The organism is candidate division TA06 bacterium (assembly GCA_016208585.1).
Taxonomy (GTDB): domain Bacteria; phylum Edwardsbacteria; class AC1; order AC1; family EtOH8; genus UBA5202.
Genome location: JACQXR010000101.1, coordinates 1 through 40,729 on the forward strand (window position 1 = coordinate 1; position 40,729 = coordinate 40,729).

The window sequence follows — 40,729 nt, forward strand, 5'->3', positions numbered from 1 at the left end:
TGCGGTGGCCAAAGGTCATGACTCCCAGCAAATATGGCCATCCCAAAAGGAGGGCCATAAAGGTTGCCAGATGGTAACATCCCATTCCCAAGGCGAAGATCATCACCAGTTCCTCAAGGCTTGTTTCAATTCTGCGGCCGTCACTTCCGCTACTCCGAACTTGGAGACCTCCACCCCGGCCGCATGGTTGGCTATAACCGCCGCCTCCAAAAAGCTGGCCCCGGCGCACAGGGCCAAAGTGGCCGCCGCTGCAAAGGCGTTTGTTGTGCGGTTGTTCGCTTTTTTATACCCGGTCTTTCAGTAATCCTTTAAATATTTCAACAGCTTTTAAAAGATTTTTCTCTTCTAATTTTTTATAATATTCAGGCTTATGTATAGGCTCATCAACCTTTCTCTCGCCTTCTAACAACGTAACAATGTTTAAAGCAATGTCAAAATACGATAACAAAGTATGTGTACTATGGCTTCCAAAAATTACTCTCTGGCTGGGTTTTGAATAATCACCGGTTAATTGGCTCTCCAATTGAAGTAAGGCACACATAAGGTCTGGGTGAACTTGTTTTAAAAGAGTGAAGTCAACTAATATTCTTTTGATCATGGCATTTTCAGTATATGCTTTGCACTCTATACCCAAAATAATATCATCGTCAATATTAACGTGGATATCTGTTTTAATGGCGTAATAAAAATCTTTTACGTTTGATCTTATCCAATCTATAATTTCCTGGCTCTGTATTCTTTTTAAGTAATCCTGTCTTAAAGGTATTTTTATGGGTTTCTTGACAAAGGACAATCTTTTAGGATTTGCACCCAAATCTGCCCAGGCAATTTCAATAATTTGTTTGCCAATATTTTCGACCAAAAGCCCCTTGCCGGCTCTAATCGTACCGCCATAAGCCCTTTCCTCGTCTTCATTAGCTTTGGTCTCAATGCCCTTAACTAATAAATTATAGGCCTTGATTAAGGCTTCAGTCTGTTTGTTAGCTTTCATTTGATATGCCTTTCAGTTAAAGTAAAATAGATTCTACGCGTTTCTCGGCTGCTTTACAATATTGTTCGGATATATCAATGCCCAAATATCTTCTATTTAATTTTTTTGCAACCAGCGTAGTCGTCCCTGCGCCATTAAATGGATCAAGTACGATGTCGTTTTTAAAACTAAACAATTTTAAAGCGCGTGTAATTAGTTCTTCGGGGAACATAGCGGGATGACCATATTCTTTCATATTTCTTTCAGGAGCAATTTTCCACACGGCTAAAACCCATTTTTTAAATTCGTCCCCCGTTATATCTGCATTGCTGGTTTTGCCTTCTTTTTTTAAACTGCCCTTGCAAAATACTTCTAAAAATTCCCAGGTATATTTTAAATAAGGATTGCTGGGACTTTTCCAACTGCCCCAAGCGGTATATTTGCAATTGTAATTATTTTTTTCCCAGAGTATTTCGCTCTTCCAAATTAATTTCTTATTAATAAAATAATTACTTATAATGTGATGGGTCGGTATGTAATCGGAAAATAATGGCTGAACATTAACGATAATACGCCCGCCATATTTTACGACCCTTACGCATTCATCAAAAACGGAAAACAACCGGGTGAAATAGTTGTCCCAGTGATGGGCGTCTTGTGTGTCGGAATAATCTAGTCCAAAGTTGTATGGCGGTGAAGTAACAACGATATCAATACAATTGTTCGGCAAATCAGATAGCACCAACTTACTGTCGCCGCAAATTATTTTATTGATATATTTGTCGGGCAAATCAGTATTTTCTGAGGAAAAATTATTGTCTTGGGCGTAATAATACTGTTGCCTTTTAGTTTCCTTTGCTAATCTGTTTTTAACTTTTCGTTCATCGTTGTAACCCACATATACTCTTTTTGTGCCTTTTAAACCATAACTCTTGATACTTTCAATTTGGGAAAGCAGAGTCTCAAAAAATGCAATGGCTGGACTATCCCCGGAGTAATTATGTAAAATAAAGTCGATCTCGCTTTTAAAAGCCGCAAAATCTAAACTGTGCAAAAATATTTTTGCAATATCATCATCTATTTTCAAAAATATATCATACTTGCTATACTTTTTAAAAGTATGAATTATTTTATCAAGCTCGTTTGTTTTAATAACCGGCTTAATAGGTATTTCTATCATCCGGTAATTTGTTAACGTGTCCATAGTTGTCTCACATTTTACTATTTAAAGGGTTGGTCATATTATAACATAACCCGCTGACAAAAAAGCGAATACCGCAAAACTATTGGCTTTGCGCCAATATTGAGCGAAGCTATTGCTCATAGCTTACGGCTGAGAGCTTCTATACGTTACTTATGCGTGCCGTGCTTGTAGAACGGCGTCTCCACGCCCTTCGCGGGAACGGGTTTGCCGCGGACCTCAACCTCGAAGGTATCGCCAGTCTTGGAGAATTCCGTTTCGACATAGGCCATGCCGATGCCGCGCGACACCGAGGGCGAAAACACGCCGCTGGTTACCTCACCGATCTGCTCCCCGGACTTTATGACTTTGTAGTGCTGGCGCGGGAAAGCGTTGCCCTCGACCTCGAACCCGATCAATTTCCGCTTTACGCCTTCCGCTTTCTGCTTTAGGAGGACCTCCCGGCCATTGAATTCCCCGGCTTTTTTCAGCTTGGTGATCCAACCCAGGCCTGCTTCCAACGGAGAGGTGGTCTGGTCGATGTCGTTGCCATAGAGACAGTATTTCATCTCTAGCCTTAAACTGTCCCTGGCCCCCAGCCCGATGGGCCGCAGGTCAAACTCCTTGCCCGCTTTGAAAAGGGCTTCCCAAATCTGATCGGCGTATTTGATGTCGAAATACAGCTCAAACCCGTCCTCGCCGGTATAGCCGGTGCGGGAGACTATCATCTCTATCCCGTCAACTTTTCCCACCTTGAACCAGTAGAACTTCATGTCCGAAAGCTTTAAGTCGCAGATCTTCTGGAGTAAGGGTTCCGACTTGGGCCCCTGCAGCGCCAGCTGGGCGACTTCGTTGCTAGTATTTTTTAGGGAGACATCAAACCCCTTGGCCTGCCCTGAGTCCGGATCGTGCCGGACCGCCGAACGGACCTGCTCCTGGAGCCAGGCAAAATCCTTGGCCAGGTTGGAGGCGTTGACAACCAAAAAGAAGTGCTCGGGGAAGCGGTAGACCAGCAGGTCGTCGACTATGCCGCCGTCCTGGTAGCACATGGCCGAGTATTGGACCTGGTCCACTGCCAAAGCCGCGGGATCGTTGACCGTGACGTAGGAAACGAATTTCAGGGCAGCGGGGCCCCGGACTTCTATCTCGCCCATGTGGGAGACGTCGAACAGCCCGGCGGCGGATCTGACGTGGCGGTGCTCCTCGATGATGCCATGGTACTGCACCGGCATCATAAATCCGGCGAAGGGCACCATCTTGGCGCCGGCTTTGACGTGATGTTCGTAGAACGGAGTCTTGTTCTCCATGGCTGTTCCCTATAGATATATTATGAATTTTTAGTTTTTACGAAAGGAATTCACCCGGATACAAATTGTTAGTATAGCCGGGCTATTTTCAATTGAAAATAAGATAACTTCCAAACTGTTTACAAAGATTTCCTGACTTCCTGAATTCCTAAGTAAGGTTCCCCGGCCGGCTCAAGGCGCTATCTCCAGCAGTCTTCCCAGGATCGCATCCTGTATCCGCCGGACCTCGGTGGCCTTGCCGGGATAATTGTTGAACATCATGGCAAAGCAGTAAACTTTCCGGCCGGGAGAAAAGGCAAAGCCGGCCAGGCAGGAGACCCCGGTCATGGTGCCGGTCTTGGCCCGCACCTTTATTGGGGCGCCGCCGTTCTGCATCCGGCGGTAAAGAGTGCCGTCCACCCCGGCCACCGGCAGGGCCTCCAACAGTTCGGTCTGCAATAAGGGATCGTTATACAGCGTTGTCAGCACCTCGGCCACCTGGCGGGGATAGCACAAATTATAGCGGGAAAGTCCGGAGCCGTCGGCTACCCTGAAACTCCCGGGAACAAAACCCATCCGGTGCAGGTTTTCTTCCACTCCGTTCAGGGTGTCGGAATCCGGAGACCCGAAGGCGGAGCTGTCCTTGGAGACCTGTCTAAAAAGCATCTCGGCGATGAAGTTGTCGCTTTCCTTGTTCATTTTCTGGATCATGGCATACAGCGGAGGCGAATTGTGCCAGGCCAGGCAGGTCAAAGCTTCCGGGGTTTCGCCTTTCTTGACCCGGCCGTTGAATTTGATCCCCTGTTTTTGCAGGGCCTGGACGAACAGGGCCCCGCAGTACAAGGCCGGCTCGGAGACGCTGAACGAATTATACTGCACCGAGTCATCCTGGGGCAGATGTCCGGTAAGAGTGAAGATGTCTTTCCCATTGTAATGGGTGCGCTCGGCTTTGATCTTCCTTTTTACCCCAGACCGGCTGGTTACAACCCGGTTTTGGATATTTAAATAGGGCAGGTCGGGGCTGACATTGACCGAGGCCTGGCGGCCTACTTTTGAGGACGGCCTTAAGCTTGTTTCAAAGATATTCTGGTTGCAGGACAGGGCCGAAATGGGGGCATTGTAGGCATGAGGGCCTTCGTCCCACATCCAGCCCGCCCCGTATTTGACCGTGTCCAGATACGAGGCGTCCGCTAACAGGTCTCCTGATATTTGGGTAATGCCCCGCGATTTGAGCCGGAAAGCCAGGGCCTCCAGATCGGAATAAGAAAGCAGGGGGTCGCCGAACCCCTTTAAGTAGATATCCCCTTTGAGCTTTCCTCCGATCCATAGAGAGTCGCCGTAAACCGCCGTCATAAACTGGCGGGACGGCCCCAGGTCGTACAGGGCGGCGGCGGTGGTGAATATTTTATTGACCGAGGCCGGGATGAAAAGCTGGTCCTGGTTCCTGGCATAGAGAGGATGAGAGCCGTTCAGTTCTATCAGATACAGTCCGCACTGAGCCTGCCACAGGGAGCTGTCGGCCAAAAGCGAGTCTATGCCTGAGGCCAGCCGGGCCCGTTTAATAGCCATGCTGTCCGGAACGATGGTGGCCGTCAGCGGTTCCTGTTTTACGACCGAGTGTCCCCCGCAGCCGGCCAAGCCCAAGACCAGCAGGGCCGCAAAAGCAATATTGATATTGTTATTACGCATTTATCTTTCTGCCGAAGTTTCTGCCATTTAAAACATCATATATCTCTGGAGCCTATCTTTGCCAGCCAGCCTTTGGCCCCCAGTTTTTCAAAAATTTCCCTGGCCTCCACTGTTTTTTCAAGTCTGCCCAGGGCTTGCCCGTAATAATAACAGGCCTTGGCGGTTTCCAGCGGCTGCTTTAGTTCCTTGAAAATCTCTAAAGCTTCCTTAAATTTATCCTCATCCTTTTCTATTCTGGCCTGCAAAAGAAGGGCCTCGGCCCGACCGGCTTTTGAATTTAATTCTCCGGCCAGTTGTAAAGCCTGTGCCGCATAATTTTCGGCAGCATCAAGGTTGCTAACGCCGATTTCCAATTCCCCAAAGGAAACATAAATCCTCCGCAAAAGTTCTTTGGCCCCGATTTCTCCGGCAATCTTTTCAGCCCTGATCAGATAATCTCTTGATTCCTCATATTTCTCCTGCTCAAGATAAATTCTGGCAATATTGTTGAGGCTTCTTGCCTGACCCTTTCGGTCGCCTATCTCCTCCTGTATCTTCAATGATTTGGCATAATATTCAAGGGCCTGGGAATAATCGCCAAGATTATTATGGACATAGCCGATATTGTTGAGGCTTGTTGCCTGATTATCTCGGTCGCCGATCTCCTCTTGTATCTTCAAGGATTTGATATAATGTTCAAGCGCCTGGGAATAATCGCCCAGAACACGATGCACAGCTCCGATATTGTTGAGGCTATTTGCCTGACCGTATCGGTCGCCAATATCCTCTCGTATCTTTAAGGATTTGATATAATATTCAAGCGCCTGGGGATAATCGCCAAGATTATTATGCGCATAGCCGATATTGTTGAGGCTGGTTGCCTGACCCTGCCGGTCGCCTATTTCCTCATCTATCTTCAAAGACTTGGTGTAATATTCAAGCGCCTGGGGATAATCGCCAAGACTGTGATGCGCCAAGCCGATATTGCTGAGGCTTATTGCCTGACCCTTCCGGTCGCCTATTTCCTCTCGTATCTTCAAGGATTTGTCATAATATTCAAGGGCCTGGGGATAATCGCCAAGGCTGTCATGCACGGCTCCGATATTGTTAAGGCTGTCGGCCTGGCCTTTTTTATCTTTTATCTCCTGATAGAGCAAAAGGGATTCTTTCGTCGGGTTTAGCATTTCCTCGTATTTGCCGATGCAACTATAAACATCGCTGAACTGCAAAAGGCAATCGGCCTGGCATTTTTTGTCATGGCATTTCCCGGATATCAAAAGACCCTTTTCCAGATCTTTAAGCGCCCGTTCATTCCGGCCGATCAAGCCCAGCACCTGGGCCCGGTTTAGCAGGATGTGGATTATCCTTCCGTGATCGGGCCGGTTATTTACGGTTTTAGCCATCAGGCGTCCTCAGTTCTGGCCAACCATCCCCTGGCCCCGATTCTTTCAAAAATTTCCCTGGCCTTGTGCAGATATTCCCCGGCTTCTTTAGTATTTTCCTGTGTCCGGCATTCTGGCTTCCGTATTCTGGACGTAAGCATTTCGCCATAATAATAGTATGCCTTTGCCAGCTCCAACGGTTGCTCTATTTCCCTGAAGGCCGAGATCGCTTCCATAAATTCGCCCTCGGACACTTGCCATTTGCCCGCTGCCGCGGTAATCCGGGCCCGCAGCAACAATGCTTCGCCCGTCCCCATTCTCGAGCTCAGCGCCCGCGCCAGTTCCAGCGCCTGCTCCGCGTGTTGTCTCCCGATAATCTCCAGGGTCCCCAGGTCTCGACCGGGCTGTCCCAGCCATTGTTCCAGTTCCAGCGATCCCTGTGCGACCGCTACTCGGCGCAGCAGTTCCCGTTCGCCGGTCTTCTGCGCGATTTCCCCGGCAGCCAGGATATGCCGTTCCGCTGTGGCCAGGTCGCCCGCCTCGTGCTCTATCCTGCCAATGTTGACAAGGCTTATAGCTTGGCCGCTGCGGTCCCCGATCTCGCGCCTGATCTCCAGCGAGCGTTGATGGTCCTCAAGGGCGGAGCGATGAACGCCTTGGCTCTGGTGCACGTTGCCTAAATTGTTGCAGCAAAGGGCCAAGCCCCGGCGGTCGCCGGTTTCTTCGGCTATCTCGTGCGCCTGCACGAAACAGGCTTCTGCGGCCGGAAAGTCGCCCAGGTTGTGATGCATGATGCCGATGTTGTTTAAGCTCATCGCCTGGCCGCTGCGGTCCCCGATCTCCTGCTTGATCCGCAACGACCGGGTGTAGCAGTCGAGGGCGGCGCGGTACTCGCCCCGGCCGTTATGCACCAAGCCTATGTTGTTGAGACAATAAGCCTGGCCCCGACGGTCGCCGATCTGGCGATAGGCCTCAAGCGCCCCCGTGTAATGCTCAAGGGCGGCGGTTTGGTCGCCCAGCCGGTTGTGCACCAGGCCGATGTTGTTAAGACAGGTCGCCTGGCCGCGGCGGTCTCCGATCTGCTGAAAGATCCCCGCGCACTCGCCGTAGCGCGACAGCGCTGCCGGATACTCGCCCAGGCTGTTGTGCACGTTGCCAAGGCTGCCGAGGCTGTCGGCCTGGCCCCGGCGGTCACCGGTGGCCATGCTGATCCGCAGCGAGTCGGTGTAGCGCTCCAGCGCCAAGTGGTAGTCGCCCAAACCCTCGCGGGCGCAACCGATGCTGTTTATGCTTTCCGTTTCGCCCCGGCTGTCGCCAATCTCGCGGTATAGGCGCAAGGCATCCTCGGCCAGCCGCAGCGATACGTCGTTACGGCTGATGTCACCGTAAACCCCGCTCGACTGCCGCAGACAGTCAGCCTCGGCCTGGCGATCGCCGTTCGTCCGGGCGTGGCGCAGCCCGATTTCGATGTCGTGCAGCGCCTGGTTGTTCCGGCCCACAAGGTTCAGCACCTCGGCCCGATGCTGGAGAATATGAATCAGACGACGGTAATCAATGACGCGATTGGCCGCTGACGACGCCATCAGCCCGCCTGCACTTTCTTAAGCCATCCCTTGGCCCCTATTTTTTCGAATATTTCCCTTGCCTTCTGCAGATATTCCTCGGCCTCTTTTGTATTTTCCTGTGTCCGGCATTCTGGCTTCCGTATTCTGGACGTAAGCATCCGGCCGTAATAGTAATACGCTTTGGCTGTTTCAAACGGTTGTTTCAGTTCCTCAAATATTGCTATTGCTTCCTTGAATTTACTTTCGGCCTTTTCTATTCTGGCCTGTAAAAGAAGGGCCTCGGCTTTGCCTGTCTTTGACTTCAGTTCCTCGGCAAGTTGTAAAGCCTGTTCTGCGTATTCTATAGCGGCACTAATGTCATTCCCACGAAAGTGGGAATCCAGGTCTTTATGGATTCCTGCTTCCGCAGGAATGACAGAAAACGCGGTCTCTGCCATTCCCAATTCCCCAAAGGAAACATAAATCCTCCGCAAAAGTTCTTTGGCCCCGATTTCTCCGGCAATCTTTTCGGCCCTGGTCAGATAATCCCTCGCCTCCTCATATTTCTCCTGCTCAAGATAAGTTCTGGCAATATTGTTGAGGCTCATTGCCTGACCCAGCCGGTCGCCGATCTCCTCCCGTATCTTCAAGGACTTTGTCCAATATTCAAGCGCCTTGGGATAATCGCCAAGCATATTCTGCACATAGCCGATATTGATGAGGCTTGCTGCCTGACTGTATCGGTCGCCTATCTCCTCTTGTATCTTCAAGGACTTAGTATAATACTCAAGCCCCTTGGGATAATTGCCAAGACTATCATGCACATAGCCGACATTGTTGAGGCTTACTGCCTGACCCTTTTTATCGTCTATCTCCTGATAGAGCAAAAGGGATTCTTTCGCAGAATTCAGTATCTCTTCGTATTTGCTAAGGTAGTTATAAGTTTCGCTGAACTGCAAAAGGCAATCGGCCTGGGATTTTTTGTCCTGGTATCGTTTTGACATCATCAACCCCCTGTTAAGGTCGGCCAACGACCTTTCATTCTTGCCGATCAGGTTAAGCACCTGGGCCCGGTTCATCAGGATGTGGATTATCCTTTTGTAATCTATTTCGGATTTAGCGATCATATTCCAAAAAATTGTAACTGTTCAGGCATTGATTGAAAAAGATGTGTTGGTCAACCATGTTGCCACGACCTTTCGCTTATGCTACATATTTGCCTTCGTCCGGCGCCATAGGCTGCTCATATGCAGGCAGGCTTTGGCCGACGGCGTCCCTTGGGGGGCCGTCCGCTTACGCTTTTATATTTGGCCGCCTCGAGTGCCAAAGCTTTAGCGGAGGCACTAGCTTCAGCGAAGGCCTCAGGTCGTGGCGGGCAATTATATTTAATCCAATGGGCTCCCTCCTACGCTAAAGCTTCGGCGGATAAATTAGCCCCAGAGAGGCTCAGAAAATGTATCAACCAGCTGGGGTTGAAACCCCAAGAGATTTTTTCCGATCCTTCAGCCACGAGCTAAAGCTCATGGCAATTGAAATAGAAAAAATCAGCGTAAGGGATAGACACCTTTTTACCAGGGCCTGAATAGTAACGAAAAATTTGTCTAACATTTCCACGCCTGTGAGCGGCATTTCCACGCCTGCGGCTTGCCTGTACGAAGCCATACTATTTGCCGGGCATTGTTAGGCGTAGTCAGGCGGACTTCGCACTACCTGTGAGTAGCATTTCACTACCTGTGAGTAGCATTTCACTACCTGTGAGCGACATTTCACTACCTGTGAGCAACATTTCAACATCTGTGAGCGGCATTTCACTACCTGTGAGCAGCATTTCACTACCTGTGAGTAGCATTTCACTACCTGTGAGTAGCATTTCACTACCTGTGAGTAGCATTTCAATGCGAGCAAAGAGCATTTCAGTCCGAGCAACCAGCATTTCGGTGCGAGCAGAGGGCATTTCGGTGCGAGCAAGGAGCATTTCGGTAAGAGCAAGATTGTAAATGCCTGTTTTGCAATAACTTCCAGCACAACTTCCAAAAACAGTCAAAATGACCGCTTTTTTACCCGCCTGTGGCAAAAGTAACTATTCAGAGCCACGAAGACACCCCCGCCATAGCTGAACGAGCTTTTTTCTTTTGACCTTCCAAAAAATAAGACAACGGGAATCCCGCAAGGCGGGGTTGGTTCTTTTTCATGGAGCCTGCCCTGAGCAAGCCAACCTGCCTTGCAAGCGAAGGGGCGGCACAAAAAAGAAAAAGAACATAAATAACCTTTTGGTTCCGGCTTGTCCGCCTATGGCGGGCTTGTCCGGGTTAGGCGGCACAGGTGAAATTTGCAAAAGTTCAGTTCTTTATACGATGTATTTCCCCAAGCCGCCCTTTTCAAATTTTTCCACTTCCACTTTGCGGTTGGCGAAGCCGTCCTTGCCCATCAGGCCGTAGGCGTAGCGCTTGCCCTCCTCCACTCCCGGCTGGTCCATGGGGTTGACCCCGAACAAACCCCCGGCATAGGCGGTGGCCGTCTCTAAAAGAAACATCAGCTGGCCGATGACCGGAGCGGTGATCCGGGGAATTATGAAGCAGCAGTTGGGCCGCCCGTTCTTGGCCAGGGCCATGGCAGTGGCCCTTTGCTCGGCGTTAAGAAGCTCCCCGAAATCGTGCCCGCTCAAATAGGCCAGGTTTTTGATTTTGTGATATCCTTTGGGGATGGGCAGGGAGCAACGGAATTTCTCCACCTTGATGAAGGTCACCGACTTGTCGCGCGGCCCCTCGGCATAAAGCTGTATCTGGGAATGCTGATCGGTGGCCCCCAGCGCCTTGATAGGGGTGGGGCCGGTCTCCACCACCTCGTTCTTGAAGTTTGTTCTTTTGCCCAGGCTCTCGGCCCACAGCTGGCGGAACCAGTCGGCTAAAAGATACAGACTGTCGGAATAGGGCATCATCACATTGATCCGGTAGCCTTTCTGATAAAGCAAATATTGCATCAGGGCATAGAGCCGGGCCGGATTGCGCCAGGGGTTTTCATCAAGGGTTCGTTTGCGCATGGCAGCCGCCCCGGAAATAAGGCCTTTGACGTCCACTCCTGCCATGGCCAGGGGAAAAAGCCCCACCGGGGTCAGGACCGAAAACCGGCCGCCCACGCCTGACGGAACCTCCAGGCTGTAAAGCCCCTCTGCGCGGACTATCTGTCTTAAGATTCCCTCCTCGGGGTCGGTGGTGATCACCATATTGTTCTTCCACCTGGTACCCAGCGATTTGAACAGCCAGGCCTTAAGCCACAGGAACTGGGCGCTGGTCTCAGCGGTGGCCCCCGACTTGCTGATGACGTTTACCAGGGTGGTTTTGGGATTCCATAAGAACTGGATGCTTTTCAGTTTTTCAGGATCTATGTTATCCAGCACCCATAGCCGGGGCCGCCCCTGCAGCGCTTTTTTATCCTGATAGTTGTAGCTCCAAGGATTTAAGGCCGCCTGCACCGCCGCCGTGCCCAGGGCCGAGCCCCCGATGCCCAGCGCCGCCAGGTCGGTAAATTTGCCCTTCAGCATTTTGGCCAGGGCCAGCGAGGATTTTAAATGTTCGGTTTTTGCCGGCAGGTCAAAGAAGTCCATTTTCCCCTTGGCCCGCTGGCGATAGAACCATTCCGAGGCCTGGGCCGCCTGCAGCCCGGATTTTTCGATCTGGGAGTAGGGTATCCCGTGGTCTCCCAGCTTCTCGGACATCAGGTTGTTGAAATCAAATCTAATCTTAAGTTCGGACATTTTACCTTCCTCACTTTTAGCAGTTTACAGTTTGCCAGTTTACAGTTGAACCGTTCTCAGTTTACCGTTTTACGTTTTCTGCCCCTTGCCCTAAACTGTTAGGATGAGCGTGCGTTGCACTCATCCTGTCGAAGTGCCGAAGACCTTGTCGAAGGGTCGTTTTCCGTTTTCCGTTTTTTGCTTTACGTTGTTCTTTGCCTGTCCGACGAAGCCTTGGCGTAGTCGGATTCATTGTTCATTGATATTTGCTAATTGTAAGGCCCTCAGCGGGAATACTGCAGGGACATGGCCAGCATATCCTGTTTCAGCCCGTCGCCGGAGAACATCCGGCTGGTGGCCCCGGAGATATTGAAGGTGATAGTGCCCATGGTGAACGACTGGCCGGCCGAAATAAAATACATGTCTTTCAGACTGGGATAATTCTGTATCAGTTGCGGCACCAGGGGCGTGCCCATGGTAAAAAGGCCGAACCTCATGACATACTCGTCCGTCCAGGGCTGCAGCTCGATCCCCAGCTTAAAGTCGGCCCGGCCCTGATAATCCCAGGAGGCGTTCTGCCATCCGGTGATGTCGATCTGCCCGGCCAGGGTCATGGCGGAATCTATCCGGTAACTGAAGCCCAAACTGGAAAGGGCCGGGACCACTCCATAAAGTTCCAAGTCGTCTCCCGGGACCGGCAGATAATCGGTCTGGCCTTTCATCCGGCTTTCAGTGCGCAGGCGGGTGAACAGCATCAACTCGGGGTTTATGGTGATCTCTATTCCGGCGTTCAGGTTCACGCCCCGAGCCGTTCCTTCAGCTATCACGGTATCTCCCTTTTGCCAGGTTATGGCGCTTGAGCCTCCGCAGAGAGCCAGCCCGGCCGTCACTCCCCGGGATATTTCATAAAAGCCTCCCAGCGCAACCTGGCGCAAGTCTAATCCGGCCTGGTACTGGACATAGGGCTGCCACTGGTCGGGAAAATTCATGTCGGTATTCATGTAATTGGCATAGCCCAGGGCCAGGCCCCACCGTCCGAAGTTCAAGGCGGCGGCGGCCATGGCCGGCAGCACTATGGATTGAGCGGTGGCTATCAGCACATGGCTTTGGCTTTCCGAAAGATACCCGCCCGAAACTGCCGCCGAAGCCTTTGTTCCATGGGTTCCCATCCGGCAGGGATTGCCGAACAGAGCTAAAGGCACTAGAGTCAAGACTGTGCCATTGCCGCCGCCCAGTCCTGCGGCATCCAGCGGCTGGTAATAGTTGTACTGCAGCGGCAGGGTCAGCTCGTATTTGGCTGCCCGGGCCAGAGGGCTGAGCATTGTAAGGGATATGAGGATAACTGTCTTTTTCATGGCAAAAAATATGATTATATTGAACAGACACCTTGCCTCGGAATTATTTATTGGCAATCATCTCTGCGGCCAGCAGGTCTGCCGGGATAGTCTTGACCAGGCATCCGTTTACTTTACGCTCCGAGACAGGCCCGGTAGAACAAACGATCAGTGCCCGGGCCGGATGGTGCTGTTCTATGAAGGAAGCCAGCCCGGACGGCCTGGCCCCGGGCTTAAGTTTGACTTCTATCGGCAGGAGGGTCTTGCCGGTTTGAATGACAAAATCAACCTCGGCTCTGGCCTTGGTCCGCCAGTATTTCAGCGAAACTGACATCTTCAGCAGTTCGGTGAAAACATAATTCTCAAAAAGTGCGCCCTGGTCCTCCAGCGAAGCGGGATATTGGCCCAGCCCGGCGTTCCTTAAGCCGGTATCCAGAAAATATATCTTGGGCTGCCTGACGATCTCCTTGTTGGGGTTGGTGGCCAGGGGCGTGATCAGCCGGATCAGATAACTTTTTTCCAGGGCTTCCAGATATTTTTTAAGGGTGGGATACGAGATCCCTGTGAATTTGGCGGCAGTTTGAAAACTTAACAACAAGCCGATATTGCCGGCCAAAAAACGAACCAGGCGTTCCAGCCCCGCCAGGTCCGTGATGGAAAAATTCTGGGCCACATCCTTGTACAACAGGGTATTGTAAAGGCTGTCCAATATCGTCCTTTTGTCCTCCAGTTCGGGGGAAAGGGCGGCCTTAGGGTACCCGCCATAGGCGGCATGTTCCCACAGCAGACGCTCCTTGATGGCCGGGGTGGTTTCGACCAGACCGGCGGCCTGCCCAAACTCCGCCAGGGAAAAAGGAAAAAGCCGGATGACGCCCACCCGGCCCACCAACTGGGAAAGAACCTGTTTGCTGAGCAGCAGCTCCGAAGAGGAGGAGATCACCAGCCGGTGCCCCCGGTCGGCCAGATATTTCAGCTTGCGCCCGGCATCGCTTCCGTAATGCGCTTCATCCAGCCCGGTCAGCCCGCCCGGAGCCAGGTACTGCCGCTCAAAATGTTTGATGTCTCGGTCAAACAATGCCAGAACGTCCGGGTCGTCAAAGGAAAAATACCGTCCGCCGGAGAGCGACTCCAGGCGCTTCCTCATCAGGGTGGTTTTCCCGGCCTGCCTGGGCCCCACCAGGGCCGTGACATCGAACAGCCTGATGTGCTTTTGCAGTTCCGGTTCTATACTGCGATTTATATACATTTATATTGTAGTATTACTATAATTGATATTGACTTTAAGTTTAGTTATTATATCACTAAACGCCCATCTTGTCAATATGTTGGAGAATGGTGTTTTGCGCATAACGATTGGGGCTTAAAATATCACCGGACGAAGAAGAAACCATCCGGCTTAAAATACCCGCCAGGCAAGCCTTGTATTTGTGTCCCTTAGCCTTTTCAGTCGCCGAACACGGTGCCGATGGACTTGGCCGCCTTGATCACCTCGGAATCAGACTGCACTAAGCGCAGCTGGCCCACCGCCTCCTTGATGGGAACCGACTCCACTTTCAAGCCCTTTAAGGCGGCCATCTGCCCGAATTCGCCTTTGGCCAGAAGTTCCACCGCCTTGACCCCGAACCGGGTCCCCAATATCCGGTCAAAGGCCGTGGGGCTGCCTCCCCGCTGCAGGTGGCCCAGCACCGTCACCCGGCAGTCGATGCCGGTCTGTTCTTCGATATCGTCGGCCAGCTTTTGCCCGATGCCACCCAGCCGCACCGGGTCGGTGGATTCCTTGATGATCTTCCGGACCACCATCTCCCCGCCTTTGGGCTTGGCCCCCTCCGAGACCACCACGATGGAGAAGCGCCGGCCCTTCTGATTGCGCTCGATGATCCGCCGGCAGACCCGGTTGATGTCGTAGGGTATCTCCGGCAGCAGGATGATGTCACCGCCCCCGGCCACCCCGCTGTAGAGGGCTATCCACCCGGCGTAGCGGCCCATGGTCTCCACGATCATCACCCGGTGGTGGGACATGGCGGTGGACTGCAGTTTGTCCAAGGCCTCGGTGGCGGTGACCACCGCCGAGTCGAAACCAAAGGTAACATCGGTGGCGGCCAGGTCGTTGTCGATGGTCTTGGGGATGCCCACCACATTGATCCCCCGCTCGGCCATCAGTTGGGTGATGGCCATGGTGCCGTCGCCGCCTATGGCCACCAGCGCTTCCAGCCTGGCCTGCTCTAAGTTCTGTTTGACCTTATCAAAGACGTCCTGGTATTCTAACTGGCCGGAAGCATTTTTGACCGCGGATCTGAAAGGATTGTCGCGGTTGGAGGTTCCCAGGATGGTGCCTCCCTCGGCCAGAATGCCGGAAACGTTGCGCCAGTTGAGCTCCTTGTACCTCCCCTCGATCAGCCCGGCGTAGCCGTCCGCGATGCCTATCGCCTGCATCCCGTAATCGCCGATGGCGGTCTTGGCCACCGCCCGGATTACCGCATTCAGTCCGGGGCAGTCGCCTCCGGCGGTCAGGATCCCGAAGCGCTTGATCTTGGACATGGAACTCTCCCCTTTTACCAGTTTACCGTTCAGCGTTTACTGTTAAGTGTTCAGTGTTCATTGTTCATTGAGGTCAGTCCAGTATCTCCTCCACCAGTTTGGCTATATTTTGGGCGGCCCTAGGTCTTCCCAGCTTTAATGCGTTCTTCCGCAGGCTTGAAAGTTTTTGGGGAGAGGCCAGGACTTCGTCCAGGCGGTGCGGGATGTCCACCTGGTGCATGGCTTTTATCCCGGCCCCGTGCTCTAGCAGCATGTCGCTGTTCATGTCCTCCTGTCCGGGGATGGGGTTGACTATGATCATCGGCAGGCCGCAGGCCAGGGCCTCGGCGGTGGTCAGGCCCCCCGGCTTGCTGATCAGGATGTCCGAGGCCCGCATGTATTCGTCCATCTGCTCGGTGTAGCCTATGGCGGTCATCTTGAACGGCAGCTGTTCCCGCATCTGCCGCAGACGGCTCAACAGCCGGCGGTTCTTTCCGGCGATCACCATCAGCTGGAAATTCGATTTGACCGCGGTCAGCGAGGCCACCATCTTTTCGATCGGCCCCACCCCAAAACCCCCGGACAGCATCAGCACCGAGGGCAGCTGGGGCGCCAGCACCAATTTTTCCCGGATGGGGGCCAGCGGTTTCTTTTTGGCGAACTCGCCTCCGACCGGTATGCCCAGGGCCTGGATCCGTTCGGGCAGAAGCCCCGAGGCCATCAGATGCTGCCGGCTGTTCTGGTCGGCCACCGAGTAGTGTTCGCATTCCGGCAAAATCCAGTAAGAGTGCAGGCCGTAATCGGTGGTGACTGTCAGAAGCGGCGCCCCGATCTTTCCCTTGCGCTTGAGAGCGCAGACCAGCTGGGAAGCCAGAAAATGGGTGGAGATTATCAGGCCCCAGTTCTGCTCTTTGATAAAGGAGGTGAACTTGCGGGTGTTCAGGGTGTCTAAAAGCCGCAACAGAAAATCGGGGCGGTTCTGACGCTTCAGGTTGTCCGAGGTGGTGAAGATGTAGCCGAACAACAGCGGCTGTTTCTGGGCCATGTAAAGGTAGATGTCGTGGTAGACCGTCTTATAGAGCAGGGTGGAATATTTTAAGAGGTCTATATGGGTGACCTGGCAGCGCTCCTGGCGCTGGGGCAGCCCGGCCAAAGACTGCTCGATGGCTTTGGCCGCCATGGTGTGGCCGGCCCCGGCCGAGGCGGAGATGATCAGGATCTTCTTCATAAAGTGTCTGTTGCCCGCTCATCGTTTACTGTTTAGTGTTCATTGTTAACTGTAATTGATGAATTGTTCTATGAATTGGACCACCCTCTCCTGATCCCGCAAGGTCAGCTTATGGTGGAACGGAATGGCAAAACTGCGGTCGGCCGTGTCCTCAGCCGCCGGGAAATCGCCCTTCTTGTGTTTCAGCAATTCCAGGAGATACGGCTGCAAATGCAACGTCGGAAAATAATGGGCGCAGCCGATGCTTTTGGACTGCAGGTGTTTTATTAACCGGTCCCGGCCGGAGCCTTTGAGTTCTTGAGGAACCAGGGCCACGAACACGAACCAGCTCCGTTGATATCCTTTGGGCTGCTGCAGCACAGTAAAATCCGGCAGACGTTGTTGGAATAGTTTGAGATATCTTTCGGCGATATCTTTTCTGGTTTTCAAGATCCCTTTGATCCGGGAAAGCTGGACCCGCCCCAAAGCGGCGTTGATGTCCGCCATCCTATAGTTGTAACCCATTTCATGATGGGCCAGCCAGCCGCCCAGGGAATGGCGGCCCTGGTTGCGCAGGCTGGACATAGTTTCGGCCAGACGATCGTCGTCGGTCAAGACCATCCCGCCTTCGCCGGTGGTTATCTGCTTGTTGGGGTAAAACCCGAAGGCTGAGGCTGTCCCGAAACTGCCGGCCATTTTGTCTTTGTATTTGGCGCCCAGGGCCTCGCAGGAATCCTCTATCAGCAGCAACTTGTGTTTTTTGCAGACGGCCTGAATTTTCCGATAATCGGCCGGCAGCCCGAAGACATCCACCGCCAGCACGGCCCTGGCGCGAGGAGTAACGGCGGCTTCGATCTTTCTGGGATCGATGTTCAAAGTTTTGGGATCAATGTCCGCAAAGACCGGCCTGGCCCCCTGATACAGAATGCAGTTGACCGAGGCGGCGAAGGAATAGGGCGAAGTAATGACCTCGTCTCCGGGTTTTAATCCCAAAGCCCGGGTGATCAGGTGTAGTCCGGCGGTGCCGGAGGATACCGCCAGGGCGTGTTTGCGGCCGGTGTATCTGGCAAAGGCCTTTTCGAACCTCAAGATTTCCGGGCCCAGACTTAAGGTGCCGGACTTGAGGACCTTGACCACGGCGTCAATTTCGCGCCGGGTGATGTTGGGTGAGGCCAGTTTGATCAAAGATCAACTCCATTTGGCATTTACGATTTATGGGAAGGTGGCCAACACAGATTTAGTTATTACTAAACTTTGACAATATTCTCAAAACATCTTTGGCCTGATTTCTTTTCGCCTTGTGTGTCCTGCCTGCCCCTCATCACCGTGCCCCTGGCCCCGCGGTAAGCGTTTACCCCGAAGAAAGCGGGGGAGCCTTCCCGCCATCAGACTGTGTGGAGGGCGTGGCGGGATAAACTTCAGCAGACATCCATGTTTTTTCTGGATTTCCTCCTTCGGTCGCCAGTGGCGCACTGCGGCGGATTTACAACCCGCCGGAGTTTATCCCGTTGAAAAACGGGGCGGAAATGATACGAAGGATGGAAGTATAAATAATTTGCCAGTTGAGTTATTGGGAAGTCATGAAATTATTCCTGCATTCCTGCCGTAGCTATAACAAAGGCAGGGTTTCCTTATGAATAAAGAATGTACTGAATATTTCCGTGTGCAGATTTTGTTCCAACCGTTTCAAACCATTAAACATTTCAAACATCATAGGGAAAAGAGCGGAGTATGCCGTCATTAAAGAAAAATATCACACTGGTGGGTCAACGTTTGGATGCCCTGGGCAAAGCACCCTTCGCCCCTACAGGTTTTGCTGCCTTAATTCTTTCCCAATATTCCTTCTCCCCTTGCAGGGGCGGGGATGTTGTTTGACGAATTATAATGATAATTAAAATAACTACATATGTCAATAGTTACAGAGCCTTATCCAAAATGGAGCCCCACGGGCAAAGCCCGTGGTTCCTTTCCCTAGGTTACCCCGCCAGTGGCGGGGTTATCCGCCTTGAGTAATCAGCGACATCGTCCGGCGCCAAAGGCCATGGCCGACGGCGTCCGCCGTAGCATCTACCTTACCCGCTGAATCCGTGCTCCTTTTCCCCAAAGCTGAATTTGTTCTGGACGTAGGCTACCAGGCCGCTCTCGGTGCGCTCGGCCAGGATCTTTCCCAAAATGTTCTTCATCACGCCGGACAGCATCAGGGGGGTTGAGGGCACGGTCATCAGGTTCAGCATGTCCTCCATGGCGTTAAGGTAGGCGCTGTTCATGATCTCCGAGATCTCCCGGTGGATTTGGCCGAAGTTGAACTCCGGAGATTTCCGGGCCTGAGGCATGTGCTGCCAGCATTGCTGAGCGAAATCTTTTGCCTTGTCGCCCGGCATCAGCCAGACCGTGGCCCCGGAGACGTCCCCGGCGAAGATGTTGACTAAGCTCAAGACCGGGATGCCCGGCTTGGCCAAGGCGCCCAGCGCTTCGTCCACTGGCTTGATTCCGATCAAAGGCACTGAGACCATCACCTTCAGGCCCAACACCTCGGCCAGGGTGGTAGCCGCCTGGCCCGACCCGATATTAAACACCTCTTTGAGGGCGTCCTGCTGGACTGGGGTCAATTGTTGGAGAGAGAAACACATATATAACAAAATAGCATGAAAAAATTAAACAAGACTGATAAGATCATATATCATTTTACCATAAAAAGTAACTTTTTACAAACAAGCAAGGCGGAGTCTTTGAATAGCTCCGTCTTGAGCGCTCCATTCCTTTTCAGCTTGCCGGTCTTCCTATTGCAGTAATAATAGAGTGTTGAATAACTTTGCTTTTGCCCTTTATTTGTGACGGGTCAGGCGCCGTGCTATCGTAATACCAAACACCCTGCCTGCATGAGGCTAAGCAATAGATTGAAATCATCCGGCTGTATGGTATTTTCGGCCACGAGGTTTACCCCGTTGCTCCCGCATCGGCAGCAACGGAACACGATTTGATAGCCTTTCTTACTGTTACGTATTCCAACCGGTGACATCAGGCCGCGACAAGTATTCTGCCGGTTTCCTGGCAGGAAGTCAACATGCAAAGAATGCAGACAAAATGGACAATGGTTGTGGTAACTTCCGTTGGTAACAGGTTTATTACAATGGGTACAGTGAAACCCGGTGTTTTCCGTGCTTCTGCTCATCCTCCGGTCTCCTTATTTTGTAATTTGTACAAATAATAAGGAGCCGGGGTTCCGTTTGTTCTTCCCTTACGGGATCCAGGCTTGATCCAACCAGGGGCCGATTCACCGCCGTCCTTTAGGGACGGCGATTATTTCCGATTCCAGCTTCATCGGGGCTTGCCCTGAGCTTGTCGAAGGGCTTGTTGCATCCCCGAATCCGAACCAAGGCCGGTATTACGTATTTCCCCGGCCACTGTAGGGCGGTGTTAAACACCCTCCATCGGTAGGCGTATGTCGAATCTCACTGGCAACGGCGTCGTCCCCCAGAATCAGGGATAAGCAGTATGCCAAATCGCAAGTATAGCTCATGTCTTTCCTTTCTTGAATTATCATTTCATCAGCGGCTCCGTGTCGGAGTTTATCCTGATTAATAGATGGGCGGCTGATGCCTTTTACCCGTTCCGTTTCAGCTTGCCGGTCTTCTTATCGCAGAAATATGTTATATTGTAAATGACCGGACTTCAGTTCTGAAACAATTATTGAATGGGAGTTTTCCTGAATCATCGATTCAAGTTGACAATATTATTGTATTACTTCACAGTCGTGATCGCCGGATCGGTACTGATATCCGCCTCCCGCATGATTTCCCTCTTAACCAGTGGTCGCAGCATAATGTCGAGTTCTTCAAGAGACGCCGGTCTGCCAATAACCGGTATTTGGTCGAACAACTGTTTGGCAAAAGCCCCGCCGTTGCATGTCCCCTTGACATCGCTGAAGCCCGCCTGTCGCAGCCAGGTTAAGTATGTTTTTCCCGAAGGATGTTGCAGTGAACATAGTTTGGCGTCGACAACGCGCTTTTTGAGGGCCTTTAAGCCATCGATGCTTACATCATCGAAAGCAAGGGCGTCGCTGCCGGGTTTCAGAGCCTGTATCACTGCCTTTGACGGAATATCCAGATACAGACCATACATTACCGCCCTTTCCTCGCTGACTATGCGGTCATAGAAGATCAGCCGGCACGTATTGTCGCCGGTCTTATCCAACCATAGTTCACGCTCGCTTTTCCCCCGGTATTGGCCAAGTGCCTCGTACTGTATCCGTAAAATCCCGCCGGGCTTCAACACCCGACAAAATTCGGCGATGGTTGCCTGGGGATCCGGCGTCTGTTCTATGGACGAAGCTGCGGCAATCCCATCGTAGCTGTTATCTTTGAACGGCAGCGGCTGTCCCGATGGTACGTGGATAAATTCTGCGTTGATCGCGCTCATCCGTTTGCCGTTCTCGGTGCAGACCTGCACCCGTTTTAGCGAAGAATCAACCCCGGTCACCGAGGCCGCAAAAGCGGACAGAGGTAACGATGGCCAGCCGTCGCCCGGTCCAAAGTCCAGTATACGCTTGCTCCCGCAGTGCAGACTTTCAGCGTAGTCCAGTATCCATCCCCGATCCAGCCAGTGTGATCTCTTTCCGCAATCGAACGGCCGGTAAATGATCGGCAGACAGTACCCGGATTGCGATTCCATCCCGTCGTAGAGCAGCTCGGCCGAACTGCACGGCCGGGGATCAAGCTCTCTTGCAATCCATTCGAAAAGCATTCTTATCTTCCCATCCTCCCATCTTCTTGGTTTCTTCCGTTCTGTCCATTTCCGTTCTCCTGCAACATTTCCTTCTCCCGCAGGGTCACATAATAACCGTCCTTGGCCATCAGTTCCTGATGGCTGCCTTGCTCCACGATCATGCCGTCCTTCAGCACCAGTATCTTGTCGGCCCGCTCGATGGTGGAAGTCCGGTGCGAGATGATGAAACAGGTGACTCCGGGGAGCTTCTGGTTCAATTCCTGCCAGACCAAGGCTTCGGTGGTGGCGTCCAGGGCCGAGGTGATGTCGTCCAATATCAGAATCTGGGGATGTCCCAGGGCGATCCTTTCCACGATGGCCCGGGCCAATGATGTCCGCTGCTTCTGCCCGCCGGAGAGACTGGCGCCGCGCTGGCCGATCAGGGTGTCGTAGCCTTGGGCAAAGCCTTTGACCTCCTTTTCCAACTGGGAGATGCGCCCGGCCTCAACGACTTTATTCTGGTCAACTTCTTTCCGGTGGAAGATGACATTGTTCAAAATGCTGTCGGAGAACAACAGGGCTTCCTGCGGGGCATAGCCGATGATGCTGCGAAGTTCGGAAAGTTTAAAGTCCCGAATGTCTGTCCCGTCTATTTTGATTGCGCCGGAAGCCGGGTCGTGCAGCCGGAGCAGCATATGCGCCAAAGTTGTTTTCCCGCAGCCCACCTCGCCCATCAGGGCGATCTTCTCGCCCTTGGCCACGTTGAAGCTGATGTCCTTTAACTGGTATTTGTCATTTTTTCCGTAGCTGAAGGAGACATCATTGAACTCGATATCTTTTGTAAAGCAAATCGCAGCCGGGGACAAGGGATTGCCGACCTCGGGCAAGGCTGTTTCCAGCTCTCTGACCCGGGCGTAAGAGACTGCGGCCCGCTTGCCGGTGATGAAGAAATTGCCCATGTTCCATAAAGGCTCAATCATCATCAGGCTGTAGGTATTGAAAGCCACGAAACTGCCCAGGGTCAGCCTTCCCTTGATCACCAGCCAGCCGCCCGCCAGCAGTACCACCAGCACGCCCATTTGGTCGATCAGGATATTGGAGGAGTTGAACAGGCCTTCGGACTGGATGGTTTTCACTTCGGCCTTTATCCGGCGGTCCATGGCCCTGGAGAACCCCTGTTTCTGATGATCCTGGCGGTTATAGACCTTGAGTACCCTGATGCCCGAGAAGCAGGCCTCCAGAAAATCGTTGACCGCCGAGATGGCGTTCTGCAGCTTGAGGAAGCGCTTTTCAAATGTCTTCTCGTTGTACAGAAACAGCCAGGCCACAATGGGCACCGGAAGCAGGGCAAAGCCTGCCAGGGTGGCATTCAGCCGGAACATCACGATCATGATGAAAGCGAACAGCGCCAGCCCCTGCGCCGCCCGGAACAGGCCGGAACAGGTGAACCAGGACAACTTTTCGGCCAGATCGTCGGTCAGCCGGGTGACCACGTCCCCGGTCCGGTAACCGGACAAAGTGGAGGGTCCCAGCCTGGTGAGGTTGGCGAAGATTTTGTTCCGCAGTTCGGCCTCGATGTTCATGTTGGTCCAGCCCCGGGTGGACATCAGCATCCAGTTGACAATGGCCGCGCCCACCCCCAGCAACAAAAGGAACAGCACATTGCGGGTCAACTGCTGCAGGGGAAGCTGGCTGACCAGTCCGTCCACCACTAACTTGAAAAAGACTGGATAGCTGATGGCCAAAGCGGTATGGACCATGGTCATGGCCAGCAGGATCAAAAGCTTCAGCCGGTGTGAAGTCCAGTAGCGGTGAAGCCATCCGAAGATCAGCCTTAAACTGCCGGTGTCTTTAGGCGAATTGGATTCTATATAACTTTGCATAATAACCGTTCTTTTCTAATAGTTCCTGATGTCTGCCGGACTCCACGATCCGGCCCTTGTGGATCACCATTATCTTGTCGGCGTCCAGTATGGTAGAGAGCCGGTGGGCCACGATCACTGCGGTCCGCCCTTCCAGCAGGCGCTTGATGCCTTCCTGGATCAACCTTTCCGACATCGGGTCCACCGAGGAGGTGGCCTCGTCCAGGATCAGGATCTGGGGGTCGAAGGCCAGGGCCCGGGCGAAGGAAACCAGCTGGCGCTCCCCCTGGGAGAGGTTGGCGCCCCGCTCGGCCAGTTCCGATTCCAGGCCGTTGGGCATTTTATCCAGCATTCTCTGCAGGCCCAGTATCTCGATGGCCCGGTCCAGCCGCTCCCGGCTCATCTCCGACCCCAGGGTCAGATTCTCCCTGACCGTCCCCGGAAAGAGGAAGACATCCTGCAATACCAGCCCGAAATGGCGGCGCAGTCTGTCAATCGGAATATTTCTGATGTCCGTTCCGTCAATGGCGATGCTGCCCGACTGGGGGTCGTAGAACCTGAGCATTAGATTGACGATGGAGCTTTTGCCGCCGCCGGTGGCGCCCACCAGCGCTATCTTCTCGCCTTTGTTGACGGTGAAATTGATGTCGCGCAGCACCCAATCCGGCTCGTCGTTCCCGGCCCGGGTCAGGTAGGAAAAATTCACATCCCGGAACTCAATGGCGTTTTTAAAACTGTCCCAGGCGCAGCCGTCTTCGGCATTGATCACCTGAGGCTTAATATCCATGATCTCGAAGACCCGCTGGGCGCCGGCAAAGGCCCGCTGCATTATGCCCACCTGTTCCGAAAAGGCGTAGACCGGCATGAAGAATTGTCTTAAATATCCCAGGAACAGCACCATGGCTCCGATGGTCAAAAAGCCTTTGGCCACCATGTTGCCGCCCACCAAAAGGATGATGGCCAGCCCGATTATCTCAAAAACCCCCACCAGGCTGAAGAAGCCCATGGTCATTACATCGGCCGGGAGCAGGGTCCTGATATACGAGCGGTTGAGTTTGGCCATCTTTTGTTTGACCGCGTCCTCGCGGGAAAAGGCCTGGATCACCTTCAGGCCCTGAACCATCTCGGTCAGGTAGGCCACGATCTCGGCGTATTTTTTGCGGACCACCAGGAACATCGGCCGGACCTTTTTCTGGAATAGGATGGTCAACAGCGCGATCACCGGGATCAGGGTGGAAACGGCCAGGAACAGCCGGGAACTGACTCCGAGCATGATGAATATCATCCCGCCCAGGCTGACCACCGCGCCTATCACCGTGAACATGGTGGAGGTGAACAGGCGCCGGATGGCCTCGGTGTCGCTTTCCACCCGGGCGATCAGCCGCCCCACCGGATGCTGGTCGAAATAGGCGATATCCAGTCCCAGCAGGTGGCCGAACAGCTGTTCCTTCAAGGCCGAGACGATCTTCACCCCCAGCGACTCCAGTATCACCAGCATCATGTAATTGACGCCGAAGGCGGCCAGCTGGAGCAGGACATAAAACCCCACCGTTATCAATAGCCCCCTGAAATCCGCACCGGCGATGTTGACGTCTATGGCCCGTTTCAACAGCAGGGGAGGCAGCAGCCCCAGCGCCGAGGAAACCGTCAGAATCAGCCCTCCGCCGATAACCCTCATTTTGAATGGCTTCAGCAGGGGCAGCATCCGTTTTAAGAGCTGCCGGTCGTAGATCTTTTTCGCCGCAGGCTGCTCTTCTATATTTTCGTCGCTTTCATCGAACCACATAGGATAATTCCAATAATTTCATTTTTGCAACTATTCAGCCACTAAGGCACCACTTCGTTATTTGTTAATCGTAAATCGTTAATAGTGTGTGTGCCTTCGTGCCACTTCGGCCGGGCTCAGTGCATGCTTCGCGGTTGAAAGGTTGCCATTTTTGTTTGATTATTATTTTGCGGGTCAACCCGGTTATTCCTCCTCCAACGTTTCCCGCCGCTGCCCGTTCCGGGTTTTTTTCTGGGAGCTCCGGTGTTCCGTGATCTTATTTTTCATGGCCTGTCTTTTTTTATGCGCCGCCAGTTCCCGGTGCATCTTCTGGTAACTCTTGTAACGGGAGGGATTCAGTATTCCGCTCTCAATGGCGCTTTTTACCGCACAGCCCGGTTCCCCGGCATGGCGGCAGTCGTTGAAGCGGCAGGAGCGGGCCAGGTTCTCGATGTCCTCAAATGTCTGACTCAGACCATCGCCCCCGGCCCACAACTGCATTTCCCTTAAACCCGGAGTGTCAATCACCATTCTTTTATTCGGCAAAAGGAACAGGTTGCGGCTGCTGGTTATGTGACGGCCCTGGTCCTTGTAATCTGACAGCTCTCCGGTGGCCAGGGAATCGGTTCCGGTCAGCCGGTTGATGATGGTGGATTTCCCCACCCCCGAACTGCCGACGAAGACGCAGGTCCCGCCCTCCGGCAGATATTCCCACAGTTTTTCCAGTCCCCGGTCCAAACCGGCGCTGATCACCGCCACCGGAATCCCATTAGCCGCCTGTTCCGCTTCTTTCTGTTTTTCCGCCGGATCGGGGCAGAGATCGGACTTGTTCAAGACGATGACGGGACGCGCCCCGCAGTTCCTGGCCGAGACCAGATACCGTTCCAGCCGGCTGAAATTCAGCTTGTCGTTCAAAACTCCCACGATGAAAACAGCATCGATGTTGGCGGCCATGGCCTGCTGTTCGGTCAAAGTTCCGGCCCGGTTCCGGGTGAAACAGTTCTTCCTCGGCAAAATGGCCTTGATGGTCCCGCTCCGGTTGGCCGGATCGTGGTCAAAAACCACCCAGTCTCCCACCGCCGGGATCCCGGTCAGCCATTTTTCCGGCAGATCGTTCAGGGCGATCTTATCCCGCAGTTTTCCCGAGACCGCCAGTTCCAGCTCGCCCGGCTCCGTCAAGACTCTTACCAGGCTTAAATGGACGGCCGCCACCCGGCCGGGTAAAAGGTTCTTATTTTCGGGCAGGGTGGAGACGAGCAACTTGAAATTATGCTCAAAATGATCATCCCAGCCTAAGGTTAAAAGGTCCATTGAATATTTTTCTCAAGGTCTCTGTTTTTAGTTTATGATGGATTTCCCGGTGATGGTCCGGAGATCAGGTAACGAAATGCTCTTTACAATCCGATCCAGTTTATGCAATTCGCAAAGTTCCCGGTCATCTTTTAAACGGCGTCCCAGTATCTTCAGCATATTGTCCTTCCTTCGTTGTCGTGGCTGACCTCACTCTTACACCGCCTCTAAAGAAAAAAGCCACAGGTTTAACTTTTTCCTGCGGCTTTTCGCCCGGTTTTATCGCCGTGGCGAAGAATGGTAAAAGAAAAAAGGCCGCAGGTTTTGCGCAAACCCATGGCCCTGTATAGAAGATCAATTCAAATCAACTGTGGCATGGGGGCGCAACTATCCCAGAGAAGTCATCCGTGGGAAGCAGATTGGCGATTATGATAGTGTGGTTGATCATTTTTGCGCATCCCCCCCTTTGGGTACCTTTAAAAAGTTAAGATTTAAGGTTAATACCATATTGTATAGTAAAAACGATTGTTTTGTCAAGTCTTTTTTTTTAATCTTTTTTTAAAAAAACGTGGGATTTATTTTTGAAATATTCCCATAGTCTTTGGAGCCCAGGTAAACTTTTTTTACATTTTCCGAGCAGGTTCGGCTTCTTTTCTTGACATCATTAAACGTCCTTGTTATAATAATATTCAGGATTATCATTATTTGTTACGGCGTCATTCAGCTAAAGATGAAATGAAAGATAAAAAATTAAATATCCTGGACTACTTCTTCGTCCTGCGGCCGATCCTTTTGGCACCGGCCTGGACCATGCTGCTGGTCGGCCACTACCAGGCCGAGCGCCTGGCGGGGACCGTTGTCAAGCCGCTCTGGCTGCTGCCTCCCCGGTTATGGCTGGCCCTGGCCATTTACAGCGGACTGATGGGCGCGGTCTATATAGTCAACCAGATCTTTGACATCAAAACCGACCGGCTCAACAAGAAACTGTTTTTAGTGGCCGAGGGCTATGTCAGCAAGACCGGCATCTGGGCGGAAGCGGGGATACTGATGGTCTTGGCCCTGGTTTTGTCCGTCTGTTACTTCAGCCGGGTCTTTGCGGTGATGATGCTGGTCTCAGGGATTCTGGGGTTGCTGTACTCGGCGCCGCCGTTCAAGTTCAAGGCCAAGCCTTTTCTGGACATGGCGGCCAACGCTTTTGGTTACGGCGGGCTGGCCTTTACCGCGGGCTGGCTGGTTTCCGGGGAATATTCCGAGAAAATATGGCTGGCGGCGGCGCCCTACATGCTGGCGGTGGCGGCAGTATATGTCAACACTACCATTCCCGATTATCGTTCGGACAAGGCCACCGGCAATATCACCACCGGCGTGTTTCTGGGCGGGACCTCCACCATCTTTTTAGGGCTGTGCCTGATGGCCGCCTCGGCGGGACTGGCTTACCACTTGAACGACAGGCTGTGCCTGATAGCCGCTGGCTGCGCCCTGCCGCTGTTTCTGACGGCGGTGATCACCCAGAAGATGCGCTGGACCATGCTTTCCTACCAGGGCGGCTCCTTGGCGCTGGCACTGCTGGTGGGGCTGATGTATCCCGTATTCTTCCTGCTTTTGGGGGCCACCTACCTGGCGCTGAAAGTTTACCATAAAAAACGGTTCGGGATGGACTACCCGCGGTTCGCGGATCGGGGTTGAACAATTATCAGTGTAATCAGGCGATGTAACTGGCACGCCCAGCGCTTTAAATAAAGAATCGACAAATCCCTGAGTTTGGCGCAATGGCAAATGGTATATTCCTTTGAGCTTCAACGCCGTTTCAATGGCAACATCCGAATAGACTAATCTCGGGTTGTTACGTGATGTTTTCACCTTCTGGCCCCTTTCAGTTCGTTAATCACGGCCGATTATACCAAATTACCCCTTATTCACGCAACAAAGCCATTATCAATTGCAAATTGCAAATTTCAAATTGGGTGTTGATATGAGCATCAGACGATCCATCATTGCCGGAAGCTGGTATCCGGGCGAGGCGGCAAAGCTGAAAGCCGAGATCGCAAAATATCTGGAGGCGGCCAGGGTCTTCCGCTCAAGCTCCAAACTGTTTGGGATAGTGACTCCCCACGCAGGGCTGATGTACTCCGGGCCGGTGGCGGCCTTTGCCTACAAAAATCTCAAAGGCCTTGGCATCAAGACCGTGGTGATGATCGGCCCCAGCCACCGCGCCTATTTCGAGGGGGCCGCGGTCTACGCCTCCGGAGAATGGGAAACCCCGCTGGGCAAGGCGGGGATCAACGCGGAACTCTGCCAAAAGATCATCAACCAGGACCGGACCCATATCAAGGACCTGCCGGCGGCCCACGCCCAGGAGCATTCGCTGGAGATCCAGCTTCCGTTCCTGCAAGCGGTATTGGACCCGGGATTTGAGATCGTTCCCATAATGATGTCCGAGCACTCACTGGCTTCCTGCGAAAGACTGGCTAACTCCATTGTCCAAGCACTCAATGGGGGTGAGGGCTTCCTGTTGTTGGCTTCTAGCGACCTGTCCCATTATCATTCCCAGGCCGAGGCCCAGAAGCTGGACCAGAAAGTGGTCAAGGCAATAGAGAATTACGACTTCGAAAAACTATCCGGGGACCTGGCCTTTGAAAAGTGCGAAGCCTGCGGGGGCGGGCCGATCGTAACGGCCATGATCGCCTCCAAGCTGCTGGGGGCCGGTCAGGGCGTGGTCTACGATTACCGGACCTCGGGCGATATCACCGGGGAAAAGGACCAGGTGGTGGGGTATCTGGCGGCGGGGTTATACAAGGCCGGAAAGCAGAAAGCAGAAATCAGAAATCAAAAAGGAAACCAAACCGAAAACGGAAAGCTAACCCCGGAGGAAAAGCGGGAACTGTTCAGGATAGCTCACTTGTCCATCGAGGCTGAGGTCAAGGGACTGCCCAAACCCAGGTTTACTCCGCTGACCCCCAGGCTGGCCGAACTGCGCGGGGTCTTTGTCACCCTAAAAGAACAGGGGCAGCTGCGGGGCTGCATTGGCTACATCGAGGGCATCAAGCCCCTGTACCTGGCAGTGGCCGAGATGGCAGTGGCCGCGGCGGTAGGCGATCCGCGCTTTTCTGAGGTCACCGAGGCCGAGCTGCCGGAGTTGGAATACGAGATCTCGGCGCTGACTCCGAAAAGACAGATAGACAAGCCGGAGGAGTTCATCCCGGGCCAGCATGGCATCATCGTGCAGCGGGGCGGACGCTCCGGCGTGTTCCTGCCCCAGGTGGCGGCCGAGGAGGGCTGGAACCGGGAGGAGACCCTGAATTATCTCTGCGCCCACAAGGCGGGCCTGCCGGAAGATGCCTGGAGGGACAAGGAGACGAAGTTGTTTGTGTTTGAGGCGGAAGTGGTTGAGGAAAAGGACCTGAAATAAAAACGTGATGAATCACCGTCGTTCCATCCGCCGGAATACGATTATTCGCAGGAAGGGGCATATTATATTACGATTTGCACCCGGGACCGTAAATGCATATATGGACAGGTCGTCAAGGGCCAAATGCAATTGAACGAATGGGGGCGGATCGCGGACGATGAAATAACGAAAACCGGGAAATTGCGCCCGGATGTAATCATAGATACGCACATTGTAATGCCGAACCATGTGCAGATGATCATTGTCATTACCGGTGATGGCAATTGTAGGGACATGGCGTGCCATGTCCCTACGGGGAAACGGGCATTCGGGAAACCGCAACCGGGTTCATTGTCAACCATCATTGGCGCAATAGAATCATCGATAACCAAAAATATTAACCTCTGTCGCAATACCCGGGTGAAACAATTTGGCAGGGACGATTCTATGAACATATCATCCGTAACGATAAATCATACGATAAAATGGACTTACCCCATTTTTCAAAAGGTATGTTATGTTCCACGATTAATTAAAATAGTTCGGCAACGCTCACTACAAGTGGTTTGGTAAGCCTGCCCTGAGTAGGCCGAAGGGCTCACCACAAATGAAGAAATTAAGCCGGCTTTAGCCGGAAGCGCCACCCACCACATTCTGTGTGGCAAGCGCCTCTGGCCCCGCCCGCCAAAAGCGGCAAAATCAATTAATTTTGTCTAAAGCCAAATATATTTCATTACAAGACTCAATGGTGACTGAAAAACCGATTTTATAAATCGCGGGTTATCACTTTTTTACGTTCATAACCTAATTTGCCTCATATAGTTAGAAATCTCACACATTCATTTTTTGGGTAACTCCAGATACGATAAAATCAGACAATATATCATCGAGAACCCTTTGTATTGGGCGACTGACAACGAAAACCCGGACAGACCGATTATAAAACAAAACATGAAAAGCGAAAAAATAACAGATAATGCGTGACAATCAAATAATCGAAGCCATGACCCTTTTGGCCGAAAAACTGGGCCTGTCCATCAAATTCGACGAATTTGAGGGCCGGGGCGGCTGGTGCAAGTTAAAGGGCACAGAAAAGATCATCATCAACAAGCGGCTGATGCCCAAGGAGCAGATAAGGATCCTGGCCCAGATCCTGGTCCGGTACCCCACCGAGGAGCAGGCCATGCCGCCCAAGATCCGCCAGCTGATTGATGATGCCAAAGAGGAAAACTTGGACAAAGAGGAGCCGCAAACCGAACTGGAGGTCGAAGAAAAATGAGTATGACAATCTGCCGGGAATGCAAAAAAGAGGTCAGCCCCAATGCCCGGAGCTGCCCCCACTGCGGGGCGCCCCAGCCGGCCAATCAAGTATGGAACGGGTGGGGCTTTGACTGGAAGTCCAAAACTTCTTACTACGGCTGGCCCCTGGTCCACGTTTCAATCGGCAAGGACCGGAACGGACGCTTAAGGGTGGCCAAGGGCTGGATCGCCATCGGACAGTTCGGCGTCGGCCTGATAACCATCGCCCAATTCGGGGTGGGGGTGCTGTTCGGCTTCGGACAGTTCATCTTCGGGCTTACCGCCATCGCCCAGTTTGCGGTGGCCCTGCTGTTCGGGCTGGGGCAGTTCGCCACCGGCTACATTGCAGTCGGGCAGATCGTCTTCGGATACTACGGCCTGTGCCAGACTGGCTTGGCCGCCCACCTGTGGAGCCAGAAATTCAGGGACCCTGAAGCGGTGCGGTTCTTCAAGCAGCTGGCGGAACATCTGGGATCGCAGATGCTCAACCAGGTAAAATGAAAAACCAGTCTAAGCCGCAGTCATATTGGTCATAGGACAATATCACCTCAACTTTAAACCGGCCAACTGCAAACTCTAAACACGAAACAGTTGTAAATGCCCCACTGCAAAAAAAACATCTCCCTGCCCGAGCAAGCCACCAGCTTTACCAAGGACTTTCTGGACCTCTGGGTCTCCGACAAGGAGGGCATCAAGATCGGGCGGGTATCCGACCTGGCTATCAAGATGGGCGAGGAATTTCCCACCGTCTCCTCGGTGGTGGTGGCGGTCAAGCTGCGGATCAGCCTTTTCGGCTACGCCAAGTTCGAGGCGGTGGTCCCCTGGCGCCAGGTGAAAAGCCTGAACGAGAAAGGCATCGCCTTGCGGATCGCCTACAGCGAGGTCAAGACCGGCAAGCTGGAACAGGGGGAGCTGCTTCTGAAGACTAACGTGATGGACCAGCAGATAGTAGACAACGAAGGCCGGAAGATCCTGCGGGTCAACGATGTCAAGCTGAAGTGCTTCAGCGAACACCTCCGGCTGGTGGGGGTGGAGGTGGGCATCAAAGGCCTGCTCTATCGGCTGGGGGCGGGGCGGCGGCTGGAACGGCTGGCCAATCAACTTAACGTAAAGATCATAGAAAACATCATCATGTGGGACTTGGTGGAACAGTTTGACAACGAAATGAAACGGATAAAACTTTCCATCTCCCAGGAGATACTGAAGGACCTGATAAACCTATGAGATACCTATCGCACTATCTTCACCGCCAGGTGCATTTCAAAAAACAGCACCTGGGCGAACTGGCGGACTGGATAATGAACGCCCGCCCCACTCAGGCCGAGCTGGCCGGCCTGGCGATCACCGACAATGACGGCCGGGAGCGGAGCATCTCCTTAAACGACGTGGAATCGCTGGGCCACCGTTACATCTACCTGAAGCGGAACCTGGATGAATGTCCGGATCTGGCTCCGGCCGAGGGCCAGATCCGGCTGGCCGAGCACATCCTGGACAAGCAGGTGGTGGACACCAGAAAGAAAAAAGTTTACAGGGTGAATGACATCGAAGTGGAACAGGAGGGCGAACGCTTCCTGGTGCGCTGGGTGGACGCCGGACTGGCCGGGCTTTTGAACCGGCTGGGCCTGCCGGAATCTTTGCAGCCCAAGTCGGGAAAGATGCAGCGCCGCATAGCCTGGGCCAACGTGGAGCCGCTGGATCCGGATCTGAAGAGCAGTTTTGAAAAGCTCTCCAAGCTTCACCCGGCCGACATCGCCGACATCGTGGAGGAACTAGGGGTCACCCAGGGGGCCAATCTATTAGAGCGGCTGGACGACGAGACCGCGGCCGAGACCCTGACCGAGGTGGAGCCGGCCATGCAGAGCGACATCGTGGAAGAGATCAAGCCCCAGGATGCCGCCGACATCATCGGGGAGATGGAGCCGGACGATGCCGCCGACCTGATCTCCGACCTGCCCCAGGAGACCGCCCGCCAGATAATGAACGAGATGGAGTCCGAGGAAAAGGCCGAAGTTCAGGAACTGCTGCAGTACCTGGAGGATTCGGCCGGGGGCATCATGAACAACGACTATCTGGCGGTGTCCAGGAGGCAGACGGTGGAGCAGGTGCTCAATAAATTCCGGGCCGATAAACCAGAGCCCGAAGTAGCCTATAACCTGATCGTGACCGAGGGCGGGGAAAAACTGGCCGGGGTGCTGTCGCTCCGAGATCTGGTGGTGGCCCTGCCCCAGACTAAAATAGACGATCTGATTATCACCGACACACCGACGGTCCGGCCCGATACCCCCTTGAGCGAGGTGGCCGACCTGTTCTCCAAATATGACTTGGTGATGCTGCCGGTGACCGACCATGCCCGGCAGGTGCTGGGGGTGATCACGGTGGACGACGTGATAGAACTGGTGGTCCCCGAGAAATGGAAACGCTCCCACCGCAAACGCCTGATCTGACATGAAGAAACTCTGGATCAAATTAGCGCTGATCTTCGGCGTAGTGGGGCCGGGCCTGATCACCTCCTTCGCCGACAACGACGCCGGAGGCATCACCACCTATTCCATCGCCGGGGCCCGCTACGGGTATTCCCTGCTGTGGATGCTGCTCTTGATCACCTTCGTGCTGGCCTTCTTCCAGGAGATGGTGGCCCGGCTGGCGGCGGTCACCGGCAAGGGGCTGTCCGACCTGATCCGGGAGGAGTTCGGCCTGCGCTGGACCCTGTTTGCCATGATCGTGCTGTTGGTGGCCAATTTTACCACCACCATCGCCAATTTCGCCGGGATCGCGGCCAGCCTGGAGATCCTGGGGGTCAGCAAATATATCTCCGTTCCGGTGACGGTCCTGGCCCTTTGGCTTTTAGTGGTCAAGGGTTCCTACCGTTTTGTGGAAAGATTCTTCCTGATAGTGGCCCTGTTCTTTGCCGCCTATGTCATCGCCGGGTTCCTGGCCAAGCCGGACTGGGGCCGGGCGGCGGACAGCCTGGTCAAACCGACCCTGGTCTGGAAGGCCGATTACTGGGTGATCTTCATCGCCACCATCGGCACCACCATCACCCCCTGGATGCAGTTCTACCTGCAGTCCTCGATCGTGGACAAGGGGATCACCATGAAGCATTACGGCTACGTCAAGCTGGATGTATTCGTGGGGACATTTTTCACCAATTTCATTTCCTTTTTCATCATCGTCACCTGCGCCGCCACCCTGTTCAAGGCCGGCATTCCGGTGCATAACGCCGAGGACGCCGCCCTGGCCCTGGCCCCCATCGCCGGGAAATATTCCTCGGTGCTGTTCGCCGTCGGGCTGTTCGTGGCCTCGATGATGGCCGCCTCCATCGTTCCCCTGTCCACCTCCTACGCCATCTGCGAAGCCTTTGGGATGGAGACCGGCATCAATAAAAACTTCAGCCAGGCCCCCATATTCTTCAGCCTGTATACCCTGCTGCTGATCCTGGGCGGGGCGGCCATCCTGATCCCCGGCCTGCCCCTGATAAAAGTAATGCTGTTCGCCCAGACGGTGCAGGGCGTCCTGCTGCCCGTCATCCTGATATTCATCCTGCTGCTTTTGAACAACCGGGACGTGATGGGGGACCACGTCAATTCCAAGTTCTACAACATAGCGGCCCTGATCGCGGTGGCCGGGATAGTGCTGGCCTCCCTGATCCTGCTGGTGCTGACGCTGATGGGGAAGACCTGACAAATATTCAGTTGAAGATGTTTAACGGGTTCAACAGGTAAAATGGAGGTTTTTAAGTGAAAACAGCCGGTTATATCATCGCCGCCATCCTGATATTCTTCGGGGTGCTTTTTCTGATGTCGGCCCGGGCCGAGTATTCCGCCAATCCGGGCAGCCGGATCATCACCGGGCTGGCGTTGTTCGCGGCGGGCATCGGTATGGCGGTGGCACTCAGGAAGAGCCAGCTTAAGCCCGACCAGAAGATCGAAATCGTCCAGAAAATTGATCTGGCCGGAAAATCCCTGCCCGAGCAGCGGTAAGGGAGGGAGCGGTGTTCATAAACTGTCCCTACTGCCAAAGCGCCTACCAGATAACCGAAGAGCCGAAATGGTGAGAGAAAAATGAGTATCGAAAACCAGGCCAAACAATATTTCAACTCCGGCTATAACTGCGCCGAGTCGGTGCTGCTGGCGGTCTGCCGGGAATCCGGTTACACCGAAAGCGAGATCATAAAGTTCATTCCCCGGATGGCCACTGGCTTCGGCGGGGGCATCGCCCGCAACGGCAGTCTCTGCGGAGCACTGAGCGGCGGTTTGATGGCCCTGGGGCTGGCTTTAGGCCGGGATGATGCCAAAGAAAGCCGGGATCCCTGCTATCCGGCGGCCGACCAATTCTACAATGATTTTGTAGATAGATTCGGGCACTCCAGCTGCCGGGAACTGACCGGATTGGACATGAAGAATGAACAGGATCGTAAAAAATATCAGGAAACCGTGCATTTGGAACGGTGCAACCCCATAGTGGCTTGGTCGGCCTTAAGGGTGATGGAGATAATTGGGGAGTATTCCAAAGTGAAGCCGGGAGTTGCCTGAATCATCATAATGGAGGAAATATCATAGGGGCGTAATTATGCGGCCCCTATCTTTGTTTGCGAATATGAACTATTGAAATTAAACCAAAAATTGAAATTCCTAAACTTTATATTTAGCTAAAATGACTCTATGCAATTGCCAGCAAACATAATCCAAGCCATCAACTCCTTCGGCCGGCTTTACGAGGTGGGCGGAGCGGTGCGCGATCGCATCCGCCATTCCCTTGACTCCTCGGGGAACATAGATCCGGAGCGCTTTTCCCAATACCAGCCGGTCGAGGCGGACTATCTGGTCGCCGGCATACCGATGGACCAGCTTGCCCGTCTCCTCAAACAATTCGGCCGGGTGGAATTGGTAGGCAGATCCTTTGGCGTTATTAAATTTAAAGTGCAAAATGAAAATTGTAAATTGCAAACCTTTGACATCGCTCTTCCCCGCAAGGAGCAAAGCATCGGTCCGGGGCACAAGGATTTTGCGATAGAGTACGACCCCGGTATTCCCATAGAGCTGGACCTGGGACGGAGGGATTTTGCCGTCAACGCTATCGCTCTGCGAATTCAAAATTCAAAATTCAAAATTCTGAATTCAGAGTTGCTCGACCCATATGACGGACTTCAGGATATCAAGAACAAGCTGATCCGGATGGTCTCCAAGAACACCTTTGCCGAAGATCCCTTGCGGATGCTGCGGGCCTGCCAGTTCGCCGCCCGGCTTCGGTTCTCCATCGAGCAGGACACCTTCAAGGCCATCAAAAAGAACGCCGGGCTCATCTCCACAGTTTCCCCGGAACGGGTGCAGCAGGAGCTTAACAAGATGCTGTTGTCCGATCAGCCGTCCGTCGGTTTCTGGCTGATGCAGCGCAGCGGACTGCTCAAAATACTGTTGCCAGAGCTGGAGCAGGGCGCGGACGTAAGCCAGCCCGGAGGCTGCCACCGCTACAAGGTGTTTGAGCATTCCATAAAATCGTCAGACTTCGCGCCCAAAACTCTGGAACTGCGGCTGACGGCCTTGCTGCACGATGTGGCCAAGCCCCGGTGCCGGGAGGTCTTTGAGGGCGGGGCCCATTTTTACGGGCACGACAAGCTGGGGGCAAAAATGGCCGGGGAGATCCTGTCCCGGTTGAAATATTCCAACCAGGTTATCGAAAGGGTCACAGGGTTGATCGGAAGACACATGTTCGCCGTGCCCGAGACCGGGAAGGGATTAAGGCGGCTGATATCAAAGGCCGGGATAGACGGCCTGGACGACCTGATAGCCTTGCGTCGGGCTGACATCATGGCCCAGGGGATGAAGGGGGATACGGAGTATCTGAAAGCCTTTAAACAGGCGGTCAAAGAAGAACTTGATAAAAAACCGGCCTTTTCCATCAAGGACCTTAAGATCGACGGGAACGACCTGATGAAGGAGCTGGGCCTTGGGCCGGGCCCTAAGCTGGGGCGCATACTAAAACAGCTTTTTGAGTTGGCGTTGGAAAACCCCAAAAACAACCACAAAACATTGCTCTTAAAAGAGGCCCGACGTCTGGCTGCTCAACTAAAGTATTCACGCCAAGATTTTTATTCTTGATTTTGCGGTCATTTGATGTTAAAATTAAACTTTGTATCCTGAAATAACAAAAAATAATATAAACCTACACGGGTCAGCTAAAATGAAGTATCTCAAGACCAGCCCGGACAAATGCCAGGGGGTGCGGGCCTGCGAGAAGATATGCTCCAAGACTTTCTTCAGGACCGAGGATCAGGCTTTGTCGGCCATCCAGGTCAAAGGGATAGAAGGCAAATTTGAGATCAACGTCTGCAACCAGTGCGGGGACTGCATAGCGGTTTGCCCGGTGCTGGCCCTCAAGCGCAACCAGCAGGGCGTGGTGATGCCGGACAAAAAGCTGTGCGTAGGCTGCCTGATGTGTGTCGGCTACTGCCCCACCCTTTCCATGCGCACCCATCCCTCCTTAAGCGAACCCTTCAAGTGCGTGGCCTGCGGGGCCTGCGCCAAGGCCTGCCCCGAGAAGGCCCTGGAGATAGTGGAACGCGATTAACCGATAACCCCTGGTCCATTCAACAATCAGTTTGAACGTTTGAAACGTTTGAACGGTTTAAACCACTCAAACAGCGAGGGAACCATGGACGAGAACAAGGTCTTTGAATATACCAAATACACCCAGGACATAGAAGTGATGAAGAAGGCCCACCAGGTGCTGGCCGAGTATTCCTTCACTCCCAGCCTGCCCCAGAGGGGATACAACAACCGTTCACTGCATATTGATCTGAGTGCTTTGAAGTTCACCGAGAAGAAAATCGACGAGGCTACCAAGCAGATTTTTACCGGCGGGCGGGGCTTCGGCTTAAAATACCTGTGGGACGCCATCAAGCCGGACACCAAGTGGAACGACCCGGAGAACGACATCATCATCTCGCCCGGCCCGATCTGCGGCATCACCCAGTATCCCGGGGCCGGCAAGTCGCTGGTGGTCACCCTGTCGCCCATCACCAACATCCCCATCGACTCCAATGTCGGCGGATACTTCGGCCCGCTCTTAAAATTCTCCGGCTTCGACGCCCTGGAGATCCATGGCAAGGCCGAAGATGACGTGATCGTGGTGATAGACGGAGTCCGGGGAAAGGTCACCATCGAGGCCGCGCCGCAGGAGTCGGTCAACTCGCATGTGGCGGCCGAGCAGTTCACCCACGAGTACGCCGACAATGAGGCCGACCTGCGCAACGTCTCGGTGGTAAGCTCGGGGACCGCCGCGGCCCACAGCCTGATCGGCTGCCTCAATTTTTCCTATTACGATATGCGGCGCAAGGTGACCCGGCTGAAGCAGGCCGGCCGGGGCGGCATCGGCACGGTGTTCCGCGACAAACACCTCAAGGCCCTGGTGGTCCACGGACCGCAGGTGAAAGGCGACATGAACCATCCGGCCGACCTGGGCCGGATCCAAAGAGCCGGGGTCAAACTGCACAAGGAGATGCACGATTTCGACGACAAGATGTGCACCATGCGCAAGGTGGGAACCACCAATATCGTCAGCGTGATGAACGCCTACGATCTGCTGCCGGTAATGAACTTCCAGTACGGCAGCCACTCCGAGTCCCAGAACATAGACAAGACCGTCTGGATTAAGCAGTTCACTCAGGGCATCCCGGACGGCTGCTGGTACGGCTGCTCCATGGCCTGCGCCCACGGGGTGGACGAGTTCACCCTGCGCACCGGACCCTACCAGGGACACCAAGTGGTGGTGGACGGGCCAGAATACGAGACCGCGGCCGGCTGCGGTTCCAACTGCGGGATCTTCGATCCTTTATGGGTGATAGAGTGCAACTTCTACTGCGACACCTACGGCCTAGACACCATCAGCTTCGGCACCATCACCGGCTTCATCATGGAGTGCTGGCAGCGCGGCATTCTCAACGCCGAACGCACCGGCGGGCTGGACATGAGCTGGGGCAAGGGGGAATCGCAATTAGAGATGATGCACCAGATGGCTAAGGGGCAGGGTTTCGGTCTGATCGCCGGCCAGGGCGTGCAACGCATGAAAAGAATATTCGCCGACAAGGGTTGGGGAGACTCCGCCTTCCTCCACGACATCGGACTGGAGGGCAAGGGGCTGGAGCAGTCGGAGTACATGTCAAAAGAATCGCTGGCCCAGCAGGGAGGCTACTATCTCACCAACAAGGGCCCCCAGCACGACGAGGCCTGGGTGATCTTCATGGACATGGTCAATAACCAGATCCCCACCTTTGAGGACAAGGCCGAGGCCCTGTACTATTTCCCGATGTTCCGCACCTGGTTCGGGCTGAACGGCCTGTGCAAGCTGCCCTGGAACGACATCGAGCCCGGCGACAATCGGACCAAGAACGCCCCCATGGACGCGGCCAAGGTGCCGGAGCACGTCCAGAACTACGTCGACCTGTTTTCCGGGGTCACCGGCCGGGAGATTACCAAGGAAGAGATCATCAAAATGTCGGAGCGGGTCTACCAGTTCCAGCGGGTGTTCGACCTGAGGATGGGCAAGGGGACCAGGAAATACGACCAGCCGCCCTACCGGGCCATGGGGCCGGTTACCAAGGAGGAATACGAATCCCGTCAGGAACGCTACGACAAACAGCTTTTGGACTGGATGCAGATAGATCCGGCCGGAAAATCCACCGAGGAAAAGATGGCCCTGCACCGCAAGTACCGGGAGGACCGCTACCAGAAATTAGTGGAGGCGGTCTACCAGCGCCGGGGCTGGACCGCCGACGGCGTCCCCACCCTGGAGACGCTGCAGCGCAACGGGATAGACTTTCCGGAGGTGGTGGAAGTGGTGGCCAAGCACCAATAGGCCAAATTCAAATTGCAAAATGAAAATTGCAAAATCAAAGAACAACGGGAGCAATATTTTGCATTATTAAATTTGAATTTTAAGTTTTGAAATCATGCGTCTAGTGATCCAACGTGTGTCTTCGGCCAGCGTGTCGGTCGCTGGCGCCGTGATCGGCCAGGTCGGTCAGGGACTGTGCCTGCTCTGCGGTTTCACCCACGGCGATACCGGGCAAATAGCGGAGCAGATGGCCGCCAAGTGCCTTAACCTTCGCATTTTCGAGGACAAAGAGGGCAGGATGAACCTGTCCCTTCTGGATGTCAAGGGCGCAGCGCTGGCCGTCTCCCAGTTCACCCTGTACGCCGACTGCAAAAAGGGGAGAAGGCCGTCGTTCACCGATTCGGCCGATCCGGGAAAAGCCGAAAAGCTTTATCAGAGATTTATCGAGGTCCTCAAAAGTTCCGGGGCCGAGGTCCAGACCGGCAGTTTCGGGGCCAAGATGCTGGTCGATATTCAGAATGACGGGCCGGTAACCATTGTATTGGACTCGAAGGATTTTAAGTGTTGAACTTGCAATTCCCTGTGGTCTCTGCCACAGGGATACCACTGAGAAAAGGGAAAGTTTGAAAACCGTAGGTTTTCATAGTATCCTTATGTACTCTGAGCCTGAAGAAAGGATACCATTGTGCCTAGGAAACGCACTACCACATAGTGTTACCGGTGAAATACCGAAAGGCGTTGTTGCAGGAACCGGTGGTGCATATGATC

The 40,729-nt window shown here is 53.6% G+C and carries 33 protein-coding genes, 1 pseudogene and 1 other annotated feature; of the genes and pseudogenes, 13 read left to right on the top strand and 21 right to left on the bottom strand.

The genetic code is table 11. The features are described 5' to 3' along the window. Positions 1 to 283: 283 nt before the first annotated feature. From HY768_07680 to rsgA, 20 genes are all read right to left on the bottom strand, one after another. Positions 284 to 991, bottom strand: coding sequence for a restriction endonuclease (locus HY768_07680; protein ID MBI4727087.1), 708 nt, complete (start codon positions 989 to 991; stop codon positions 284 to 286). A 16-nt stretch (positions 992 to 1,007) separates the two neighbouring features. Beyond that, positions 1,008 to 2,150, bottom strand: coding sequence for a site-specific DNA-methyltransferase (locus tag HY768_07685; protein ID MBI4727088.1), 1,143 nt, complete (start codon positions 2,148 to 2,150; stop codon positions 1,008 to 1,010). 170 nt (positions 2,151 to 2,320) lie between these two features. Continuing rightward, positions 2,321 to 3,457 carry a glycine cleavage system aminomethyltransferase GcvT gene (gene gcvT / locus HY768_07690; GenBank protein ID MBI4727089.1) on the bottom strand — a complete coding sequence of 379 codons (1,137 nt, stop codon included), beginning with the start codon at positions 3,455 to 3,457 and terminating at the stop codon, positions 2,321 to 2,323. Positions 3,458 to 3,628: 171 nt separating this feature from the next. Further along, a complete protein-coding gene (gene dacB, locus HY768_07695) occupies positions 3,629 to 5,125 on the bottom strand; it encodes a D-alanyl-D-alanine carboxypeptidase/D-alanyl-D-alanine-endopeptidase (GenBank protein MBI4727090.1) in 1,497 nt (498 codons plus the stop codon). A 35-nt stretch (positions 5,126 to 5,160) separates the two neighbouring features. After that, complete coding sequence (locus HY768_07700; GenBank protein ID MBI4727091.1) at positions 5,161 to 6,507, bottom strand: tetratricopeptide repeat protein; 1,347 nt, start codon at positions 6,505 to 6,507, stop codon at positions 5,161 to 5,163. Beyond that, positions 6,507 to 8,069: a tetratricopeptide repeat protein gene (locus HY768_07705; GenBank protein MBI4727092.1), complete on the bottom strand. Its 1,563-nt coding sequence runs from the start codon at positions 8,067 to 8,069 to the stop codon at positions 6,507 to 6,509. Before HY768_07705 ends, HY768_07700 begins: the two co-directional genes overlap by 1 nt. Further along, on the bottom strand, positions 8,069 to 9,157 hold the full coding sequence (locus tag HY768_07710) for a tetratricopeptide repeat protein (GenBank protein MBI4727093.1): 1,089 nt from the start codon (positions 9,155 to 9,157) through the stop codon (positions 8,069 to 8,071). The genes HY768_07705 and HY768_07710 overlap by 1 nt, the downstream gene beginning before the upstream one ends. Before the next feature lie 563 nt (positions 9,158 to 9,720). Beyond that, the gene (locus HY768_07715; protein MBI4727094.1) at positions 9,721 to 9,942 is read right to left on the bottom strand and encodes a hypothetical protein; all 222 of its coding nucleotides are present in this window, start codon (positions 9,940 to 9,942) and stop codon (positions 9,721 to 9,723) included. A 435-nt stretch (positions 9,943 to 10,377) separates the two neighbouring features. Beyond that, complete coding sequence (locus tag HY768_07720) at positions 10,378 to 11,784, bottom strand: glucose-6-phosphate isomerase (GenBank protein ID MBI4727095.1); 1,407 nt, start codon at positions 11,782 to 11,784, stop codon at positions 10,378 to 10,380. Positions 11,785 to 12,047: 263 nt separating this feature from the next. Further along, positions 12,048 to 13,118, bottom strand: coding sequence for a hypothetical protein (locus tag HY768_07725; GenBank protein MBI4727096.1), 1,071 nt, complete (start codon positions 13,116 to 13,118; stop codon positions 12,048 to 12,050). A 43-nt stretch (positions 13,119 to 13,161) separates the two neighbouring features. Next, complete coding sequence (locus HY768_07730; GenBank protein MBI4727097.1) at positions 13,162 to 14,343, bottom strand: ATP-binding protein; 1,182 nt, start codon at positions 14,341 to 14,343, stop codon at positions 13,162 to 13,164. Positions 14,344 to 14,540: 197 nt separating this feature from the next. Beyond that, on the bottom strand, positions 14,541 to 15,635 hold the full coding sequence (locus HY768_07735; GenBank protein ID MBI4727098.1) for a 6-phosphofructokinase: 1,095 nt from the start codon (positions 15,633 to 15,635) through the stop codon (positions 14,541 to 14,543). A gap of 73 nt (positions 15,636 to 15,708) precedes the next feature. Beyond that, positions 15,709 to 16,842, bottom strand: coding sequence for a glycosyltransferase (locus tag HY768_07740; protein ID MBI4727099.1), 1,134 nt, complete (start codon positions 16,840 to 16,842; stop codon positions 15,709 to 15,711). A gap of 45 nt (positions 16,843 to 16,887) precedes the next feature. Further along, complete coding sequence (locus HY768_07745) at positions 16,888 to 18,006, bottom strand: DegT/DnrJ/EryC1/StrS family aminotransferase (GenBank protein MBI4727100.1); 1,119 nt, start codon at positions 18,004 to 18,006, stop codon at positions 16,888 to 16,890. Positions 18,007 to 18,893: 887 nt separating this feature from the next. Next, on the bottom strand, positions 18,894 to 19,451 hold the full coding sequence (locus HY768_07750) for a chemotaxis protein CheC (GenBank protein ID MBI4727101.1): 558 nt from the start codon (positions 19,449 to 19,451) through the stop codon (positions 18,894 to 18,896). 221 nt (positions 19,452 to 19,672) lie between these two features. Then, positions 19,673 to 19,993, bottom strand: a complete 321-nt coding sequence (locus tag HY768_07755) for an RNHCP domain-containing protein (protein ID MBI4727102.1) — start codon at positions 19,991 to 19,993, stop codon at positions 19,673 to 19,675. A 91-nt stretch (positions 19,994 to 20,084) separates the two neighbouring features. Then, positions 20,085 to 20,149 (bottom strand) — a sequence feature (possible 16S ribosomal RNA but 16S or 23S rRNA prediction is too short). A gap of 413 nt (positions 20,150 to 20,562) precedes the next feature. Continuing rightward, positions 20,563 to 21,564, bottom strand: a complete 1,002-nt coding sequence (locus tag HY768_07760; protein ID MBI4727103.1) for a class I SAM-dependent methyltransferase — start codon at positions 21,562 to 21,564, stop codon at positions 20,563 to 20,565. Between the two features lie 2 nt (positions 21,565 to 21,566). Continuing rightward, positions 21,567 to 23,408 carry an ABC transporter ATP-binding protein gene (locus HY768_07765; GenBank protein MBI4727104.1) on the bottom strand — a complete coding sequence of 614 codons (1,842 nt, stop codon included), beginning with the start codon at positions 23,406 to 23,408 and terminating at the stop codon, positions 21,567 to 21,569. Beyond that, positions 23,377 to 25,173, bottom strand: coding sequence for an ABC transporter ATP-binding protein (locus tag HY768_07770; GenBank protein ID MBI4727105.1), 1,797 nt, complete (start codon positions 25,171 to 25,173; stop codon positions 23,377 to 23,379). The genes HY768_07765 and HY768_07770 overlap by 32 nt, the downstream gene beginning before the upstream one ends. A gap of 183 nt (positions 25,174 to 25,356) precedes the next feature. Beyond that, a complete protein-coding gene (gene rsgA, locus HY768_07775) occupies positions 25,357 to 26,463 on the bottom strand; it encodes a ribosome small subunit-dependent GTPase A (GenBank protein MBI4727106.1) in 1,107 nt (368 codons plus the stop codon). A gap of 714 nt (positions 26,464 to 27,177) precedes the next feature. Between rsgA and HY768_07780 the strand changes: the two genes are divergently transcribed. Next, positions 27,178 to 28,128: a UbiA family prenyltransferase gene (locus HY768_07780; GenBank protein ID MBI4727107.1), complete on the top strand. Its 951-nt coding sequence runs from the start codon at positions 27,178 to 27,180 to the stop codon at positions 28,126 to 28,128. Between the two features lie 9 nt (positions 28,129 to 28,137). Here HY768_07780 and HY768_07785 read toward each other — a convergent pair. Then, positions 28,138 to 28,269, bottom strand: a pseudogene (locus tag HY768_07785) (transposase). Positions 28,270 to 28,414: 145 nt separating this feature from the next. Here HY768_07785 and amrB point away from each other — a divergent pair. The 12 genes from amrB to HY768_07845 all read left to right on the top strand — a co-directional run bounded on the left by amrB (position 28,415) and on the right by HY768_07845 (position 40,529). Next, on the top strand, positions 28,415 to 29,851 hold the full coding sequence (gene amrB / locus HY768_07790; GenBank protein ID MBI4727108.1) for an AmmeMemoRadiSam system protein B: 1,437 nt from the start codon (positions 28,415 to 28,417) through the stop codon (positions 29,849 to 29,851). A 955-nt stretch (positions 29,852 to 30,806) separates the two neighbouring features. After that, positions 30,807 to 31,109: a hypothetical protein gene (locus HY768_07795; GenBank protein ID MBI4727109.1), complete on the top strand. Its 303-nt coding sequence runs from the start codon at positions 30,807 to 30,809 to the stop codon at positions 31,107 to 31,109. Further along, entirely contained in the window at positions 31,106 to 31,630 is a 525-nt protein-coding gene (locus HY768_07800) for a zinc ribbon domain-containing protein (protein MBI4727110.1), read from the top strand. The genes HY768_07795 and HY768_07800 overlap by 4 nt, the downstream gene beginning before the upstream one ends. A 96-nt stretch (positions 31,631 to 31,726) precedes the next feature. Further along, a complete protein-coding gene (locus tag HY768_07805; protein MBI4727111.1) occupies positions 31,727 to 32,353 on the top strand; it encodes a hypothetical protein in 627 nt (208 codons plus the stop codon). Then, complete coding sequence (locus HY768_07810; protein ID MBI4727112.1) at positions 32,350 to 33,573, top strand: magnesium transporter; 1,224 nt, start codon at positions 32,350 to 32,352, stop codon at positions 33,571 to 33,573. Before HY768_07805 ends, HY768_07810 begins: the two co-directional genes overlap by 4 nt. Before the next feature lies 1 nt (position 33,574). Beyond that, positions 33,575 to 34,810, top strand: coding sequence for an Nramp family divalent metal transporter (locus tag HY768_07815; protein MBI4727113.1), 1,236 nt, complete (start codon positions 33,575 to 33,577; stop codon positions 34,808 to 34,810). Positions 34,811 to 34,866: 56 nt separating this feature from the next. Continuing rightward, positions 34,867 to 35,109, top strand: coding sequence for a hypothetical protein (locus tag HY768_07820; protein MBI4727114.1), 243 nt, complete (start codon positions 34,867 to 34,869; stop codon positions 35,107 to 35,109). Positions 35,110 to 35,190: 81 nt separating this feature from the next. Further along, positions 35,191 to 35,661 carry a C_GCAxxG_C_C family protein gene (locus HY768_07825; protein MBI4727115.1) on the top strand — a complete coding sequence of 157 codons (471 nt, stop codon included), beginning with the start codon at positions 35,191 to 35,193 and terminating at the stop codon, positions 35,659 to 35,661. A 135-nt stretch (positions 35,662 to 35,796) separates the two neighbouring features. After that, entirely contained in the window at positions 35,797 to 37,227 is a 1,431-nt protein-coding gene (locus tag HY768_07830; GenBank protein ID MBI4727116.1) for an HDIG domain-containing protein, read from the top strand. A gap of 82 nt (positions 37,228 to 37,309) precedes the next feature. Then, complete coding sequence (locus HY768_07835; GenBank protein MBI4727117.1) at positions 37,310 to 37,696, top strand: 4Fe-4S binding protein; 387 nt, start codon at positions 37,310 to 37,312, stop codon at positions 37,694 to 37,696. A gap of 138 nt (positions 37,697 to 37,834) precedes the next feature. Further along, entirely contained in the window at positions 37,835 to 39,982 is a 2,148-nt protein-coding gene (locus tag HY768_07840) for an aldehyde:ferredoxin oxidoreductase (protein ID MBI4727118.1), read from the top strand. Positions 39,983 to 40,076: 94 nt separating this feature from the next. After that, entirely contained in the window at positions 40,077 to 40,529 is a 453-nt protein-coding gene (locus tag HY768_07845) for a D-tyrosyl-tRNA(Tyr) deacylase (GenBank protein ID MBI4727119.1), read from the top strand. The last annotated feature ends 200 nt before the right edge of the window (positions 40,530 to 40,729 follow it).

Bases quoted from the DNA above. Each gene is read 5' to 3' on its own strand.
- HY768_07725 (MBI4727096.1), bottom strand. From the start codon at position 13,118: ATGAAAAAGACAGTTATCCTCATATCCCTTACAATGCTCAGCCCTCTG.
- HY768_07755 (MBI4727102.1), bottom strand. From the start codon at position 19,993: ATGAGCAGAAGCACGGAAAACACCGGGTTTCACTGTACCCATTGTAAT.
- HY768_07735 (MBI4727098.1), bottom strand. From the start codon at position 15,635: ATGTCCAAGATCAAGCGCTTCGGGATCCTGACCGCCGGAGGCGACTGC.
- HY768_07705 (MBI4727092.1), bottom strand. From the start codon at position 8,069: ATGGCGTCGTCAGCGGCCAATCGCGTCATTGATTACCGTCGTCTGATT.
- HY768_07765 (MBI4727104.1), bottom strand. From the start codon at position 23,408: ATGCAAAGTTATATAGAATCCAATTCGCCTAAAGACACCGGCAGTTTA.
- gcvT (MBI4727089.1), bottom strand. From the start codon at position 3,457: ATGGAGAACAAGACTCCGTTCTACGAACATCACGTCAAAGCCGGCGCC.
- HY768_07770 (MBI4727105.1), bottom strand. From the start codon at position 25,173: ATGTGGTTCGATGAAAGCGACGAAAATATAGAAGAGCAGCCTGCGGCG.
- HY768_07835 (MBI4727117.1), top strand. From the start codon at position 37,310: ATGAAGTATCTCAAGACCAGCCCGGACAAATGCCAGGGGGTGCGGGCC.
- HY768_07680 (MBI4727087.1), bottom strand. From the start codon at position 991: ATGAAAGCTAACAAACAGACTGAAGCCTTAATCAAGGCCTATAATTTA.
- HY768_07700 (MBI4727091.1), bottom strand. From the start codon at position 6,507: ATGGCTAAAACCGTAAATAACCGGCCCGATCACGGAAGGATAATCCAC.
- HY768_07815 (MBI4727113.1), top strand. From the start codon at position 33,575: ATGAAGAAACTCTGGATCAAATTAGCGCTGATCTTCGGCGTAGTGGGG.
- HY768_07840 (MBI4727118.1), top strand. From the start codon at position 37,835: ATGAAGAAGGCCCACCAGGTGCTGGCCGAGTATTCCTTCACTCCCAGC.
- HY768_07710 (MBI4727093.1), bottom strand. From the start codon at position 9,157: ATGATCGCTAAATCCGAAATAGATTACAAAAGGATAATCCACATCCTG.
- HY768_07800 (MBI4727110.1), top strand. From the start codon at position 31,106: ATGAGTATGACAATCTGCCGGGAATGCAAAAAAGAGGTCAGCCCCAAT.
- dacB (MBI4727090.1), bottom strand. From the start codon at position 5,125: ATGCGTAATAACAATATCAATATTGCTTTTGCGGCCCTGCTGGTCTTG.
- HY768_07740 (MBI4727099.1), bottom strand. From the start codon at position 16,842: ATGAAGAAGATCCTGATCATCTCCGCCTCGGCCGGGGCCGGCCACACC.
- HY768_07685 (MBI4727088.1), bottom strand. From the start codon at position 2,150: ATGATAGAAATACCTATTAAGCCGGTTATTAAAACAAACGAGCTTGAT.
- HY768_07810 (MBI4727112.1), top strand. From the start codon at position 32,350: ATGAGATACCTATCGCACTATCTTCACCGCCAGGTGCATTTCAAAAAA.
- HY768_07845 (MBI4727119.1), top strand. From the start codon at position 40,077: ATGCGTCTAGTGATCCAACGTGTGTCTTCGGCCAGCGTGTCGGTCGCT.
- HY768_07780 (MBI4727107.1), top strand. From the start codon at position 27,178: ATGAAAGATAAAAAATTAAATATCCTGGACTACTTCTTCGTCCTGCGG.
- rsgA (MBI4727106.1), bottom strand. From the start codon at position 26,463: ATGGACCTTTTAACCTTAGGCTGGGATGATCATTTTGAGCATAATTTC.
- HY768_07720 (MBI4727095.1), bottom strand. From the start codon at position 11,784: ATGTCCGAACTTAAGATTAGATTTGATTTCAACAACCTGATGTCCGAG.
- HY768_07825 (MBI4727115.1), top strand. From the start codon at position 35,191: ATGAGTATCGAAAACCAGGCCAAACAATATTTCAACTCCGGCTATAAC.
- HY768_07730 (MBI4727097.1), bottom strand. From the start codon at position 14,343: ATGTATATAAATCGCAGTATAGAACCGGAACTGCAAAAGCACATCAGG.
- amrB (MBI4727108.1), top strand. From the start codon at position 28,415: ATGAGCATCAGACGATCCATCATTGCCGGAAGCTGGTATCCGGGCGAG.
- HY768_07715 (MBI4727094.1), bottom strand. From the start codon at position 9,942: ATGCTCTTTGCTCGCATTGAAATGCTACTCACAGGTAGTGAAATGCTA.
- HY768_07795 (MBI4727109.1), top strand. From the start codon at position 30,807: ATGCGTGACAATCAAATAATCGAAGCCATGACCCTTTTGGCCGAAAAA.
- HY768_07805 (MBI4727111.1), top strand. From the start codon at position 31,727: ATGCCCCACTGCAAAAAAAACATCTCCCTGCCCGAGCAAGCCACCAGC.
- HY768_07760 (MBI4727103.1), bottom strand. From the start codon at position 21,564: ATGCTTTTCGAATGGATTGCAAGAGAGCTTGATCCCCGGCCGTGCAGT.
- HY768_07750 (MBI4727101.1), bottom strand. From the start codon at position 19,451: ATGTGTTTCTCTCTCCAACAATTGACCCCAGTCCAGCAGGACGCCCTC.